Genomic DNA, 55,862 nt, shown 5'->3' with positions numbered 1-55,862 from the left:
AAGGCGGATCGCGAAGCAGGTTGTGCGCGGCGAAGATCACCGTGTCGCGCAGCGATTTGACCAGCCGGTAGCGATTGCCGTCCTTGTTGAAGTATTGGCTCAGGCGAGCGGGGGAAATATCGGTCTCGATCGCTGCGGGATAGTTAGCCGAACGCGCGATGGCGATCGCTCGCTCGTCGATGTCGCTGGCATACACGACGACCCGTGGACGGTGAGGCAGGCGACGTGCCGCTTCGTCAAGAATCATTGCGACCGAATAGGCTTCTTCGCCCGTCGAGCATGCCGGGACCCACGCTCTTATTTCCTCTCTTCCCTGAAGGTTTTTAAGGAGCAGCGGCAACGCGGTGTCTTCGAAGGCGGCGAAGGCGTCAGGATCGCGGAAGAAGTTCGTCACACCAATTAACATGTCGGCGAGCAACTTCGGTGTTTCATCAGGATGCTCGTTGAGATGATTTCGATAGGCGGCGACCGTCGGCACACCAGCGACCTGCATGCGACGCTCGATGCGGCGCATGACCGTACCGCGTTTATAGTTCGAGAAGTCGTGACGGGTGCGCGTTCGCAAGGTTTCCAGTACCTCATCAATCGCATCGGCATCGGGAATGAGCGCTTCGGTACCACTGTATGGTTCCGCATCCGATGGCGAAGGCAACTCGATCTGAGCAGCGTTGCTTGTCATCTCGAGAATCCGCGGGATGATTTCGGGTATGGCGAGGACGAAGTCAACATCACCGGTGGCAATCGCATTGCGAGGCATCTCGCCATACTGTGCCTCCTCGGGGCGCTGAGCGATGGTGATCCCGCCACGTTCGCGTACGCGCGCGATGCCGACCGAGCCATCCGCGCCGGAGCCCGACAGGACAACGGCAATCGAGCGGGAGCCGTGCGCGTCGGCCAGACTGCGGAAGAATATGTCCACCGACGTCGGGGGCGAGCGTGGCAAGTCAGGTTCGCCCACCTGCAGGTAACCGTCGACCATTGCGAGCGTTTTGCCCGGAGCAATGACGTAGACGGCGTCCTTCTCGAGCAGGGTCGGTACGGTGACTTGCTTCACAGGCAGGCGCGTGACCGACTGGAGCACGGAATCCGCATGGCTCGCGTGATCGGGGGAAAGATGCAGAACGACGACAAACGCGACACCGGGCGAGGGTGGGGTCGTCTCAAATAGCCGCAGAAGGGCCTGAACACCGCCTGCCGACGCGCCAATCCCCACCACCGGAAAATTCGGGCCGGTGGATGCACTGCGCTGCTTCGAGCTCTGGGTCACGCTGTCTCCGGTTTTCGGCAATCTTCTCCGCAGCGCGATGCGGCGGACCGGGCGGTTAAGGGCTGGGAAAGAAGCGTGATACTACCTGCTCGTGATCATACAGGTGGGTGTATCAATGATACGTCCTCGCGAACTGGCTCACAGGAGATGGAGGAACTGAAGCGCCGGCAGGAAGCGGGCCTTCAATTTCGGTGAATGTCGTAGCTTCCGCACTCGGATCCAGAATTTAAGGCGACAGCCCCCTTGAAAGTTTAAGCTCCGTCGTCGGCGAACCTCGCTTCATGGCCGAACAGAGCTGGACGCTATCCGCATTCGCGAATCCGACGTCCTGGATCACTCGGTTGGGCCGAGCAACACGTCGATCGCGGCTTGTCCGGCGATCTCGGCAACCAGGTAGGCCCATCGTTCGGTGAACGGGCCGTTGCGCAGCGGTATGCGGCTTCCCCGCGCGCCGAGGACTTCGAGGTTAGTGCCGCCTTTGATCTGAAAAGTCACGTCAAACACGTCTTCAGCAGCCGGAATCAATTCGACGCAAATTTCGAAACCGCGATACGCAATCACTCGGTGCATGAAAGATTGACCTCGAACATGATTTCCGTGGATCGCCATAGCCCCCAGAAAGATGTCTGGCGGCATCGCACCTTCGGTGCGGAATGGGAAAACGATGCGTCAAGATCAGCTTTTTACGGTTTAGTTGGAAATCGCCACTTGCTTACGGTTGAATCGATATGTGAAAAACTGAAACTCCTCCGCTCTGCTCTCTTAGCGTCCGCAGTTTTGAGAATGAGAAGCTTCTCTCGACGATCCCGGCTGTAAGCAGGCTCATTTTCCGCGAGGGGAATTGCATTCTTGAGATCTAATCGCATAACTACCTCTGAAAGACCGTCCTCATTGTGAGGACGGTCTGCTCACTGTAGACCCTTTCCGCTGGGCGAACTCCTTTTATTTCGTTGTTTGGATGCGAACCCATCGGTTCCCACATCCGTTGGGCGTATCGGTTGTGATCCGGCCGCGGTGGAGGTTGTCCTTCGACCCGCGTTGCGGCGAAAGCAGATGGGGCAGCTTTCCAGATTATCCTGGTTGGCTTGCAGCAAGGCGGCGCCCAGCGCACTCGTTTGGACCGCGTTTGGGCTTGGTGATGGGAGTGGCGGTAGCCTATGCTCTGGCGCGTCTCTGTCGACCGCAAAGGGCCGCGGATGTGTGCGCGACGAGCGTCGCGTCAAGGGCTGCGAAGGTTCGTGTGTCGAAACGAATGTGCGGTGCCGTCAGGACCGGCGATTGTACAGATGCTTACGCCGGCCAAAAATAGAGCCCGCGGACGATATGCGTGGCATCAGTCAACGGTTCAGCTCGCCTGCGTCTCGGCCAAATGTATGGCCGACCACGCATAGCGCGCCCAATCGCGAAATCGAGCACGGCCGCGCCTGCTGCCATCTTCAGCAGCGGCAGCCCCGACTCCGTTTCGATCCGGATACCGAGATTCACGTGAACCGCTCCGATGTGGATCTCATCATGGAACCGCTAGCATTCGCGAACTCGTCACCCGGATCATCGAGAGGTCAGCAACTGATCCAGCTTGGCGTCGGCGGAAGGAAGCGTAATCAAAACGAGGATAACCGCTGACGGCCGAACGGTGGCATTAAGGCGCAACAAAGTACGCGTTTCGCACACAATCCAAAAGCGACTACCTATCCGTAGAATGGCTAAAAATGGCCTAGACCCTGGATATTTGTCCCTTTTGCCATCCTTGGCCTGTTTCAACAGTTTTAACTGATATTGGCCGTTATGCTGATGGGAGTCTGTCGGTGTCATGGCCGAAACGCCTTGTTTTTACGACTGCCCCTCGGAATGTCTATCTTTTCAGGACGAATACAGCTATAACTAGTCGCATCTGTTGGTAATTCGCAACGATTAGCCGACAAGAACTGGTATGGCCGTTTCCACCGCCCTTCTAATGCCACGGCCGAATGGATTAAATTGAGGACGCGGGTCTAATTTAACAAGGATTTGAAATGGAGCAAACTATTGAGACCTTCCTGAATGCTATAAGTGAGGACCTAGCAGCCGTGATAGACGATATAGCGTCTAAGGGTAAGGACGTTAAAGATATCGCCGACTCGCTCAATATCCCGAAAGAGCAATACGAGGGGCTGTCTCTGTTCGTATCAGACCGATACGAGTACTTGATGCTGTTTCAACGCCGTACGAATCTGCATCACAAGCTAGCGAAAGTTTCACCCAATATAACGAAATCGGCAATCGACGCTATAGCCGATTCATTAGATGCAGGTAGAGAGCCACAGTATATCGAACATGAGCTTTCTGAGGCCATACGAGTATTGGACCAGATAGTACGTATTCATGGTGAGCTAATCCCTACCTTCCATTAGACCAATGAGTGGCAGCGAGCTGCGCGCTCGCTGACCTACGCAAATAAACAGGCAAATTATTGCAGTAACAAGTTTTGGCAAACGCCATGCTCTACTGTGTATCTGTGCTCTGTGTGTTACGGACCGGGTCTACAAAGAACTTGCCCCGTGTCGGGATTCCGGATACCTCGCCCTTACTGGCTCAACCTAGCAACTAATCGCTTGCTTTCCTCGCCACAAGGCGTACTGTGGAGCGCGTGCGCCGGCTCATGAGTCAGGCCGACGTACGGTCCTTTATTGAAGTTTCCGGCCCACCCTCGGTGGGCCTCTTTGTTTGTGACAATGCAGTTCGACAGATACGACTAATACACCTCCACGCGGTCCGGGTACACGCCCGTTTCCCGCGCAGCTTCCTCCACTTGATCCGGGCTGTCGTATCCGTCGAAAGAGCCAATGTCCGCCTCGCCGACAAGGAGACAGCCCGCCCACCGTCCAGAAGGTGCGCGGTAGATGCGGAGCGTAATAGGCTCGTGTTTTTCGTTTTCCAATTTCGGTCCGAAGTGGGCCATGCAATGATTACAGAATAGCGCGATATCCGCCCCGGCAGTTGACTAAATGGGCCGGGTTAAATTGGACCGAGTGACTAGTGCTGGCAGCGGCGAGAATTTCGTCTAAAACGGACGGTTTGAAAACTCCATGGCGAAGCCGATCACGCGGTCGCGGGATCCGTGCCGTCCTGGTCTTTCATGCGGTAGCTTTTGCCTTCGATGAGGACGGGCTTGACTTTAGTCGGCGCCGACGACGCCGATAACTGAGCGTCCGCATTGGCCGAGCATCAACGCTGCTCCATTCACAAATAACGGGCTGGCCGGTTTCGGCTTGGATTCGACGCCTGAATGTCTGAACGACAGTACGCGCGAGTGACCCTTCATGGCCGGGGAAAGCCTATCGCGAACGGTCCCCCGGACTGCGATGAACCTTTTTTCCGGCCCTTTACCCGAGAATTGATGACCGTTCGGCCACGCCCCGGGGTGTTTGCGCCATTGCGAGTGCGAGTGTTCGTTTCGCCGCATCATTTGGCCCTTAATGCCAATAGGCTCCGTTCGCGGTTAGGCGTCCCCCCGGTTATGCGTAAGCGCTAATTTGAGTGCACCGGCGCGCGCAAGAATTTCGCCGAGCGCCGCAAATCTGCTGGCGTGGAAGCGTGACGTTTGCGTGTGATTTTCTGTGCTCAGGCGGCGTCGATCGGAACCTGAGACTGCATGAACCGAAATGGCAGTAGGTCGCTTATGTCAGCGTCTTGTGCTCGTTGAGGCAGTTGAGTCAGTACGTGAAGCAGGTACGCGTATGGCTCGACGTTGCACGCGCGGCATGTAAGCACGAGACTGTAGATGACGGCGCTGGCTTTTGCTCCGGCGACCGTGTCGCTGAAGAGCCAAACCTTTCTGCTGGTGGCAAACGGGCGAATTTCCCGTTCCGCGATGTTGTTGTCCACTGGGGCTTGCCCGTCGCCGATGTAACGGCTGAGATACTCCCATTGGTTAAGCGTGTAGTTGATGGCATCGCCCAGCGCGCTTTCGGGTGGCACTTGAGGTGCTTGCTCATCCAGCCAAGCTTTGAATGCCTCAAGCAGCGCAACGCTGTGCTGCTGTCGCAGTCGTAAGGTATAGCTAGCACGCGTTTCCCCGCTCGGAGGTTTCTCTCTCGCGAGTGCTTCGACGCGGTAAAGTCGCTGGAAGAATTCGAGCGCTTGCTGCGCGCGTTTGCCTAATTTCTTCTGCGTCTTCAGAGCATCTACGAATCCGCGTCGCGCATGAGCAAGGCAGCCGAAGTGAGTCACACCTTTGACTGTTCGCCAGGCGCTATAACCGTCGGACATCACCGCGCCCTTGTAATCCGCAAGAAACGCCTGAGGGTATTGCTTGCCGCGTCCAGGTTGATAGTCGAACAACACTACAGGCTCTTCGCTATCCTGCCCGCTGCGGTACAGCCACATGTAAGACTGGCTCTGTGCGGCCTTACCCGGTTCCTTCAGCACCTGAACGGTCGTCTCGTCGCCATGAATCAGCGGCTGCGACAGCAACGTCTTGCGTAACTCCCGGTACAGGCGGTCGAGATGCAATTGCGTTGGCTTGATGACCCAGTGCCCCAGCGTGCCTCGGCCCACCGGAATGTTCGCACGCCCGAGCGCCTCTTCCATCCGATATAGCGGCGTGCCGTCGACGTATTTACCCGTCATCACCGTGGCGATCATGGCCGCGCTCGCCCGACTGCCTGGCAATGGTTGGGCCGGCATCGGCGCGGTCAGAATCGGCGTACGTTCAGCGACACGCTCGCAATGACGGCACGCATATTTGAAACGAACATGTTGCAGGACTGAAGCCTTCACTTCGATATGCAGTTGTTCGCTGATTTCCTCGCCCATACGATGCATTGCGTTGCTGCAGCAGGGGCAGATCTTCTGCTCCTCGGGCAAGTCGTACTCGATTCGCTGACGCGGAAGATCTGCAGGCAGAGGCTTGCGTCCTCGTTTGCGGCGAGCAGGCTCGGCCGCCTCCGGCAGACCTGTGTCTGGTAAGTCGAGTTCGTCTACGTCCTCATCAAGGTCCTCAATTGCGATCTGCTCGGCCTCGTCGAACACCCGATCTTGGAGCTTCTCGCTGCTTGGCGCGAAACGCTTGTGTTGCGCGAGCCGGAATTGTTCCTCGAGATGGCGAACGCGTTCGCCCAACTGGCGGTTGCTGGCCTCGAGCTCGCGAATGTAAGCCTGGGCGGCAGGAGGCAATTGGGAGAATTCGCGTTCATCCATGGTACCCACGGTAGCGAAAGGCAACGCTCGATGGGTTTACGGAATTTGTAACAGCTATTGGGACCGTCGCTTGGACGAGGCGCGCCGCATCAGCTCGTATGATGGTACTGCCGGGCCGGATGACGTCGTACAGCGTCGATGTCGATGCCGTCTAAAAGCCAATGCAGCTGCTCGGTCGTCAACTCGATCACGGGCTGCTTCCGGGATGGCCACACGAAATGGTCTGCCTCGAGGCGCTTCAACATCAGCCAGAAGCCCGAACGCTCGTACAACAAGAGCTTGACGCGGTTGCGCTTGCGATTATGGAACGCGAACACGGCGCGAGCGAAGGGGTCGAGCTGCATCGACTGCTCAACCAACGCCGTGAGGCTGTTGATTCCCGCCCTAAAGTCAATCGGTTCGCGATGCAAATAAATGCGGAGGTCCGAATCAAGGCGGAACATCAACGCTCTCCCAGCGCGACGATCAAGGCCGTGACGAGCGGCGCATCGTGCCGTGAGCACTCAAGTTCGACTCTTACCCCGTTCGGGAGGTGCGCTGACAGGCGCGCCGTTGGTCGCGACGCAGTCGCAGGTTGCTTGGGACTCGATGACGCCGGCAACTTCGCGAGCTCGAGGGCGGGCCGCGTAGAGCCCGGTTCGATAGCAAGGACCGGGATGAAGGCCGCCGCTGACGGCTCAACTGTGTTTCGTGCTGCACGAGCAGAGTTTGCCTTCTCATGTAACCTTATCCACTTGTGAAGCTGGTTTGCGTTTACCTGTGCCCTGAGTGCGAGTCCGGCAATTGACGCCCCCGGTCGCAGGCATGCCTGAATCAGTCGGCGCTTGCCTTCAGGGTCGTACCTTCGTTTGCCGTTGGAGCATTCTCGGATGACTCGGAGTGGCAGAAAGTCAAACTCATCGTCGCTCATGGTCTGCGTCCGCAATGTGGGTTGCGGACGCAATCGTCGCTCTTAACGCCCCTCGAAGAAAGGTGTGCTCGTTTTAGCGCTTACGGTTATGCGCCGATCGTCTTGGGTGCCGGCGTCGTGCCGGCGCACTTTTTCACTCATGGCATCATGCGAACAGGCGCCGCCTCGAGCGCCCGTCACGCCACGACAATGCAATGAGTAATTCGCCGACACCCAGCAGCCGATCCATCGCCTTCACCATCCCAACGCATTTAGCCGAAGCACTCCAAGAGACCGTTCACGACTTTCTGGCAAAAGCGGCGGGCGGGACGACCCCCGCGCAGCGAGCGGCCGAGATACGCGCTCAGGACCGCGACGCGAGCCTGGACTCGCTCGCCTATCTCCTTGACGTGGCCGAGGGCAGCTCTGGACAGGCGCGGGTCGCTGCTCAGTTCCTCGCAGGCCTCTACAACGGCGACGACTTCCCATTTAGCCTCACGGACTTTCGACGGCTCGACGAGGATTTGTTGGAGCACTGCATGCAGGTGCTGCGGCTGGACGGTCGGCACGCGACGGAAGTGCATCGCTACTTTCCCAATGGGGAAGCCCGCTGGCTGGCGATGATCAGACGATGGGGGCTGGCTGACGAACCGGCGCACACGCCGCTGCCGGACGATGACGTCGTGCATTCCTGCCAGTACGAAAACAAGCTCGATGCGCCGGGTTATCGTGACGTGACTTTGGTCGTAAAGGTGGCAGTCGGCGTCGACGAGATTCGCTCGATCAGCCTCGCGCTGTCTGCGGCCGATTCGGCGCGGCTAGCGGCGGATCTCGTCTCGGTTCACCGACTTGCATGGACGCGCGGAAAGCCGCTCGATGCAGACGAAAACGAGCCGCGACCCGCCTGGCTTTGAAAGACAGCATGAATTCGTGAGCTTTTGCACGGCGTGCTCGCAATCTAAACCGCTATCTTTACTCCATCACCCGCGTCATAGACGCATCGACCCCGCGCTGACTCCCGTCAGCCCACGTTGTTCAACCCTTTGGGAACCACTCCCAAAGGGGGCAGGTTCCCCTCTCAGGAGCCCTGCCATGCAACAGCAACCTACACTCGCTCTCAAGAACATCCAGGTCAGCATCAATCCCCGCAAGTACTTCGATGCGGCGGAGATGGGAGAGCTGACCGCGTCTGTGCGCGAAAAGGGCGTCATTCAGCCCGTCATCGTGCGCACGCTCGCTGACGGCGGATTCAGCCTCGTCGCTGGTGGCCGCAGATACAAGGCGGCGCTCGCGGCGCACGGCGAGGACTATGAAATCCCGGTCGTCGTTCGAGACATCGATGAGGTCGAAGCGAAGCAACTCGCCATCATCGAGAACGTTCAGCGAGCCGACATGTCGCCCGCCGAAGAAGCCATTGCGGCAGCCGAGCAAGTTGGGCTGTGCAAGGGCGATCGCGACGAAGTCGCGCGCATTTTCGGCTGGTCCCGTGCGACTCTGGATAAGCGTCTCGCGCTGATGAACTGCAGCACTCCCGTGCTCGATGCGCTCAGCACGCGACAGATCCTTCTCGGTCACGCCGAGTTGCTTGCTGCGCTCGCCAAGGAGACGCAGGACAAGCTGCTGCCGGTGATCATCAAGGAAGGCAAGGCGGTCGCCGAGGTCAAGAAAACCATCGAACAGGTCGCCTGTTCGTTGGCGGCCGCGATCTTCGACAAGGCCGACTGCGCCGGATGCCCGCACAACTCGTCCACACAGGGCGAGATGTTCGGCGAGTCCATCGGTACGGGGAACTGCACCAACCGCACCTGCTACAACGAGAAGACCGAAAAGATGCTCGAAGCGACTGCCACCGGCCAGCGCGACGAATATCCGGTAGTGCGCATCGTGCGTGCTGGCGACAACCACACGCGCGTGCAGCTCGCTGTCGACGGTCCGAAGGGCGTCGGTGAAGAGCAGGCGAAGGCGTGTCACGCGTGCCAGAACTACGGCGCGGCGGTGAGCGGCCTGCCTGACTCGATCGGCAAGGTCTATCGCGGCCAGTGCTTTGACACCGTCTGCAACATGAAGAAGGTGGCAGCGCAATTGCAGGCGGTGAAAGCGGCGACGCAGCCGAAGCCCGAGGCAGCCAAGGGGGGCGCGAAAGCGTCGCCCGCAGCAGCGAAGGGCGCGGCCGGTTCGTCCGCGGCATCGACGACGAGCAACCCGCCGGCGACGGTGGTGGCTGAGTCGGACAGGATCAAATCGTATCGCGTGGCGTTGTGGCGAAAAGCCCTGCGCCGCGAGGTGGGAGCCGATCCGGCGTTGGCTCAGCGATACCTCGTTGCGATCGCACTGTCCGACCAGATGCGCTGCGTCGATCAGAAGACGCTGTCTGGCATCTGGGAAAAGCTCACGCAAGAGCAGATCGCGGCTGGCGACGTCTCGAAAGCGGCTGCGGCATCGACCGCTGCCGACGACGCGCAAATCGCTCACGCCGTAACCGGCGTGACGGTCGCTGCAATTCAAGGCCTCGACGTCCAGCACCTCACGCGTCTGTGTAAGCACCATCACCTCGATCTCGCGAAGCACTGGAAGCTCTGCAAGGAGTTTCTGGAGTTGATCACGAAGTCGGAAATGATGGTGGTCGCTGACGAGTTGGGCATTCGTGCCGCGCTCGGCGACAACTTCAAGAAAGTCTTCGGCAAGTCCAAGTCCGAGGTCATCGACGCGCTTTTGGCGGTCGAAGGCTTCGACTACGCGGGCAAGATCCCGAAGGTGCTCAAGTTCTAACGCGCGGCTCGCCCGTGCATCGATCGTGATTTACATCCCTTTATAGACCGCCTCCGCGCGGTCTTTTTATCTCAGGAGTTTTCCATGTTTGCAGCTATTGAACCGCTTCTGCGTCACTGCACGAAGCTCACGTTGTCCTTGCAGATGAAGGGCGACGAGATGGTTGTCTGTGTCATGCCGCAAGGCACGGCAAAAGACGCCGCCATGCTTCAGCCGCTCGCGCTCACCGCGATGGCAGCTGAACTCGACGCGGGCTTTGTCGACGCGCTCGCAGCCTATACCGGCGCGCACGCGTCGCTCGCCGAGCAGGTTGCTGCGACCACCGCCATCCTCGAAGCCGCCAAGACGACGCAAGTCTCCAAAGCGACCAAGACGCTGGCTAAGGGCGGAAGCAAGCCGGCATTGCCGGCGCCCGGCAGATCGAGCACCGATGCGGACAACGATGATGACGACGCAGGTAACGACGCTGAAGGGCAGAGCACCGCCCCAAACGCATCGTCCGCAGTGGAAGCATCGGCGGAACCGGCTAGCACCGGGACCAACCTCGCATCGCTTTTCGACTAAGGAGCAGACATGGCTATCCAAGTTGCGAAGCTCACGCGCGAGTTCGTCTACAACGGCGTGACGTTCCCCGATCCGGGGCCGACCTTCTCGCCCGACGATGTCCGCGATCTCTACTCCGCGCAGTATCCGGAGCTGACGACCGCGGCGATCGACGGGCCGACGACGGAAGGCGATGTCATGCGCTTCACGTTCGTGCGCGCGGCCGGTGCGAAGGGTGCAGTCATCCCGTGCAGCGTCCATGCGTAAGCGCGACCTCCTCAAATCCCTGTCCGACCCGGACTTGGCGCTTTCTCATCAGCAACCGCCCGGAAGGGCGGTTTTTTTTCATGACAAGGAGATCGAGCAATGTTCTTTGATCCTCGGCCGTCTGGTGCAGAAGTCGCTGTCTCGGGAGAGCCTTGGCAACCGCGACGCGCTCCCGCTGCCGGACGTCGAACTCCCAATGATTTTCTGAGCCTCCCGGCCATCGGCTCGGACGTCAAAACGCGCGCAGTGATGCGTTGGAACGCCGAAAAGGATGTCGCCAGCCTCATCGCCGCCCAGTTCAACTCGGGCGTGCTGAGGCCGCGTGATGTTCCGGGGTTCAAAGGCGCGGGTGACGCGCTTGCCCACGGCTTCTTTGCGTGGGCCAAGCGTCATACGCCGCGGTTGGACTGCCTCGGCTTTGACTTCGTACTGTGCGACGTCCAGGCGGTATTGGACGTCGTCCAATATCAGGAGGACAGCAGCGAGTTCAATCCGACCTCGCCCGTTTATCTCGGCATCGAAATAACGGAGGAGAGCATCTTCGAGATCGGCAGACGTGCCGCGGAGCTTCGCGATGTGCATCCGCGCTTGGTGTCGACGGCGATGGTCCTGATCAATCGGGCAGCCGGCCGCACGATGTGGGTGAGAACGCCTGACGAGTTCCTGGGCGAGTTCGCCTCGTGGTTTTGGGACGGCGACTCCAACGCAACCGACGAGGAAGCGCGCGAGATGCTGACGGACCGATTCGGCGAGGACGAGGCGGAGATGGAGTACTACCTCCCTTCCGTTGTGCGTCCGCAGCTGTGTCCCGACGACATGGACGTCTACCGCTGGAACGCAAAGAGCCGACGCTATCTGCCTCAACGGGCGCTCGGCGTCGCGGCGCTTAGGCGGCTTCAGCGATTCACGTCCGGGCGGACGCGGCCCATCTGTGCAGAGCTGGAGAAGCTGTCGTTGATGTTGCAGCGGGTTGGCAATCGCGGCGACCTCTTCGGCTGTGAATATCGGCCGCGCTGCGCTTATGCGTCGGCCACCCTCACCGTGGAAAACGATACCCGCGTGGGGGAAGTACTCGATTCGCACTACGAGTACCTCGCCAGCGCCGGCGACGGCACTACCTATCTCGGCTTTACGCCGCTTGCCTCTACACCTGACGCCATCCGCAAGCAGTACGCGGACTGGTCGCAGGGCTTATCCATTCTTGGCCAACTGGACCGCGTCATCGCGTGTCTCGCGGCATAACGAGGAGCATTATATGAAAGGGCTTGATATCGGCTCAGACCGCGTCGATGAACTGGCGGCGATCAGTGCCAGCTTGCTATACGGCCGTCAGGACCGCAGCGCTGTCTACGGCACCGTTCATCCGGTGACGCAGGGCAAGAGCGGCCGGGCCACGATTGGAGCCGGAAGGCCGATCGACCGGATGGCGCTTGTTGATTGCCTGCGTGAGCTGGCTCAGAACGCGGCACCGAAGGCGGAATTTTTGCCTGAGACGGTGCTCGCGGTGTCGCAAGACGCGGTGATGTGGTGGTGCAGACCGGCGATGCGAAGAGTCTTCTTCGACTGTCAGGAGATCGGGCGGCGCAGTGCTGTCGTTCCGCATCCGGGGTTGGTGTTCCGTGCAGCTTCGAGCGGGTTCTCCGTGTTCGCGCTGCAGGAAGACAGCCGGCCAACGCCTGCATCGAAGCTGCACGAACCGCCTTACTTTAACACCTGGGACTGGGGGCGAATCTGCATCGGCTCGGCGCATGTGCCTAAGCGGATCGATATCGAGTCGATCGGCGGATGGGAGGGCGGATTCTTTGAGTCGTCCTTCACGCACCCGAACCACGGCAACAAACGTGTTTCGCATCCGAATGGCGAGTTCGCTTTCTGGAAGGAAATGCTCGACGGCAAGTACGGCGAGCAGTTCCCGAAAGACGCGCTCGTGCCTATGGACCTTACCCTCGCTGAGCTGATCGCCGGCAAACAAGGAGTTCGATGATGAATGCTGGTGCTTTGAATCCTGCCGATGCAGCGCTTCAGCGCTCCTTCCCGACTGTCATGGTGCCCCGGCGTGAGCCGGTCGCGCCAATGCAGACGGCAGGCGAGCGACTGCTGATCGGCGAGAACGGTGTCTTTCTGGAAATCGATCTGCCGTGGCTCTCGGTCGTTCGCCGCATTGCGCACTACACGGTCCCGACGGCGATCCCCTACGGGAGGGTGGCCGAATCGACCGAGTTGCGTTGCGGTGCGGTGCCGCCCGAGTTGATCGGCGAGTTCGTCGCGATGGCGCGCGCCGCGCATCCGCTGGAAACCGGTGCCTGGATCGTCTGGAACGTCGAAACGAAGCAGTTTCGCCTCGCTCCCGTAAAGGTGCTGTCGCAGGGGACCGGGTCGCTGAAGTACGAGCGGCCGGATCTTCTGCCACGGGAACTGCGGGTGATCGACTGCCATTCGCATGGCGCGCATCCCGCTTACTTCTCGCCGACTGACAACGAAGATGACCGGCACGAGACGAAGTTCGCTCTCGTCGTTGGCAACTGTGCGTCGTCGGTGCCGAGTATGGCAATGCGACTGTGTGCCAAAGGCATCTTCGAGAACGTCGAGCGCGTGCCGAGCAGTTGGTACGCGGCGGCTCGCGCTCAGGAGGTTGCATGAACGGGACCATCCGCCATCAACTTCCTTCGCGGATGCTTGAGCGAAGCTGGAACGTGGTCGTAGTAGGCGCGGGCGGCACCGGAAGTGCGGTGCTCCCGAGCTTGGCACGGCTGCACCACGCGATGCTCGAACTGGGCCACCCGGGCGGCATCGACTGCACAGTGTTCGATGACGACACCGTCAGCCCAACCAACGTCGGCCGGCAGGGCTTTTATCCGAACGACGTGGGCGAGTACAAAGCCTCGCTTATCGTCAATCGGCTAAACGCACTGATGGGCACGAACTGGCGGGCGGAAACCCGGCGCTTTGGCCCGGGCGAGCCGCTTTACAACGTCGATCTCGTGATCGGCTGCGTGGATACGCGTGCCGCTCGAGCTGCAATCGTCGGCGCGGCCCAGCACACTGGGGCGTATTACCTCGACTGCGGCAACGACACGGATCGGGGCCAAGTCGTCATCGGTCAAGTCTGTGGCAAGAGCTACGCGCTGAAGCATCCTGAACGGCTGCCGCATGTGGGCGAGTTGTTTCCGGAACTGATCGACGCGAAGCTCGATGCAAAAGACGAGACCCCGTCCTGTTCGATGGCCAAGGCGCTGCGCAAGCAGTCGCTGGTCATCAATCAGGCCATCGCGGTCCAAGCATTCAACATGCTCTGGACCATGTTTCGAACCGGCGCGGTGCCGTTCTCGGGCGTGTTTGTGAACCTCGCAACGGGGCGCACAAATCCGATTCCGTTGGACCCGGCCGCGTGGGCGCGTTTTGGGTACGAAGTTCCGAAGCCGCCTGTGAAGAAAGCGAGGAAGAGCCGCAAGGCCAAGCTCGCTGCGTAAGTAGTCGCTGTTCCATCACTGCCGACCTCCGCAAGGGGTCGGCATTTTCTTTTCTCGTGCTCAACGGGCACGACAACCTCAACAGGAGTATCTGAATGTCGGAAGACAGTGAAATCGTAGTTTCGGCACCGCTCAAAGTGGCGGCGGCGTTGTGGCACGAGCGCTGGTGGTGTTGTGCGGCCTTTATTGTCGCAACGGCCGCAAATGCTCTCCCGACGGCGGGCTACCTCGGCATGGCCGTCAGGTTCGCGTACGAGCACTTGTTGCACGACGCGTCGGGCATTGGCCGAATCATCGCCTCGGTCCTTGGCGTTCTGGTGGCCTCGCTCGCATGGCAGGTCGCCTGTCAGCGAGACCGCGCGCGCCCAGGACTCTTTGCCCGTGCGTGCGAATGGGTCGTCAACCGCCTCCTCATGTCGCACCTTGCGCGCGGCGTCGCGCTCGTTATCGGCGCGAGCGCCGCGTGCGGCGCACATGGCGTTGTGTTCGCCGCGGCGTTCGGCGTCTGGCTCGGCCTTGTCATGTGCTGCGTGCAGTGCCTGACCGCCTTCTCGGTTATGCCGCGTCTGCGCTAACAGCATTAGCCGCTCCCTCGTGGAGCGGTTCTCTTTTACCTCACCGGGTACGCAGCCCGTTGGGGCTGCTCCGCCCATTCATGGAGCAAAACATGGGTTCTTCGATTTTGACGGGCAAGCGCGCTGGCGCAATGCAAAAATCCGACGGCGAGTGGATCTACGCGTTGTTCGAGCGTGGCTACGAGTCGAACGTCTATCCGCATACCGACCACTGGTCGGCCGTGGCGCTGGGCAACTATGCGCAGGTCATGCGCCGCATCTTCTCGCACGCGACCAGTTGCGAAGGCGGGATGCTCCGTAGCCGTAGCGGATCGATCCGGCCTGAAAACTACATTGCGAGTTGGAGAAGTGAACTCGCCAAGCCCACGCTGCTTCGGGACCGGGCGGTCGATCTGTCGGTCGGCTCCTCGTGCCACTCGGCGGTGCCTGAGTCGCAGTTGGACGACGTCCGGCTGTCGTTGATTCGGGCGGGATTCGAGTCTCGTATCGATGAGTTGGTCGGCGGCAGCTTGAGCGTTTCTCTGCACGCGGACATCGACCTGTTGCTCTCGATCTACGGGAACAGCGGGCCGCTCAGCGTTTGGCGAGTGCTGAAGGAATACGACTGTGGGACTGCGCAGATCGAGGTGCGGGTGCCGCCCACAACGAAGACGGCGATGGAGCGGATGCCCGAGGTGCGGTGTCATTCCATCGACCAGCACAATGTGTTGGTTGCAATGGGCGCCGCGCCGTGGCGTCACGCTGGCTGGCAATACAGCGCGGTCGGCTCCTTCATCACTGAAGTCGCGTATCCGGTGGAAATGGAAACGCCGGGGTTCGCCAAGAAGGCAATCCCTGCGTTCCGCGACGCCTTGAGCAACGCTCCGCAAGTGCCTGCGGCGACGCGCATCACGGTGACGCGTTCGCCGGAAGGCACCGAGGAGTGGCGGGCTCGCCGCGCCGACGAGCTTGCGCAAACGCTCGGGATCGTGACGGAGGGCGCATCCGCCCCGGCTGTCTTTAGCTTCGCGTTCGGCGACCTGCTCAACCGCGAAGACACGGACCGGCTGTTGTACGGCTTGGGTTCGTTCGACGATGCGCAACTCCAGTGGGAGGTGCCTGTCGCGCGTGCGGGTGCCCAGCCAGATCCGGCCTTCTTCTCCGCGGACGTTCAGCTCTCGCTTTGTCTCGCCTAGTGCTGCTGTGATCAACGCCACGCCCCGGTTTCGGGGCGTGGCTTTTTTTCGCCCCTTAAAACGCGAAGCTCGCTTGCGCCGGGACTGACACGCCTTCGGGTGCCGTGGCATCTGCGTCTTCAACTGAGGGCGCGCCTTGCCGCTGTGCGAGCAGTTCGTCGTAACGGCGCATAACGTCGGCCGCGCATGTGTAGCCGACCTCGATGCCCACTGTCTGGGCGACGCGGCGGCGCACGCTTGCGAGCAATTCCGCTTCGTCGGGCGTCGGGCGTGCGGTCGGCCACCCCGACGAGAAGAGCAGGTGCGTAGGGATCTCCGCCTCGATGGTTTGGCGCTCGATGGCGGCAGTCTTCGCACGCGCCACGTCCGCGGCCAGTTCAGGCGGCAGAAGATGTGGCGCGACGTCGCCGAGCCAGCGTTGCCCTTGGAAGGCGAACGTCGATTCGGCTTCCAGGCGCACCATTTCTCGATAGACGTCGTGGTTGTCAGCGCAGCTTGCCGCGGCGCGCAGGTCGTCGAGCGAACTCATGATGCAGTACGCGCATGAGACGCGCGACGCGCCGTAGACCGTGTACGCCTCATGCAGCGCCAGTCCAGCCGCAGCAATCTCAGTGAAGACTTCGTCAACGGTCCATTCGATGATCGCATTCCACGTCACACTGGTACGGCCCTTGGTCGACAGGGGAGCGTGCGGGGCGGCGACAGCCATCTTGCTCCGAGCATTGCTTTCCTGACGGCGCACACCGGTGACACTAACGATGTTGTGCGTCGGAAAACGCTTGTTCAGCGCAGAATTAATTAGGCGTCCTTTCAATTCTGAGGTGCAAAAGCGCATGGACGGCGTGCTCCACGGCAGGATCAGCCGCACGCAGGAGAGAGCGCGATAGCGCTCGACGTTGTTCGACCAGCGCTTCTCCCATCTGGCGAGCATGTCACCGGCTTTCCGTTGCAACGTGAGCAGCTCCCAGCCAAGGTGAGCGGCAAGCCGCTCACAGGCGGGACCACTGTCCTTCCACTCGACACGGCCGAGGTCGGAATGAACAAGGATACGAGGTCCGTTGTGGCCGATGGCGTCAAGGTGGCGGGCGACCGCGAGTGCGCAGGCGACGCTGTCCTTGCCGCCGCTCACGCCGATAGCGACCACAGCGCCCGTTGTGAGCAGCGACGCCACCTCCGGGGTAAGTGCGACGTCGCGGGCACGCGCCAGAAGGTAGGCGCTTGAACGGGTGCGAAGCGAGGACAGGTCGATGGTCTGGAGCATGGTCGAAGAAGAATCGAGGTAGATGATTCTTCTTCGCAGCTACAGCGCAAAGTCAAGCTGGGCGGGGCTCCGAGACTGGCTAGCCGAAAAAAAAGCCCGCGTCGCGCCGAACGACAGCGGGCTAGCTGGATGTGATCTACAACAGCGCGCGTCCACAGCCAAGAGGACACGCAGTAATAGCTTAGTTGCTAATCTAAGATGCAAAAGAGAAAGCTCGCATGAGACAGAAAAGTGATCTATCCAACAGTCGGTTTTTATTTGTCAGTTTATATTGACCCTACCCGCTAATAGGGTGCTGAGAGACCAGACAATACAAAAACAAGAAAAACTGAGGCCATCCAGGGCGCGTCCCTGGGTGGCCTTTTCTTCGCCCTGGCAATTGGCAGCCACCAGCGTCTCCTTGCACCTTGCGCTTTTGTCGGAGCGCGCTGCATTTACTTCGCTTCCGGTCGTTGGGACGGTGTCTATTCCAAATAGCGACGTTTTTAGCGTCCTTTTGAACGCATCCGCTACGGTATCGATGGCTAGAATGGCGTCTCTCTCAGGTTCGTCGACGGCCCTCGGATTTGCGACGGACTTTCAAGCGCCGCTTCAGAAATGGAGATGGCGCTTTTTTTCGTCCCGGCTTCGTGCTGCCGGTCCCGCTCCGGATGATTCGTCGATTCGTCGCGCGGGAAGTCACTGCCCGAGAAGTGTTCGTCTCCGTATTGGAGCGAAAGGCATAGCGATTTGTTGAGCTTTCCGACTTCGACTGCGCGATTGACTCCGTAGACTGTGCTCCATTCCCCGCGCTTTTGCGCATCGACCTACCCCTCCAGCGTGCTGGAGGACCATCTTCTCTCCAGCCGTCTATGACGGCAATCTTCTGGCGACCCTCGTTGGTCGCCTTTTTTCGTCCCGTTGGGAGCCTATCCCTCCGGGAGACAGCTCCCATTATCTTTTGGAGTTGTCTATGTCTCGCTATCTCGCACCTGTCGTCAAAGTTTCCAGCAAGAACGGTTTCATGGCGAATCAGCGTGTGGTCGGTCAGGACGTCGAGGCCAGCCCGCCGCAGCTTTACACCGGACGTATTCATTCGGTGTGGAGCGACGGAACGGCAGTGGTGGATTGGGACTATTCGCTCAACCATCAAGCCGAACGGCATCTGGTGCAAAGCGGTCGTGTCAGACTGCATCACGTCAGCCATACCGCCTCGTAGGTCTTCGTAAATGACGCGTCCAGTGCAGTTCGCTGGACGCCGTTTCTTCAGGTCCAAATCTTTCCTTGATGGGAGCCTCCCATCGAGGGCGGCTCCTACCTTTTCAGGATTTGCCATGTTTCCGATGCTCAAACACGCTCTCAGCAGCCTCGCCTGGTACGCCAAGCAGGACGCCGAAGCCTGGAAGATGCTGTCGTTTCTCGTTGTCGTTGTGTACGTCTCGACGGCAATCGCCTCGGTCACCCACTGACTTACGTAGCTTTTCGCTGCGTATTTCCCGTTTCTCTTCCCTTTGGGGCAAACCAGCCCTTCGGGAATGGATTGCCTCACATTCAATCGAGGTGATCCATGATCAAGTTTTTCTGTTCCGTGATGCTTCTTTCGGTTCTGACTGGCTGCGCCACGGCGGACTTCGGCTCGCCGGATACCTACCAGCGCTACGACGTTCAACGCATCGGCCAGTTCGAGCAGGCAACCATCCTGCGCGTGCGCCCGATTACCATCGAGAGCAATTCTGGCTCGTCGGGCATTGCATCGATCGTCAGTGCAGCAGCAGGTGCCTTCCTGGGCTCGCAAGTCATCGGCAACGGTAGCGGCCGCTATATTGCCGGCGCGCTTTCCGGCTCCGTCTCCGGGTTGGTGGCTCAGCGCGTAAGCGCCGCTATGTCTCGTCACAGCGGTGTGGAAGTTTTCCTTCGTCGCGCCAACGGTCAGACGGTGGTTGTTACACAGGTCGACGATCAGCAGTTCGCTGCTGGTCAGCAGGTGTTTCTCGTCTCAAATGGGTCCGGCTACCGGATCACCCACTAACTGGCGGCCACGCCTCCAACCGACTGGATGAACCATCAATGAACCACTATCAGTTGATCACCCACGGCCAGACCAGCGGCTGGGACGCTTCGACCAACGATGTGAACGGCAAAAACTTCTACGGGATGCTTCCCGTGGAAGTTGCTGCGCAAGCAGGCGACGTCGACGAGTTCACGGCAATCGTGTCTCACCCTGGGTTCAGCCCATCGGGCGCACGGCCGCATATGTTCGCCGAGGTTGGGCGGATCAGCGACGGTTACGGCGACGCGAGCTTCAGACGCTTGAAACCAGCGCTCGACGCTTACAAGGCGCGATTCCTCTAACCAGGCATCGCAGTACGCATCTTCTGAATGCGCGGTGAAAACCGCGCCAACCCTCGCGGGGCAGGCTCCCCGCAAGGGACCTGCCTCGTCTGCAATGAGGCAATCATGAAATTTCCCCGAGTGTTCTATGCGGACCGCAGTAGTGCCAATGCTGGCGCGAAAGCGGCTCTGCAACGTCATGCGACGCGCGTTTTGCGACGTGTTGCTCAGGACTTGCGTCTTCCGGCGCATGCTCACGAAATCGTCACCGATACGCGCCGCGGCAATGCCGCGGTACGGGTGTCGTTGCGCACCGAGACGTTGTTTGTCGACGTGCTCGAGCGTCGAGGCGGTTCAGGTGTCGCGCTGAGTTTCAGAACCCGGCGCGGCCGCTCTGACCTGACGGGCGGTGGTGAGAACCACGTCGCCCTGACGCAGCTCGAAACTCCCACGGGCTATCGAGCGATGCTGGACGGCCTGCGTTTGGCCGGTGGCATCGACCTGAAGTGCGGAGGTCGTCGATGAAACTGGCCAAGGTGAAAATCGAGTACAGCTCCGGCACCACGATCGTGGACCGGGTCACTCTCGATCCTGCGACAGGCCAAGTTCATCTTGCGCCGCGCGTACTCGGGCTACTCGGCAAGATGGAGGAGTCGGAGTGCTCGCCGTCGTTCAGTCTTGAGTACAAGGGCGATGTCTTGCCGGTGAACATGGCGGGCGACGGCGGGTATTTGGTATCAATTCCCCCCGAACCCGGTCCTGGCTTCCGCCGGCTGCTGCACGCAGTCGCGACGCCATCCAGGGACCAGCGGCACCAAAACGGCCGCTATCTACATACTCTATCGGCGGCATCGATCGGCGGTGCAGTCGGCTACGCGCATTCGGCGTCGTCTTGGGATCCGCTGACGATTGCAGGTACGAGCGCACTGGCTGCCCTTGGAGTAGTATTGTGGTACGCAGGCCATTACGTGATGAAAGGAGAATGACGTGGGCGCAACAATTTTTACGGTAGTGCTTGGCGTGTCCATCGCGGCTTTCTTCATGTGGACCGCGAATAACGGTCGCAAAGCCGATCGCGAGCGCGATTGGGGCAAATGATTCGACACAGCGTAAGCTGAGTCCACAGACAGAACCGCACCCTTGGGTGCGGTTTTTTTTCGACTTTTCTTTTTCTAGCGCGCCCTCGGGCGCGTTTTTCATTTCAGGAGCTGGTTATGTCTCAAGCAACCGCCGATGTGCTGTCGGACGCTGTCAACAACGGTATCAGCGCCGATGGCGTAGTCGATATCAAGTCAGTCGCCCGGCTGGACACCGACGGCAAAACGGTCGATCAGGTCTTCCAGGACCTGTGCCGCTTCGTGCGTGGAACGGAGCTCGAACCGGAGTGGCTTTGTCACGCGAACTTGCAGGACGACGCCAACGAAGCCATGTACGGAGCACGCCACAGCAGACCGTGGCCTGAACCGGCGGCATATGACCGCATTTCCGTGTCGGTGTGCATCGGCAACTCCGAAGGCTGGATCGTCCATGTGGACTTCGTCAGCCGCCCGCAGCTTAGCTACTCGCTCGACCGCACCTACGCGATCATGCCGTTGCTCCGCGCGAAGGTGTTTTCGATTGACCACGCGTGGTCGCTCGCGCGTCTGATCGCCCGACTAATCGACGCGGCCTAATAGCTTCTCAACTCATCCAGCGCCATTCGGCGCACTTAACCCTTGCCGGGCATCGACCCGACAGGGTGCGATTGCCCGCATTTTCTCTGAGGCAATCGACATGTACCAGCTTTCCTTCTCGGGCTCCGCCCACTCGTTCCCTACGATGCTCGAAGTACTCCGTTTCCTGCGAGACGACGCGAGCGTCGCAGCAGTCGACGCGGCAGAGATCGCGCTCACGTTCTTCGCCTATCCTGTAACCGTTACCCGCTACAACGGCAAGCTGACCGTTCGTCGGCCCGGAACGGCGACAAGCCTCTTCCTGTCGCTCATCGACGAGATCGACGCGGCCTACTTCAGACCGTCGTTCGCCGCGCTCGAAGCGTGGCAAATCCGGCGCAAGCACTGGCAACTGCTCTATCTGGCTTTTGATCTGGCGCGCGAGCCGCTGTATTTGTTCTCCTCGGATCAGCTGGCGCAAGCCAACGAAGAGGTGGCTAAGAGCGGCCGTCGCGGGCTGGATTTGTTCGAGCTGCTGCAGGACGAGTCCGAGCGTCGGTTCGGCTTTCGCTACGCCGGCCCAGTGCTGGACAATCGACAGAGCAATGGTCGGCACGAGGTTCATGTCGCCTACGCGCTCGCGGCGGGCAAGCCCGTTCCGCAAGCGGTCATCGATGACTACGCTTCGTTGTCGAAGTTTGATTCCGACTTGCAATGGGCCAAGCCGCTTCTCGCGGCGCCCGAGTTGCGTGGTGCGTTGCCGCTTGCGAAGCTCGTGCCGCTCGCAACGGTGATGCGCCATTCGAAGCAGGCGATCACCTCTGACAATGCCGCGCTGCTCTCGATGCTGATGGGTCTCGTGCCGAACTCGCCAACGACGGTCGAAGTCGACGACCTGCTGTACGCGAAGGGCATTCTCGAAGCGCATCCTTTGCCTGAGGCGTACCTGAAGCCCGTCGATGTCGGCCTACCAACCTGCCAGTTTGCGGAGGTACTGCGGCGCACGCTCGCCAATAGCGCGCGTGATAACCGGCTAGCGGAACTCGAGAAGGCGCGGAAGTCGGGCAGCATCAGCGCCCGCCGCTTCCAACTGGACTCGCAACTGGCCATTCTCGATCACGGCCGGCACACGCACACTTTCGCCAACGAGTTTGCGAAGGCAGTGCAGACGGCCGACATGTCCTATCTCCTCGGCATCCTGGACCGGCCAGACGACGCCAACCGGGCGACCAAGCAAGCGGTGCGCGAGGTGTTCGGCATCAAGCTCATCGGCGTTCGCGCTGCGGCCCGGCGCCGGGGCATCTTCCAACTGGCGGGGATGGACGCCGCACAGCAAGCAGAGTGGGAAGCGCTGTCGGTCTCGCAACGTGAGGCGAGGCGCGTCGCCCGCGAGGTCGCTCGCGCTCGCGAAGCGGCTGAGATGTCGCGCGTTCGTGCGGAAGACGGCGCGGTGCTGACCGGTGCGGAGTGGGTAGATCGCACGATCGCCGACGGCTTCTCGCAGATCGTCAGCTTGCGGCAGGGGACGAGCGTGCGCTACGCGCTCGCAGATCCTGTGCGGCAGTTGCAGGTATCGCTTCGTGCAAACGACGGTACGCTCGCCTACGCGCGCGTGGCGCTCGAACAGCGCGCGAGCTAATTCACCTTCGACGAACCCGGCTACGTGCCGGGTTTTTTTTCGTCGGTTGCGCCAGCGCCAAAGCTTAAGACGATGCGAAATAGTGACCTTTCCACAGATTGTCTGACCGCCCGACCCCTACACTGCATCTATCACCCGCGTCACTGACGCATCGACCCAGCCGGCTACGAGCCGGCTTTTTCATATCTTGCCCCTAAGGGACCACGTCCCTACGGGCGTAGTCTTTATGGGGCTTCTCTTTGGAAGCCATCATGAAAGTCACGCCCGCTCAACTCACCGAACTCCTCTCGCTGTACGTGCCGAAGCGTCTGCCGGTGCTCATCACTGGCCGCCCCGGCATCGGCAAGAGCGACATCGTCGAACAGACCGCGCATGCGACTGATCACGAACTGCTGATCAGCCACCCGGTTGTCGAGGATCCGACCGACTCGAAAGGGTTGCCGTTTCCTTCGCCCGACGGCACGACCGCCAAGTTCCTGCCGTTCGGGGATTTGGAGCGCGCGATGACGGCCAGACGCCCGCTGATCTGGTTCCTGGATGACCTTGGGCAGGCCTCGCCCGCCGTGCAAGCCGCAAAGATGCAGTTGCTGCTCGCGCGGCGCGTCGGCGAGCACATCCTGCCACCGCAGGTCACGTTCCTCGCGGCCACGAACCGCCGTACCGACAACGCCGGTGTCTCCGGGATTCTCGATCCGGTGATCTCCCGTTTCGCCACCGTGGTGGAACTCGAACCGACGATCGACGACTGGACGCAGTGGGCCGTGCGAGAAAACATCCCGCCCGCGCTCATCGCGTTCCTGCGCTTCCGGCCGGACTTGCTGTCCGTGCAGAAGACGTCGCGCGATATTGAGAATGCACCGAGCCCGCGTAGCTGGGGGTTCGTGGCGAAAACCATGGATGTAGTCCCCAAGCACCTGGAGCACGTCTCCTACGCCGGTTCGGTGGGAGAGGGTGCCGCAACCGAGCTTGTTGGCTTCCTCCAGATCTTCCGCGAACTGCCGAATCCGGACGCGATTCTTCTCGCGCCCGACACGGCGATGATTCCGACGATGCCGGCGGCGTTGTACGCGGTCGCGGCCGCGCTTGCGGCACGCGCGAACGAAAGCAACTTCGATCGCGTCGTGCGCTACACCGAGCGTCTGATCGGTGAAGGGCATCGCGAGTTCGCGGCGCTGTTGGTGCGCGATGCAGTTCAGCGCTCGCCGCAGATTCAGAACTCGTATGCGTTCATTGGCGCGCAAGGCGGAGAGATCGGCAAGATCATCCGCGGCGAGTAGAAGCATTCCTGTCTTAGCTCACCCATGTTGGCCCTGTCGTGTCTTCGGACGCCCAGGGCCTTTTTCTTTGCTTCATCCATTCAATTTCTACGAGGTTTTCTCATGGACATCACTTCCATCCAATCGAAGGTCATGCTCTGCTCCGTCACGATTTCGACCTGGGTCGCCCGCCGTTTCGACGGCAAGGTGACGCAGGAAGTCGAGAGCAAGCACCACGCGAAAGGCATCGGCAGATTTAACAAACGCCTGTTGCCCGAGCACGCGCCGAGCTTTGCAGAAGTCGTGACGCTCGCTGGCCGCATCCGCTCGTACTTTTACGATCACACGCTGAAGTACGACCAGTTGGGCGTGCGGCTGCTGCCGACGATGGTCTACATGGATTTCGCCGAAAAGATGCGCTCGTTGAAAGACGAGTTCGACTTGGCGGTCTCCGTGTTCTTGACCGACTACCTGAACTTGAAGGAGGCGGCTCGCGAAGAACTGAATGGGCTGTTCAACGAGGCGGACTATCCGACCCTCGCTGAGCTGACCACGAAGTTCGGCGTGAAGATGGCCGTTCTGCCGTTCCCCGACGCGAGCCAGTTCGGCGTCGAGCTTCCGGCGAACGTGCTCAACACGCTCAAGAGCGAACTGGACCAGCACGTTCTGGCCTCCATCGCGACCGCGAACGAGGATCTGGTGCGGCGTCTGTATGAAGCCGTGTCGCAGATGGCCAATCGGCTGTACGCGACGGGCAACGTCCGACTGGATGTCGCCAATAACGTCCGGGAGCTCTGCGCGTTGTTGCCGAAGCTGAACTTCGCGAACGACCCGCAGCTCACGCACATCCTCGAGCAGGCCAAGACGCATCTGGCCGTGCACACGGGAGCGGAACTGAAGGACTCGCGCGTGCTTCGTTCTCAGGTGGCCAGCAAGGCACAGGAGATCGAAGGGCTGATGGCCGCGTTCATGGGCATGCAGCCGGAGCCGATGGAAGTTGAATCGGCGGGTGCAAGCCAATTGCGCCTCGTCGCGTAAGGGGGCGTCATGGACCGCAACGATGTTGTGCTGGGTAGTAGCGCGGTCCATCCGCGCATTGCCCGGCAGCGGACCGAGCTCGTCCTCTCGCAACCCTTCTTCGGGGCGCTCGCGCTCCGATTGAACGTCCGCGAGGATCCGTCGACCAAGACGTTTTGGGTCGACGGCGAGACGCTAGGCTACAACCCGACGTACATGGAATCGCTCAGCGATCTCGAAGTCCGGGGTGTCGTCGCGCACGAAGTGCTGCATGTGGCGAATGGCCACTGCTGGCGCCAGGGGGCGCGCGATGCCGACCGATGGAACGATGCCTGCGACTACGCGATCAACCCGATCGTGCTGTCGTCGGGGATGGTTCTGCCGAAAGGGGCGCTCGTCGATCCGCGCTATACGGGCAAGTCGGCCGAGGAGATCTACGGTTTGCTGACGCAGGAGGCGAAGGAAAAGCAGCAACAGCCTTCGCAGCAGCATCAACAGCAGCCGCAGAACCAGCAGCAGCCGAAGCAGCCGCAGCAGCCGCAGCCGAGTCCGCAAGATCCGCAGCAGTCGAACGGCAAGCGGGCTCCGAAGCCAGGTGGCCAGAACGGCACCGCGCCGGGGCAGGCGCCCGCCGATCAGCAAGCGAAACCCGGCTCATTCGGCGAAGTGCGTCCTTACAAAGGTCCGGACAAGCCGGTGAAGGAGGCGGAGTGGAAGGTTGCCGTCACGCAAGCCGCGAAAGCGGCCGCGATGCGCGGCAAGCTCCCCGGTGATCTGCAGGCGATGGCGGGCGAAGCGGTGCGGCCCGTCGTGGACTGGCGATCGGTGCTGCATCGCTTCGCGCAGCAGTCGTCGCCGTCGGACTACAGCTTCGCGACGCCGAATCGGCGGTATCTGCATCTCGGCTTCTATTTGCCGTCGTTGCATACACCGGCGATCGGCGATGCCGTCTTCGTGCGTGACTCCAGCGGTTCGGTGTTCGACGAGACGCAGGCGCAGTTCGACGCGGAGATCCTCGCGGTTTTCCACTCGTTGAAGCCCGCGCGCCTGGTCGTGATGGATTGCGACACGCGCGTCACGCAGGTGCAGATCTTCGAGCGAGGCGACTCGCCGGAGATCAAGCCTGTGCGTGGTGGCGGCGGAACGGCGTTCGTCGACCCGTTCAACCGGGTCGCGGACGACGGCATGAACCCCGCCTTTCTGGTCTATCTGACAGATATGGTGGGGCGCTTTCCGACTGTCGCGCCGCACTACCCGGTGCTGTGGGCATCGACGACCCCTCTGACGCGCGCTCGCAAGGCGCCGTTTGGCGAGACGATGGAGGTCATTTGTTAGAACCCGGCATCGGCCGGGCATTCCCTGACGAACGAAAGCCCGGCATGCCGGGCTTTTTTTTCGTCCGCGCGCGGCGTTCAGGCGCGGCGTTTTTGCAGCGGCTGGTATGCCTCGCCGCCTTTGAACCTTTCCAGACGGTCGCTCGCGGTAGTCAACGCGCCGAGCGTTGCGCTATGCAGTTGCCGGTCGTACATGCTGACGATCGCCGCCAGCAGCGCAAAGGCTGACTCGGCCGACACCTGCCACGTTCCGGTCTTCCGGCCACCGTCGAACACTTCGGCCATTGCCCGGTCTGCCGCGAGCAGCGACTCGTGCGAAAAATCACCGTGGCCAGCCTCACTGAGAAACTTGCCGAGCAACACGACTTCGGTGATGTGCTGCGCGGGGCCAATGTGGTCGCAGGCGCCGCGGATCGCTTCCAACGATAGGTGGGCACGCAGCGCAAGGTCATCGGCGACGGCACGCGGGATCGGAAGCAGTTGCGCCTTGGTGAGGCGCGCACGAGCCGCTTGAGCGGAGCGTTGGAAGGGAAGGGTGCGAGACATAGCAAACGTTTGATTGACTGCCCGTATTAACGATCTTCCCACGCCGGTTCTGAAGGGCTAACGGTGCGCGCGCGCTGAAAACGCTCGACAACAGCGATCGCGCGCTCGCATTGATCCGCGTCGAGCGTATGGATTGAGCATTTCTCCGCATCCGCCCCGATCTCGGCCGCCAGCCATTTCATCGCTTTGGCGCGCGCCTCAAATACGTTGCACCCATCGCGCCGGACCTTCGCCGCAATCAGCGGCTCGAGCGCCGCGTGGAGCTTCGCCTTTAGGTCGCGCAGGCGGGCGTCGGCGAGACGGCCGAGCGGTACGTGGCGGGTGCTGCGCGGAAACACGCCGACCCACGCCTGGCAGTCCGCGCAAAGCCACAATGAGCTGTGATCGTCGCGGTAAGGGTAGGCGTCGTCACCGGCGCGCACGAGCGTCTCGGGCGTGCCGCAGTAGTCGCAATTGGGGTGGGGAAGCGGTTTGACTGGTTTTCCGACGCGCATCGCCGAGAACTCCGGGCGGGAATCTTAGATATTAGCAAGTCGGCATGCACTGCCATGCAGCCATGGCGTTTCATAATCTAAAAAGCGTGCCGAATAAGGGGGATGTGCATATTCGGCACGTTTTGTAACAGAGGTTTTTTCCTTTGATTTTAGTAACCTAGGAAAAAGACCAACCGAGACGGGACACTCTCCGGAGAGCGTTGGTCGCCTGCCTCGCGCAAAGTAGCGCCCGATTTCCTCCGTTACAGTTGCGGAGATGTCGCCGCAGTCGCCGCAAAGCTGCTCAATTTGACGCCTCTTTCGCTGCCTGCGCACGTTTGCCAACGCCAACAATAGCCGACATGTTAGATCGCCCGCAAAGCATCGCATGTCCGAGTCTGCCGACAATCACATCCTAAAGCTGCGCCCCCTTGAAGCTGAAGCCGTGCGCATGTTCTTCCATGCGCTTTCGCCGCTGCGCGAATTGCTCGACTCCCCCGACCTCGCGGAAATCATGATCAACGATTACCGCAACGTCTGGGTGGAGCGTCGCGGCGTGATGACGCGCGAGAACATCGACCTGCGCCCCGAACAACTCGAGGGCGCAATCCACTCGCTCGCATCGTCCGTTGAGAAGTCGGCGAAAGCGGGCAGCGACAAGGGCATCATCAATGCCGGTCATCAGAACTTGCGTATCGCAGCGGTCATGAGCCCGACGTCGATCGACGGGCATGCGCTGAGCATCCGGAAGCACCGCGAATCGAAGCTGACGCTGTCGGACTACGTGAACATGGGGGCGTTCTCGGCAGCCAACGCGCGACCGGAACACGCGGAAGCCATTCACTTCGAGGAAGGCATTGAGGATGAAGCGCTCATGCGCGCGCTCGTCGCGCTCGTTCAGTCGCGCAAGAACGTGCTCGTCGCCGGCGGCACGTCGGCGGGTAAGACGACGTTCCTCAATGCACTGATCGAACAGATTCCGTCCGACCAGCGGGTCATCTCCATCGAGGACACGATGGAACTGAAGCTGCACGTGCCCAACCGCGTGCGGCTGCTCTCAAACGCCGACACCAACGTGACGACGCAACTGCTCGTCGCGCTGTGCCTGCGCTTTCGCCCCGACCGCATCATCGTTGGTGAAGTGCGCGGTGGCGAAGCGTATGACCTGCTGCAGGCGCTCAACACCGGCCACGACGGCGGTCTCGCCTCCATTCACGCGAACAACGGGCGCACTGCGTTGAGCCGCCTTGAATCGCTCGCCATGCTCGGCATCCCGACCGGATCGCGGTGGGAGCTGGAAGACATGCGCAAAAACATCGCTGACTGTTTCAACTACGTCGTGCATTTCAAGCGCACCGGCGAGATGCGGCACGTCTCCGAAATCCTCGAAATCCGGGGATTCAAAAACAGCGATTACGACCTACAACGCGTTTTTTAACGGGAGCATCAAATGAAGGGCAAGAAGGTAATGAATAGAGCCGCCACGGTCGCGAAGCACCTGCGCCCGGGCAAGTCGATGTTGGTCGGCGCGCTGCTAAGCGTCGTGTCGGTCGCCGCGATGGCAGCGGGGGATTTTTCTAACCTGACGGGCCTGACGGACATCATCTGCACGATCAGCAACTTGATCAGCGGCCCGTACCTGTACGGCATCGGCATCGTGCTGATCACGCTAGGCGGCGTCGCAGTCGCGAACTCGGAAAGCAATATCGCCAAGACGTTTTCGGTGGTACTGGTCGGCCTCGGTATTGCGTCGGTCGCCGTGCCGATCATGCAGAGCCACTTTCACATGGCTAACGCCTGCTGATATGCGCCAGCACAAGGTTAGTCGAGGCCTGTCGTTGCCGCGCCAAATGGGCGGCGCAGACCGGGGACTCGCCATTTTCAACGGGACGATGACGGCGCTGCTCACCTACACGAGCTGGACCCCAGGATTTCTCATTGTCGGCGTGGTGGTGCACGTGTTCTTGCGCTGGAAAAGCTCGACTGACCCGTGGTGGCGAATCGTGATGCTGGTGTACAACCGCTACCCGGACGTCTATGAGCCGGGGCCGAGCAGCCGTTTTAGCGCACGCTTCAAGCGACCCTACGGTTTTGACCAGGACTTGCCATGCTGAAATCGATGTTCACCAAGCGCGCGGTGCAGGAAATCGCGCCGTGGGCGACGATGGTCACGCCCGAACTGGTGCTCAATAAGGACGGGTCGTTGCTGACTGTGTTCGAGTTTGAAGGCATCGACGCCGATTCGCCTAATCCGGGCGACATCACGGCCGCCCGCGACAATCTCGACCACGCATGCCGCAACTTCGATCACCGCGTGACCGCGTGGTGGCGTATGTCGCACCGGCGCGTGCGCGGAGGCATGGACGGCACGTTCGCGTCCGAAGCCGATGCGCGCGTCGACGCGATCAATCAAGCGATCATTGGCAGCGGCAAGTACTTCAAAAACTCGCACTCGCTCGCGCTGGCGTTCACGCCTGAAACCGGCATCTCGCGGATCTTCGACAAGATCAGCTATCACATGACGGTCGGCGGCAAGAATTTGGCTGTCGCGATGTTCGAAGCGGCGAAAGACACGATCCTCGCACGCAGTGCCTTCGCGTTCGACCTGACCAAGATCCAGAACGAGATCAAGCGGTTCGAGTCTGTGATCGACGGATTCGTCGGCGGCGTCACGCGCCTGAAGATGAAGCGGCTGCAGCTTCAGAATGTTCTGTCGTTTCTGCATCAGCGAGCGAATCCGTCGTCGCCCAAGCGCCGCGTGCGCTATCCGGTCACGATGCTCGACACGCACCTGACCGAGACGGAAGTCACGATCGGCGCCACGGAACTGATGTTCGAATCGGCGCACGGCAAGGTGTACGCGCGGATCATCGGCATCAAGGAATGGATGGGCTTTCAGGAAGCGGCGCTCGACGTCCTCTCGCAGGTAGACGCGGAACTGGACGTCTGCGTGATGTTCCGTTTCCTCGACACCTCGCGGGCGAGCGCGTACATCAAAAAGATTCGCGGCTTCTACAAGGTCGCGGCCTTCAACCCGGTCGCAATCCTCAAGCAGTGGGCAACGAAGGAAGAGCAGAAAAACGACGAAGGCCGTGAAATCTTGGCGAAGGAGGCGGGTGACGCGCTCGCAAAGCTGGACGCCGAAGGCCAGCAGTACGGCTTCGCCAATATTTCGGTGGTCGTTTATGGGAGCACGCCAGGAGAGTGCGAGGACGCGACGCGTCAGGTGGTCGGCGTCATCGGCAACGCTGGCTTCGGCGTGATTCTGGAAAAGACGAATCTGTTCGCCTCGTGGAGCGCGACGCTGCCGGGTCGCTGGGATCAGCAAAAGCGCCTGCAGTTCGTTGAGACGCCTGCCGTCTCCGACATCGCCCCGCTTTGCAGTGTGGGCGAGGGTTCGAAGGTCAACGAATGGCTGACGCAGCAGTCCGGTACGAAAACCGGGCCGCTGACGTGTCTGCCCACCCGCCATCGCACCCTGCAGTATTTCGACTTGCACCATCCGGGGGGTAAGGCGCACACACTCGTCGTTGGTCCGATCGGCGCGGGCAAGTCGGTGTTTTTGAATTACCTGATGACGCAGACGGGCCGCCACGGCGCGCGCCGTATCCGCTTCGACAAGGACCGATCAACCCGTATCCCGACACTGCTCGGGGGCGGCCGGTTCATCGATGCCACGGGGCGCTTCGAGGCCGCAACCTCGGTCAATCCGCTTTCGCTGATCGGTGAGCAGAAGCACTGGTCGTACGTTGCCGATTGGGTGCAGCTTGCCATCGAGGGCGAGGACTATACCTGCACGCCGCAGCAGCAGACCGAAATCTACGACCGGATCAAGACGCTGGCGCTCGGCTTCCCGGCTGAGAAGTGGCGCTTGTCGAGCTTGATCACGCTGCTGCCCGCCGATCTGCGCGAGCGGTTGCAGGTGTGGACGGAAGGCAATAAGAACGGCAAGTTTTTCGACCACGCCGAAGACGGCTTCGCCATATCCGACGACCTGTCGATCGAGATGGGCGACCTGTTCCAGAACTTCCCGGTGGCCGCCGCGTTGTTCATGGACTACGCGTTCTACCGGATCGCGCAGATTCTCGACGGCAAGCGCTACACGGTGATCGAGATCGAGGAGGCGGGCTTCTTCTTCACCTATCCGAAGTTCTATGCGCGCCTCGAAATCTGGGCGGTGACGATCCGAAAGCTCAACGCGGCGCTGGTGATGGCCACGCAGTCGCTTGGGCAGTTGGCACGCGTCCCGAACTTCGAGATTCTGAAAGAGAACATTCCAAACATCATCTATCTGCCAAACAGCGACGCGATAAACAACCAAGGCTTGTACAGCGAAGTGTTTGGTCTGACGCAGCACCAGATCAAGATGATTTCCGACGCGGTGCCAAACCGCGACTACCTGTGGGTGACGGCGAAACAAAGCCGGATGCTGCAGGCCCAGTTTCCGAAGGAGGCGCTCGCCTACCTGCGCTCAGATGGTCGCGCGCAGGCGCTCCTCGACAAGCACGTCAAGTCCGGCAGCCCACAGTGGCAGGAGGAGTACGTGCGCGACGTACTCGTCAACGCTTAACGCTTTATCCGCAAGGTACCGCCATGATGAAAAAAATGATCCGCTGCATCGCAGCCACCGGCGTGCTCACGCTCGGGTTTGTGCAACACGCGAACGCGAACATGCCGGTGTTCGATGCGTCCAACTTCATTCAGAACACGATGACCGCCGCGGCCGCCGTGAAGGGTGAGGTTTATCAGGATTCGAACCTCGTCTATCAGTACCAGATGATGCTCAACCAGCTCAAGCAGGCGACCAACCTCAATCCGTCCGCGATGCTGGCACAGTTCAAAAGCATCACGAGCGATATTTCGAGCCTCAGCAAGTACACCGACGCTTTGAAGGATTTGTACGGTGGCCTGCAAAGCAACGCGGAGTACGCGAGCAAGGTCCAGGCTCTTATCACGCAGTCGGGCAAGACGCCGGAGCAGTGGTTCACGGACCAGAACACGCTGCTTCAGAACAACGACAAGACGGCCAAGCAACTCTTCCAGCAGGGCAACGACGTCATATCGCACGTCAGCACGCTCGCCAAGCGCCGGCAAGAAATTCAGGACCAGCTGAACATGTCGCCGACGATGGAAGCCACCGCACAGTTGACCACGCACATGCTGGACATCATCTCCAGTCAGAACAGCGACCTTCTGACGATGATGGCAGCCAAGCAGCGAAGCGATGCCGTGAAGGATTCGGCGACGATCGTAGATCAGCAGGCGAACAATGCGGCGCAAGCGTCTCTCAAAGCTAAGCAGGACCAGCAGCGCGCTGCCTTCGACGCTCAAATCGGGTCGTCAAAAGTACTGGGGCAGTGATGGCACATTCATTAATGGGTACGCTGAGGACGGTTGTCCTGCTCCTGGCAACGATCGTCGCCATGGTGATCTTCCAGACTGGCGCGTTCGCGCAAGCGGCTAACGCTTCGCCAAGTTCTGCGACGGACGCTGGAACAGCGGCGCTTGCCAGTCCGGACGGCGACTTCGGCAAGGGCGCACAGACGGCCGTCACGCAAATCGATTCGCTAGTAGGCAATTTGATACCCAACGCGATAACTGCGAGTTCTGGCGTGATGGACGAGGCGAACAAGTTCGCTTGGGGTTTGGGCGTCATCTCGCTGGTCCTCGTCGGCGTTCGATTCGCCGGCACCCATCATCCGATCTCTGCCTGGGTCAATTTATTCGAGGAGGTCGCTGTACTTGGCATCTTCGTCGCGCTCTACCTCGGCTACACGTCGAGTGCGAGCGGGTTCTGGACATGGTTCAAGGATCTGGCAGCACATATCAGTGGCGCGTCCGATTCCTCGACGGGTGGCCAGATGGCGCACTTGGCAGGCGTCATCTTTGACGGGCTAAAGGAAAAGTTGAAGTCAATTAGGATTTTGAATATTCCAGCGGTCCTGTCTGATGCGGCGGTCATGTTGCTCGCCGCGTTCTTCATGTGCTTGGCGGCGATCGTCTTCATCTACTACTCGGCAGTAGGGCAGATTCAATCGGCTATTGGGATCGTGCTGGGGCCAATCGCGATCGCTCTCGCTTTCTCGTCCTACACCCGCAACTACTTTGTCAAGTGGCTGGACTGGATGATCAGCGCCGGAATGTATGTCGTCGTCGTTGCGATCTTGATGAAACTTGTCGGATCCTCAATCGGCGACGCGGTGTCGAAGGCGTCTGGCGTTGGTGGTGCAACAACGGTGAACGCGATGTACGTTTTTAATCTGGCGATATTTATCCTTTTGTTGTCGCTCGAGATTCCGAAGCTTGCGGCGATCTTTGGCGGCGGCGCAAGCGCAACCGGCACTGCGGCGCTGAAGTTGGCGAAGGGTTTCATTCCATGATCGCCGCTCACCAAGCAATCCTCGCCGAGGACCTATTCGCTACGCACCTGAAGCGCATTGAGCTTGTTCGTCAATGCGCAAACGAGAGCACTGAAACGGAATTCGCGCGTAAGTGGCTTGCAGTGTTACGCCGCTGCGCGAATTGGTTTTCGTCTATGCCACTGACGCCCGAGTTGCATTGCGAGCCCGGCGGTGCATTCCGCGCGACGATTGAATCGACGTTCTATGCCATGCGGCTTGCCGGTGGGCAGAAGTTTGCGGCCGATCTCACGTCCGACAAGCGTCGCCGGCTCGAGCCGCAATATAACTACGCCGTGTTCCTGGCCGCCGCATGCTCGCTGCTTGACGAGCCGTTTCGCCACTTCGAGATGGTGCGGCTTTCGGACCGCACCAAGTGGAATCCGGCGGCGCACGGGTCGTTCGGCACGTGGATCGGAACCGGTCAGTTCGCCGTTGAGCGGCGCGTGACGCCACTGAAGAATGAGCGCATGCGCACGGCCATGTTTGCCCAGACCGTCATCACGCCAGAGCTGCTCTCAGGGTTCGACACCGCGGTGTTGGACGACCTCTTCAATGCGATAAATCCCGAGCGCAGCCCGCAGGGGTTCGAACCCCTCGTCCACAAGGTAGTGCGGCAGGCCATGGACGTTGCGGTCGACTTCGAGCGCAAGGCTCAACGCGCCGTGTTCGCGCCGGTGAAGTATGACGTTCCCTCAGCCGTGCACGTCGCGCTCGCGCTTGAGCCGCAGTTCGTCGCGACGCCCGCCCCGGCCAGTATCGATTCGTCCGTCGAGCAGGGACAGCCGGCCGCGACGGTCGCGCCCGTACCGCCGGCGACTACCTCAGAGCCGCAGTCTGCCGTTGTTGGAGCAACGGCCGCGTCGGAGCAGCAGGCAAGCGCCTCTGCGCCGAAGTTCTCTCAGTCGTTGCTCGATGCGTTGGAGCGCAGCGAAGCACAGGCCGCTGGTGCGGCTTCGGCTGAGGCCTCGGCCGGCCCGAGCGCGGCTGCGTCGCGCCCGGCGCCGATCGACCCTGCCGCAGCGCGTCCAGCGCGGTCCAATGCAAACCGGGCCGGGCCGTCTGACGAAGACTTGACGGAACTCCTGGGACCCGGCGCTGCAATGTTGAAAGAGTTTTTCAAAGCCCTTGCTGGCGACGTGGCGACCGGAAAGGCGGAAGTGACGTGGGAAGAAAAGGGGTTGGCCGTCAAGAAGCGGCTCGTCGGCGGATACGGCATCACGAGCGATACCCTTGTCGAACAACTCAAGAAGCGCAGCCTCCTGATGCGCGCACACGGCAATGACATCTGCATTGTCGAGCGCGCCGGACGTCTCATCGTGGAGCGACCCGCGGCATGAACTACGTCAATCACTTCCGTCCGATCTATGAGTTTCGACCGTTTCTCGTTTGGCCCATCGTCATCGTTGGCATCTTAGTCTCAGGGATGCCCTACGGCTGGGCGTTTGCGCTAGCCGGCGCGGTGCTACTGTCCATCCGCGCGCTTCAGATATGGAAGGCGCTGAGCTTTCGTATGGCCATCTCAACGAAATGGCTGAGCAAGATTCGAATCGAAAAGCTCCTTGCCACGCAGAACGCGATGCGGAAAAAAGCTGACTCGATGTATCTGGGCATCGGATACGAGTGGACGCAGAAGCATACCCAGATTGCCCACGAAATCCTCCGGATGCCGGTAACCGATATTCCGTCGTTGCCGAAGTGGCTGTCCAAAACCGAGACCGGCAGGACCGTGGAGGCGCGCATTGAGCGGCTATTCGGCCCGCGGGACAGCATTCGTGACCGCATGCCGCAGGGATCGTCCTGGATCCACGGTATGGAACAGCAGAAGGTCGAGGTGCCGTTTCACTATAAGGCGATGGGCGGTCACACGCTGGTGGCGGGCACGACTGGCGCGGGAAAGACCCGCACCTACGAAGTCATTTCCACGCAGGTGATCCACAACGCAAAGGACGTCCTGATCATCGTTGACCCGAAGAACGATGACGAGTGGAAGAAGCGCGTGGAAAAGGAATGCGCGCGCACCGGCCGCAAGTTCCTGTACTTCAATCAGGCCAAGCCGCACGAGTCGATCCGCCTTAATCCGCTCGAAAACTGGTCGCAGCCGTCGGAAATTCCGTCGCGCATTGCTCAGTTAATGGAGGAAGGCCAATTCCGAGACTTCGCTTTTCTCTTCATCGATCGTGCCGTGAAAGGCGAGCTGTACGTCGGCGACAAGCCCAACTTGCGATCGATTCTCAAATACGCACAGTCAGGCATTGGCAATTTGCTCGACCGTGGGCTGCGACGATTCTTTATCGAGAACGGCCTGACGGACTGGGAAGAATTGACCGTCACCGCGACGGTAAAAGACGCGCAGCGCCGCAACGACGTTTCGATGATTGACGGAATGGTGAAGCTGTATCTAGACCGATTCGCCGCTCACGATCGCGGGCACGAGACGATTGATGGGTTGATCGCGACACACACCCACGACCGCGAGCACTACATGAAGATCATCGCGTCGGCGTTGCCGCTGCTACAGATGCTGGCCACAGGCGAAACGGGCCTCATGCTGGCGCCAAAGGCGGACGACTTCGAGGACGAGCGCGAAATATGGGACATCGACAAGATCATCAAGCAGAAGGCGGTCTTGTACATGGGGCTCGACTCGCTGTCGAACAACATCGTCCAGAAGGCGATCGCGTCGATGGCATTGTCGGACGTTGCGGCCGTCTGCGGCGCGATCTACAACTTCTACGCTGAGAAGCCCGACGTCGTGCTCATCATCGACGAGATCGCTGAGGCCATCAACGAGCAGGTGATTCAAATCCTGAACAAGGGACGCGGGGCAGGGTTCAAGGCGTTCGTCGCATTCCAGGCACGCGCCGACCTCGAAGCGAAACTGGGAAACGCAGCGAAAATGCTACAGGTTTTGGGCAACCTCAATAATCAGGTGGTGCTTAGACTAGAGGACTCAGATACAGCAAAGTGGTTCTCGGACAAGGTCGGAGAGACTGCGATCCGCGTGGTGAACGTGTCGAACAGTACCAATACCACGACTGAGGCGCATGCGCTTGAATTCAGCGGATCGCAGTCCCGGTCCATCCAGTTGGAGAAAGTGCCGCTCATTCCCGTGAAGCTGCTTCACAGTTTGCCGAATCTGCAGTACTTCATGCGCATCTCTGGCGGTGCCGTGTATCAGGGTCGAATTCCTATCATCGAAGGCTAAAACACAAGATTATGTCCGCTGCATATAAAAACATCATTCGCGATCACAAGCTCTCGCACAGGCTGGTCGCGGTCTTCAATGTCGCACCGGAGCTGGAGCTCGCGTGCTCGCGCGTGGCCGACTTCATCGGCGAGCGGTTTATTGGAGACAAAGGGCCGCTGGCCGCGGAGATGATCGAGTCGGCGCTAGATGGTTTCCGGCGCGCGAAGCGCACGGGTGACCAGCACATCGCGTTCATGCAGGGCTTGTTCGAACCGTCGAAAGCGCTGTACGCCCGCCGGCTTGTCGCGCGGTTTGGCGACAAGGTATCGGTGTGGTGCCCGATGGTCGAGGCGATTCCCGCGTTCGAAGCGCGCCATTTCGAGTACCAGTTCGAGATGGTCGATGAGCGTTGTCCGGACGAGATCACTGAGCGCACCGCCGCGTTTCAGCTCGCCGCACGCGTGCTTCAAGGAGAAGCCTTCCGCCGTTACTTCGAGGAATACGATGTCGCTCACCGTTACGATCATAGCGAAGCTGTCCGGAGTTGAGCCGCGCACGGCTCAGCGGGCGCGCGACACTGCCGCCGCCTTTGACGGCGACGTCAATGCAGCGGTGCCCGAGGAATTCACTTACGGCGCGGGCGCCCGGTGCTATGCGTTGGCGACAATCGCCGAATTCCGCCCTGCGCTGTTCTGGGGCGGACTGATGGCACTCGTCGCGGTGCCCGCCCTCATGCTAGTCAAGGTGCTACATGGCTAGTCGGTTCGGTTCGCACATCAAGGTGTGGTTTCTGCTCGTGCCGGTGCTTGCCATCGCCGTCATGCCGGCGATCCCGGAGCGCAAGCTATTCGAAGTGCCAGAAGCGGAAACACATTCTCTCGTTGAGTCAGTCGGGCAGGACCGGGTCGACCGCGCGATGCGTAGCGCCAACGACGAGTTCCGCCGTGCTTTTGTCGATAGCGGGCTGCTGCACCGCACGCTGAATGCCTCGGGAAAGGTAGGCGGCTTGGACGACGGCGGGTTCTCATCGTTCGCACATACGTGGACCGAAAACTTCTGGCTGCTGGTCTACCGGATGCTGTTCCGCGCGATGGTTATGAAGATGTGGATCATCGGGACGCTGCTTTTTGCGATCGGCATGTTCATCGACGGTGCGGCGCGGAGGAAGATCAAAGCGTCGGCAGCGGGCTTCGTGAGTCCCTTGTCTTTCCATCTGGCAGGCCACGGGTTGCTGCTCGTGACCGGCACGCTGTTCGCGGTGCTGGTAGTTCCGTTGCCTGTCTTGGTCGGGTATTGGGTCGCCGTTGCTGCGCTCCTCGGAGCTCTCCTGTGGAAAGCTGCCGAGTCCTTCCAGTCGTCGAGATAGCGAAAACGTCGCACGACTCGTTAGCAGTTCGACAAACAAATTGCTTCATCTCCCCCCAGGCAACGCTACCCGGATAGCGTTGCCTTTGTTTTTTCCGCCTTCGTCTTCGCTTCCAGCCTAGAGCGCGCCAATAATTCGGTGAAAGGCGCTCTAAATAGCCACCGTTTCGAGCTTTCGCACGCTGCCACCGCCGCAACAATGTTGAATATGGGCAACGCGCTTTGCTTGCCTGATCCCCAACGATGAAACGGGACCGATGCGGTCCAGGAGAAACGGCGAATGAGCACGGTTGTCGAACCCGGCAGTGAAGAGAAGGTCGCGCTTAGCGCACTTGAACAAGGTACGGCCGACGCGCCGCTCACGACCGACGGCGCGGACGACGGCGAGCTCGAGCGCGAGTTGACTCAGATGGAGGCCGACGCAGACCGCCTTCAGAAGGAAGGCGTTATCTCTAACGACGACGCCGACATGAAGCGTGCGGAAGTCGCCAAGACGCGCAAGCTCTTCCGCGATCTGCCTGCCGCTGAGCGTATCTCGATCATCAAGCGCCGCCGTGAAATCGGTCGTCAGTTGCTGGACCGCCAGCTTTCCGGTGCGGCAGTCGTGACCGCCCGCGTGCGTCTGAACCATACGCGCCTGAAGCCGCTATTCGAACAATGGTGGCCGTACATCAACCGCATGAGCATCAACATGCAGCGTTTTGGCCGCTCGACGTTCGGCGAGAACGACAAGGAAGTCGTCAACAGCGCGCTCGAAAAGCTGCTCGCGGGCATCGAGCGCTACGTGGAAGAGCAACTTCGCGTAGCCGAAGGCTTCCGCCAGCAAAAGGAAGCGGAGCTTCGGGTCAACAAGGAATTTGTGTTCGAGCCGACGATCCCGATGCCCGCGATGGACATCGAAGTCGAGGCATATTCGCGCTTTTCGATGCGCGTGTTGGGCGTCATTATGAAGTTCGACCGCGCGATGGATCACTTCGATTTCATGGTCTGGAACGGCATCCGGGATCAGTCGGACGTCGACGATGAAGCCGTCAACTTCCTCAAGCGCTTCGACCCGCTTGGCATTCGCGGGTACATGACGCACCTGAAGCTGATGACGACGGTCCGCGGCAACTAAGGAGGCGCGATGCTGGACGAACTCAATCCCCAGCAACGGGAAGTCGCCCAGTTGCGCCAGCATTGCGTGGCGATCGCCTGCCCGGGCGCGGGCAAGACGAAAACGATCGCCACGAAAGCAGCCCTGCTGCTACAAGACAGCGCCGCGACGGTAGGCGCCGTCACTTTCTCCAAGGACGCCGCGCTCGAACTGCGTGAGCGAATCCTGGCTGCCGCCGGCGAGTCGGCGAAGAAGCGGCTGATCGCCGGTACCTTTCATTCGCTCGCTTTCAAGCAACTGAAACGCCCTGGCGTGCGGCCACTCGATATCGCCTCCGATGGCGACCGGCTTGGCCTGCTGATCCGCGTGATGCAGGAACTCGGCCGCGACGGAAAGGCAGAAGACGTCATTCCAACGATCGAGAAGATCAAAACCAATTTTGGTCGGTGCGACCCGGATACTGCCGACGGCGAGCTATATCACGCCTATCAGGACGCGCTTGCTCGTAACGGCAAGATCGATTTCCAGGACATGCTGCGCCTCGCTGTGGAGGGGATGGAGCAGGGCACGATTGCCCCATACGCGTTCACCTATCTGCTCGTTGACGAGTTTCAGGATACCGACCCGCTGCAGTACCGGTGGATCGAGCTTCATGCGAAGGCGGGTTCGGTTGTGACGGTCGTCGGCGACGATGACCAGAGCATCTACGCGTTTCGTGAGGCGCTGGGCTATCGGGGCATGGAGTCGTTCATCCAGTCGTTCGCGGCAAAGCCCGTCGTCTTGGGCAGCAACTACCGGTGCCGCGCAGAGATTCTGGGCGCAGCGGACCGGGTGATTCGGAATAACGCCGACCGCATCGCAAAAGTGCTGCGTGCGGAAAAGGGCTCCGGCGGTACTGTGGAAACGTCTCGCCATCCAGATGAGTATGAGGAGGCAACCGCGGCGGTCGAGGTGCTCGGGCCGTTGCTCGCGAAAGGGCAGTCGTGCGCAATCCTGGCGCGCACCAACCGCATACTGGATCCGCTCGAGTCCGTTTGCCGCTCGCATGGCATCAAGTACTACCGTGCGTCGGGCGCGTCCGTCCTTAGCCGCCCGGAGGGCGCGCTGATGTGCAACCTGCTTGAAATCGTTGAGCGAATCAAAGACACGGGCCTCGATGCAGTCTTGGCGCACCTCGGGCTTACCGCCCAACAGCTACGCGCCCTCCACGCGGACATGGGTGCGGAACTGACGCAGAAGGGGCGGGCGGAGTTAGTTGATCTCGGGCTGCCCGAGGACGTGGCGACGAACTATCGCGAGTTCATGAAGCGGCTCGCTGAATGGCAAAGCCTCTGCGATCGCAAGTTCTATTCGCTGACGCTCTCGGGCGTCGCCGAGTGGATGTTGAAGTACGCGAAGAAGGATTCCGCACTCCGCGCAATTCAAGCGACGAACGACGTCTTGTCGCGCCTGTCAGGCAGCTTCGCTGAGCGGCTGCTGTTCCTGCGCCAGGACAACAATGAGCCGACCCCGGGCGCGCTTATCCTGACGACGATGCACAGTTCAAAAGGGCTGGAATGGGACCACGTCTGGATGGCGCGCAGCGAGGAGTCGATCGTGCCGGACCCGAAGTCCACTGAACCGGAGGAGCGGCGCTTGTTCTACGTTGCAATGACGCGTGCGAGAGAGTCGCTCATGATCTCAGGGACGGCGAAGAACTTCGAGTCCCGGTTTGTCGTTGAGGCGCAGCTCAATCAGAGCGCAATCGCGGCCTAACTCCACACTGCAGAGTTCCGTTTGCTGGACGCATTTGAACGATGGGTGGTTGGATCTCGATGCGCACAAAGCGAGCCTCGGCCGGCTTTCACATCACGAAAAGCGTGCCGAATAAAGGGGATGTGCATATTCGGCACGTTTTGTAACATGCCATTTGTGCTTCAAATTCAAGGCGCTAGCCGGATGCTCAAATCAAACGGGACACTCTCCGGAGAGCGTCTCCCAGTTCCTATTGCGCGAGGTCGACCGGCGGCATGAAAGCAAAAAAGCCCGCTCAAGGCGGGTCTTGGGGCTTTCTTGCAACAAAGATTCAGAGGCAAGGCCGCAGACGTGCCTAACCTGAAATCTCTTACTTCTCCGCCGCGTCTACCTTCGCATCAGCGGCCTTCTTGTTCGCGTCGTTCTCGCGCGCTTCCGCTTTCAGCATGCCGTCAATGACAAAACCCCATGATTTGGGTCCGATCGAGGCGCGACATTAGTTCGCAGCGGCGGCGCAGACGGAGTCGACATTGCTAGCGCTTGCGTTGCAGAGCGCGTTTATACCTTGCGACGGACTGGTAAGCGGGTCGATTCCAATGAGGCGTGTCGACGGGCATCGACTGGCTATTTACGAGTCGTCCGGTATCGAGCATGCAGAAGCAGTGGCCTTCGAAAGCAGCCTCTTGCGCGGCCGCGTCCCACGTCACAGTGAGGAAGTCGAAGATCGGGTCAATCGGTTTCATGGTCGGCTGTCGCGTCCCATCCTGTGGTCGTGTCCTTATCCAATCGCGCATACTCACGCACTTGCGTCTCCTTTCCCGGGTGCCGAATGTAGAGTCGATGCGTCGCGTGCCGGCGTCGTTTCGTCGCCGTTAGTGGATGATTTGAAGCGAACGAGGCTCATGTTTGCGAACTGTATGCCGATCGCGAGGGCCAGTAAGAGCGCGAAAACGAGGGACTTTCCAACAAGGTCGAGAACGTTGGGGGAGATTCCGAAGAGGTGAACGAGGGTTGTCATACTTGCATCCAACGGTGGCCAGGAGACCTTGGAACGAGGCGCGGGCGGGGCTTCGAGATCGTCGGCCGAAGTACCGAAAAACTCGTCCAGTGGGGCGTCGAGCGCTTTCCGCTGCGCATCTGTCCGAACCTGTGAACCGGCGGTAGCCGCCCCCGGCGGCGCAATGGGTTCTCAGAGACTTTGACCGGTTTTCGGTGAAGCATCGGGCTTATAGGCGCTCAGGCCTTTGCCCGTGAGAGCTCTGTCACATTTGATTCCGCGCGTTCCAGGCCTTTCACGTCGTCCAGGCGCGGACCGGCGATAGGCCCTTCGTCCGGCGTCGAATCCGCCTCGATCGTGAGCATTCTTGCAACGCGCTTCAGCGTGCCATTCAAAGACGCACGCGGACCAAGGCGGATCGTGCCGGAGTAAAAGATGTCGCCCGAGACTTGGCCGTTGATTTCCAGCGAGCCCCGAGCGTGCACATCTCCGTCGACGCGCCCGTCAATGCGAACGTGCTCGCCCTGCGCGGAGCCCTTCACGAGTCCGCCTTCGCCGATGTGCAGCAGACCCTGCGTCGAGATGATGCCGCCGTCGAGCAGGCCGAAGAACGAAATGCCGTGATCCACGACCATGTCGCCGGTGATCGCGCAGCCGCGCGCAATAAGCGTGATATTGAGTTCGGTTTTCATGGTGTCGTTTCCTTAAAACATCTGCACTTCGTTCGAGCCGGCGCGGTTCGCTGGTGCCGACTTCTTGCTAGCAGCCGACCCGGTGTCGCCATCGCTTGCCTGCTCATCTCGCGAATGAGAGCGATGACGGTAGCTGTGCGTACGGGCCGGTGTCGCGTGTTGTTGCGACGCTTGTTCCTCGGCGGCAGGCTGCGCCGCAGCTTGCGCGGGCGTCACTGACGTCGCGGGTTTAGTGGAAGCCTGACTAGCTGCCTCTGCGTCGCGACGAGCTTGATGAATAGGCGAGGCAGCCGCGCGTTGATCATCGTTCGAGACGGGAGGAACGGCCTTGTTGGCGGTCGCGCCCGCTGCTGGGCCGCTCGTCGTACCCAGCGAATTTTTGAACTGGTCAGCCGTCAGACCGATTGGGGAACCGGAAGCAACGTCTTTTCCCGTCAGCATCGGAACAAGCGCTACCGGGTGAGGTGGCTCCGCATCGATCGGGCGCGTCGCCGCGGCGACTGCCGGTCCTTCCGTTGCTGGCCGTTCGCTTCCGTTGGATTGCGGCTGAGCGGCGGTCTTCTTTACGTCGTGCGCGGAGGACGCGCCCACCGACTTGTACAACGATGCGGCTCCCATACCCGCCATAGCCACGACAGCGGCGATGCCGACAGCCACGAGGCTTCGGCGCGCGACAGGCACGGCCTTCGGAAGCCGCAATTTGAGCGTGGTTGTCTTGGCGTCTGCCGTCAGGTCGGCCGGCGCCGGGAGCGCAGCGATTTGCCGCGGCAGATCGATGATCATCGAGTCAGGTGCGAACTGCGCATGCAGTCGTTGAATTTCGCGTAAGTCCATGCGGGGTCCTCCCGTCGTTGTTAGGTCGAGCAAGTCCAGCGCTGCGGCGCAAACCCGAGGCGCAGGGACGTCTTATTCCGATGTCAGTGAGTACGGTTCGAGTCCGGAAGCAGCACACCTTCTGGTGCAAAGCGGTCGTTGTCCGGCATGCACAAGAAAGGGATTTGATTGATGCGTGCCTCGGCAGCCTCGAGCGCGGATTGGCGTACTGGAGCCGTCATGGTTCTCAGCATCAGCGCTTCCATCGTCTTGAGGAAAAGCTGGTCATACATCGTGAGGAGTCGCACAAGACGACCGGACATGGCGTGCTTGATCTCAAGCGTGACCATCTCGGGCGGAGTCGGCGCACGTCGACCCGGAAACTTACTTGCCCATGCGAGCGCCTTCTTCATGAACGCCTCGGCGGTGCGAAACTCCGACTCGATCGCGATGAGCTTGCCGCCGCGCGCAACGGTCATTTTTGCGGCCGCGAAGTTGAAGTCGGCTCGGAGGAATTCACGCGCAAACAACGAGTAATAGGGCAGTTCCGTTTTTGCCAGCGTGTCGCCGTTGATGCGAGCGAGACGACTGTCGTTCGTCAGGCGGTTCAACGGACGAAGACCGCTTTGCGCAGCGCTCTCGTTGCCAAGCGCAGCGGTTTGGTTAGGGTCTTCGTCAGGCGCTTCTAGGTCGGTTGCAGCCATGGGATTTTCGGTATGTCTGTGTTCTCTCTCACATAGAATTTTCATTGATTAGACAAGAGTCAATCGGGCGAAAGCTATATGAATTTCGTTAGCTTTCGAGCGCACGCGCCCGCCTTTAACGCGGATACTCAACTCCATTCCCCGCGTCACCGACGCATCGACCTCGACTCCAAGCCCGGAGTCCATCTTTTTTCTGCAAGTCGTGCCCGCCTCGTGCGTTGGCATGCGCCGACCGGATAGCTACCGGTGTGGAAATCTTCCTTGTGCTGAGTGTGCTCGCTACACACTCCCCAATTTCAGCCGTGATACTCGTACCCTGTGCTGCATTCATTTGCGCCGGTACATCGTTCGAACCCGGGTTTTCGGGTGTTCTCTCTCCAGAGCCTGATCTGGGTAGAACGATCGAAGTTGGCTGATCCGTGATTCCTGCGGCGGAAGTAATTCCGAAAAGGGCTGTTGCGCGGCGTGACCATGCTGCGCGAGAACGACTTTACGTTCTCTGACCGAGCGACACCGGCTTTGTCCGGCCGCTCCCTGCACGCCACGTCCCCGGAAGGGACGTGGCGCGTAGGTCTCTCTATCGATTTCAAGAAGCTCGCTCCCTGACCGGAGCGGGCTTTTTTTTCGTCTGTCGCTTCCTGCGGCCGGACATTTTCTCAACGGAGGTGCTGTTCCATGCTTTTGCCCGACCGCCTCAATCAGCGTATCGCCGAGGCCATCACGCATCAAATCAATACCGAGCGCGAGCAGGCGGACACCGCGTCCCCCGTTTGGCGTGAGCGGTGCGAAGTCGCTCGAGTCGCGATGTTCAGCGACGCAGAGCGCTCTGTCTTCATTTCCCATGTCACCGAACGTCGCGGCAGTGCGGCAGCCCGAGAGATGCAATCTCAGGCTGAAACGCTGCGGACCAACGCCATCTTCTTTCTCGCAAGGAAACCATCATGAATGCAGTAGTTCAGATGTTCGATCACGCGCCGCGCAGCCTCGTTGAAGAACGAGCTATCCGCCCGCCCACGATCGGCAAGATTCGACCCGGTATCAAAGTGCTTACGCGGGCGCATCAAGCCAACGAAAAAGCGGTCAAGCTCTATAGCGACATGGTGGCCGCGGGTGAGTCGTTCGAAGCCATCGGCAAGGTGCTCGAAACGTCGCTGAAGCTGCGCAACGCGCTCATTCCGCGCAACGTCGACTACTTCGTCTGCAGACGCTCGGATTTCTCGAATCCGGACACGGCTGACGAGATCCTGCGGCTGTATGGCGAAGATCGCGGTCACGGGTTGCGGCTATACCGCTTCCCGATCATGTTTGCGTTCGACGACTGGCTGCGCAATGTGCCCAATCAGATGGCCGCGTACACGACAACCGGGCGACAGTACTTCTCGGAGTACGACCGCGACGGCAAGCGCTATTGCAAGACGTACGCGCCGGTCGAGCGTAACGCACGTGCACAGCGGGCCCGTCGATCCTTCGGTGGGCGGCTGGTCGTTCACCGGCAAGACGACGACATTCCCGATGGCGTCTGTGATCCTCACGTCTGTCCGCAGTATCAGGACCGGAAGTGCAACCTAACCGCAAACTTCTTGTTTGCGGTTCCCGACGTGAAGGGGCTTGGGCTGATCGAGCTGCCGACCAACTCGATCTACGTGCTGCAGAAGGCGTATTCGGCGATGCAGACCGTGGCATTGGCGCGCGGCAGGCTCACCGGCACGCGCTTCTGGCTCTCGAAGAAAGAGTTCGACATTACGCGGATTGACGATAACGGCCAGGCCGTGCGTCAGAAGCAGATGTTGACGGTGCTCGATGCCGACATCGACCTAGGCGCCCTGCTGGATGGCGCGGAGGAGGCTCAACCGGCGCTCGATGCTGACAGTCGTGCAGTGGCGCTGCTGGAGTCGGACGGAACAGTACAGTCGATCGGTGATCCGCTCCTTCAGCCAGAGCAGCAGGCCGAGGACGCACTGACAGGCGATGGCGCATCATCGGGCATCGACGGCGCCGATGGTCATGACGACGACTCGCCGGATCCCGACGAGACGCTGGAAGATAAGCGTCACCGCATGTCGGACCTGCTGCATCGTCTGGGCCTAAGTCAGCCGGAGCGACAGAACGGCTTCCGCAAGTACGCGCACCAGACGTACGGTCGCGGTTGGATCGAACGCATCGCTGATGTCGATGCGATGAATGCGCGTCTCAAGAACGCGCTCGACGATCCCGCCTCGCTCGACGTCGAAATTCAGGACGCGATTGCACAAGCTGCCTACGTCTAACCTTGGCCAGTCCCCTTCGGGGGCTGGCATCCTTTCTTCTACGCTCGCGCATGAGAGCATTTCAGCAAGAACCGCTTGCTCAAATGCTTTCGACCGCGCTCACACGTGCGCATCGAATTCGTCCGCTTCGGCGGCCCATCTACTTGTTCGCGCGAAGGAGATTCCAATGCGTAGAGTCGGCAACTTCACGCTGTTCTTCGGCGCGGAGGACGCATTTAGCAACTGGCATCCGTGCCGCTTTTCGTATCACGACGTCGATTTCGTCAGTGTTGAACAGTTCATGATGTTTTCGAAAGCCAAGCTGTTCGGCGACGAAGACATCGCTCAGGCTGTGCTCGCCACGCATCTGCCCAAGGAACAAAAAGCCCTCGGGCGCAAGGTTAAAGGTTTCGATCTCGAAACATGGAAGGCCAAGCGCGAGTCGATCGTGTACGTCGGATGCCGTGAGAAGTTCGCGCAGCATCCGGGTCTGCGAACGCTGTTGCTTGCGACTGCTCCAACCGAACTGGTCGAAGCAAGTCCTTACGACACGATATGGGGCGTGGGTCTTGGTGAGCATCATCCAGACATCACGGACAAGTCGAAGTGGCGTGGCCAGAACCTTTTGGGCAAGGCACTGATGAAAGTCCGCGACACGCTGTCAACGCGATCCCTTTCTTAGCGCGCCCGAGCGGCGCATCGGCAAATACTGGCTACCTTCGGGTGGCCTTTTTCATTTATAGGAGGCGATTTGAAGATCGCACATTTTTCTGACCTGCACTACGCGCCGGGAAATCTCGAAGAGTCGGACCGATGCTTCGGTTTCGGCATCGACCATGCGGTGTTGGCCCATGCCGACGTGGCAGTCATCTCGGGTGATGCGACGGATCATCGTCTCGACGCACACGCGCCGTCGTTGAACCGCCTCGCACGCCGCATCAACGGCCTGAGCGGCAGCATGCCGGTCCTGATGCTGCAGGGCACGTTTTCCCATGAGCCTCCGGGCACGCTGCGCAACTTCGAACTGATGGCAACGACGCATCAGATCTACGTGGCGGAACGCGTGCAGCAGGTAAGCCTCCACGAGGGGCGGTTCTATCCCTCGGACGGCCCGGTTTTCTCGGACGACGAGCTGCGCGAGGTGCTCGCAATCGGCGCTGATGTCGTGTTCACCTGCTTGCCCACGGTGAACAAGGGGCAACTGGCGGCTGCTGTCGGTGCCAAGGAAGCCGGGACGGGTCTTGAAGCCGTCCTAGGTGACTATCTGGTCGCTGCCGGGCGCGTCAATCAGCAGCTTCGTGCCGCAGGCATCCGGACTGTCGGGGTTTCACACGGCACGGTCAACGGTTGTACGACCGAGCACGGCGTGACGATGGCGGGGTTCGATCATGAGTTTTCGCTTGGCAGTCTATTCGAGGCCGAATGCGATGCATTCATGCTTGGGCACATCCATAAAGCACAGCAGTGGGAGCGAGCGGGGCGCGTTGTGGCGTATCCCGGTTCGATCGGGCGATTCCACTACGGCGAGGAAGGCGACAAGGGCTTCCTCATGTGGAATGTCGAGGTGGGAAGCGCGCAAGCTGATCTGGTCGTGACGCCGTCTCGCCAGACGATCTGCGTCGACTTTGACGGACCGCCCGACATGGAACGCCTGACGGCAATCGCGCTCGATGCGACCGACAAGTTCGTGCGAATTCGTTGGCAGGTTGACGAAGAGCATAAACAGTCAGTGGACCGCGACGCGATCGCGGCGCTGTTCGGCAACGCGGCCGAGCTGAAGGTCGAAGCTCGCATTCTTCCCGTCGTCCGGTCACGCGCCCAAGGCATCAGCCTCGAAACGTCAATTGATCGGAAGCTCGAGCGCTGGTGCGAACACGCTGATGTCGATCCGGCGCCCTTGCTTGACCGGCTGCAGTTGCTGGAAACGGGGGACGCGGACGCAATCGCTGCGGGCGTGCTGGCTCGACTGACCGACGCTGACGCATTGTCGAGCATATCCGAGTCTGCGCCGCTGACGGCCCACGTAGCTCCGCATAGCGATGTTGGCGACGATGCACTGCCCATGCCCATGCCCGATGCGACGGTGGAAATCGTCGAGTCGGCTTCGGCAAGTCAGCTTTCGTGGCTCAACGATGATTTATTCGCGGCGTAGGTTGCCGCGCATGCAGGGGAGGCCAGTACGGCTCCTTTGCTTGAACACGCACAAGCCGTGTTCCGATAGCCGACTGTCAACGTCGCTATCGAAACACAGGTTTCACCGCGTCTTTGACGCATCGATTTGTAGTGGCAGGGCCTTTCTCTAGCAGTTTCATTTCTTCTTTCACCCTGGCGGGGAGCGATCCCTAGCGGGGCCGCACTCCGCCCACCATAACGGAGTGCATCATGTTTGGTCTTTATCCCGCTGGCCCGAACTGGGTCCGGACGTTCGCGTTGGGCGACTGCTCATCGCGTGATCTTCAAAAGTCGCTGGTCGATTTGGCAGGCTTTACCGCTGCAATTCAGCATCAGCCGTTCGGCCAGTACCGCGGCGCAGTGCTGGCCCAGTTCGGTCAGACGCTGTTGCTGATCGCCACGACGCCCGGCGCGTGCGAGATCGGCGTTACGCCGACCGTTGAAATGCAGCACCTTCTTTGGTCCTACCAGGAAGGCTTTGCAAGTCAGTGGTCTGCTGCCGAGATCCGTAGCCTGACCGGCTATAGCGGTTGGTCCGAGCTTCTTACGAACGCGCGTCGCGAGTTCGGCAGAGTCTGCGACAACGTGGCGGCCGCACTAGACGGAACGCTTCAAGCGCCCAAAACAGCGGTGCAGTCTGTGCCGTCTGTCGTGATGAACGCGCCGTTTCCCAACGAAGATGACGACGCGTTCTACTCGCAGATGGCAGCGATGTCCGCCTCGACGAGCGTATCGGAGGACCTGTCATGCGGCCTTTGAAACTGACTCTGGAAGGCTTCGTTGGCGTGCGCGATGGCATGAAACGCGAAAGCGTAACGCTGGATCTGGAGACGTTGCCCGATGGCCTGATCGCCTTGACCGGCCCTAACGGGGCGGGCAAGACAACGATCATGGACAACTTGCACCCGTATCCGATCATGCCGTCGCGAGCGTCGAAGCTGTCGGTCGACGCCTTCTCGTACTGGGATCACATCTGTGGCACCAGCGCGTTGAAGGAACTCGAATGGGAGCACGATGGCATTCGCTATCGATCGTCGTTCACGTTTCGCAAGCCCGGCAAGACAGGCAAGGCAGAGTACTACCTTGCCTATCGCGGCGTCGACGGTACGTGGCGCCCGGTGTCTTTGCCTGACGGAACGGTGTCGGACGGCAAGGCGGAGTCGTATAACCGCTGTGTCGAGGCGATCAACGGTTCGTTGGAAACGTTTTTCACGAGCGTGTTCTCGGCTCAGAACCGGCGGCCGCTCGCGTCCTACGGCGCGGGCGAGATCAAGACGCTGCTGGCTGAGCTGCTTGGCATCGACCACCTGAAGGCACTGTCGGCGAAAGCCGGCGAGGTCGCGAAGGTGCTCGGCAAATCGCTTGAGGGCATCCAGTTTGAGCTTGGTGCGCTAGCCGGAAAGCGGCAACGCAAAGCAGGCGCTGAGCAGTCGATCGTCGCGCAGGGCAACACCCTGCGTGTCGCTCGGGAGCAACGCGATGCAGCGCTTGAGCATGCGAGCAAGCTGACTCAAGAGCGGGCGACGCTTGCGGCCAAGCAGAGCGAATCGGCTGCGACCGAAGCGCGTCTGCGCGAACTGGGCGTGCGCCGCGACGAGGTGGGGCGTGCCCTGAAAAGCGCGGCCGACGACGAGCAAGCCGCAGCGGTTCGCTGTCAGCAGCGCGTTTCGGTGCTGAGTCGAACGGTGGCCACGCACCAAGCAACGCTGGCTCGCCGCGAGGCGATCCTCGGTGCGGCGGCGAAGCGCGAGGAAGCCGAGTTGGCGATTGCGCGCGAGGAAGCGAGGTTTGCTCCTTTGCAGCGCGACATTGCCGACTTGGAGGTTAAACGCGCGACGTTGACGACGCTCGATGCGACGCTTACCAGCTTGATGAACCAGGGCACGACGAAAGCCGCGCACTTCGACACGTTGAGCAAGCAGGCAGCGGTGGCGGAGCAGGTGCCGTGCGTCGGTCATTCGATGCATGCGCAATGCCCGCTGCTCGCGCAAGCCTTTCAAGCGAAAGAGCAAGCGGAGGTGCAGCGTGTTTCGGTGGCGAATCTTCGCGCGGAGTATCGCGAGAAGAAAGCGCAGGCCGAAGCCTTGTCACTGGTGCCGGCTGAGTTGGCGGCGAAGCGTGTTGAGATGGTCGCCATCACCGATGCGGCCGTGCAGTTGCGCCGCGCCTTGCAGGCGGCGGCAGAGCTTGCCGCCACTAAGCCATTGCTCGATGCAGCCGTGTCGGGACTTGAAGCGGCGCAAGCTGAGTTGCGTTCGATCGCCGAGGAAAGTGCTGCACGGACCGCCAAGTACCAGTCTGAAAAGACGCGTATGGAAGCGGAGCTTGCGCGCATTACCGAGGAGGTCGGGCGACTGGCCGCCGTCGATGTGACAGCCGCCATTGCGAAGCTTGACCGCGACATCGCAGCGAACCGGGAGACCGTCGCGGCACTGGATGGTCGAATCGAGCAATCGATCCGCGCGCAGAGTGTGTTGCAGACCGAAGCGGAAGCCCTGGCGCTGGAGTTGGAGAAGTTCTCAGCCACGCAGTCTCGTGCCGATCGTCTCTCCGACGAAATTGCTCATTGGAAGCTGCTAACTAAGGGCTTGGGTAACGACGGCGTGATCGCGTTGACCATCGATGACGCGGGTCCAGCGCTGACGCACACCGTCAACGAGCTATTGCTCGCGTGCTACGGCATGCGCTTCACCGTTGAGATCCGCACGCAGCGCACGCTCGCAAGCGGCGAACTGCGTGAGGGCTTCGAGATTCTGGTTCACGATGCCGAGTCCGACAGCAGCAAGTCGGTCTCCGTCATGTCCGGCGGTCAGAAGGTCTGGATCAACGAGTGCCTCACGCGGGGCATCGCGCTCTATCTCGCGCAGAACACCGGTCAGCCGTATCAGACCTTGTTCAGCGACGAGTCAGACGGCCCGCTCGATCCCGAGCGCAAAGTGCAGTTCATGCGCATGAAACGCGAAGTGTTGCGCCAAGGCGGGTATCAGCGGGAGTTCTTCATCTCGCAGACGCCCGACCTTGTGGCAGAGGCCGACGCTGTCATCGACGTACAGGCGCTTGCCGCCTGATTTTTTATTAACCCTTGTGGGGAGTCGCCCCCACAAGGGGCGCTTCTCGTCTTTCCGACCCTTCTCTCGCGCCTTCCGGCGCTCTCTCTATGGCAAACCTTCTCATGCTGCTGCTCGCGGCAGCCAGCAGTCCGTCTCACTCGAATGCGGTGCCTCACCGGCCGCCTACGGAGCAAGCTGCACCGGCTAATGCTCAGTCGCAGCCGCAGCGTCCGCCGTACTTGCGTCGCGCGGCTGCGTTCGATACCGGCCGTCTGCGTCGCATCTGACGGCGGCTCCGTTTCCTCACTTCCTGACTGGAGCCTTCCATGGCCTATTCCTGCACCGATTTCGTCGACGACGTCCTGAACGACATGGTGATCCGAAGCTGGATCAAGCCCGAGCAGTATGGGCCTGACGACCCGCAAGCCCAATGCGATGCGGTGGTGGCCGCGATCGCCGACGCTGACATGTCGCTGCGCCTTGCTGCTGACGCGAAGCAGTTCAATGCGGAATTGCTGGATGCCGTCGAAACGCTGACCGGCATCGCCGAACAGCACGGCGCGCTCGCCCTCGCGAATGTCGTCTATCTCCAGGCGGCCATCTTGAAGGGCGGGCTGATCGAGCTTACGCGCGACGAAGCGGAGAACTTCGCTTTCGTCAGAGACCTGCCTTCGGGCGGTCGCTGGTGGCAAAGCGTCAAGCTGATCGAGTAAGTGGCACAACTCGCCGTCTAATTTCTTTTTACAACCCCTGCGGGCAAGCGACCCGCTGGGGTCGCTCCGCATTCTTTGTGTGGAGTGTTTTTATGTTTGAAGCAGCGAAGCTGGGCGCATCGCCCGAGCAGTTTCCCAGCCTCGAAGCGGCGATTGGCTACATCGCCGGCACCGCGACGCACGCGGGTGAAGTTCGCCCGTGGGTTCGGAACGTCGATACGAAAGTCTTCCTGATCATCGGCGGCAGAGTGCAACCCCAAAACGGGGTGCGCCAATGACGCCGCCGTGGCTTGAGCAATACGCCAGTGGCCAGAAGACCGGCTACGCACAAGCGCTGATGGCGTACGCTGACTACTACGGAGTCGATGGATCTGCTGACGATGACCCGGAAATTGAGGAGCGGATCGCCATGCATCGGCAGCCGCTCGTCGGTTACGCCAGTCGCACCGGCACACGCCGCAACCTGGCTGCACTGAAGGGCGCCGACTGGCGCTTGTTGGTCTCGGCTAAAGGCGAATTGCGTACTGAAGGCTTCGATCGCTACGCGTTGGATAACGGCGCTTGGACCGCGTACCAGCAAGCTCAGCCGTTCGATGAGCACGCGTTTGCGGTCGCCGTCGAACGGCTGGGCGAGCGGGCCGATTGGCTTGTCCTTCCGGACATCGTCATGGGCGGGATGGCCTCGCTCGACTACTCGTTGAAGTGGCTGGAACGACTTCGCGGGATGCCGTGCCGGATGCTGATCGCAGTTCAGAACGGTATGCAGGTTGAAGATCTCGCCTCGTTGCTGTCGCCTGCTGTGGGCATCTTCATTGGCGGTTCGACAGAGTGGAAAGAGCAGACGGCGCACGTGTGGGGGTCCCTCGCGCGACGGCGTCACTGCTACTTGCATGTCGGTCGCGTGAACTCGGCGCGGCGCATCCGCATCTGCGCGGCCGCCGGTGCCGACAGCTTCGACGGTACTAGCGTGAGCCGGTACGCGAAGACGCTTCCTCGGCTGGATCGAGCAACCCGGCAAGCAGACATGTTTGCCGCAGCGCACGACGGTCTGGAAGAGGCGCAACGAGCGACGGCCGGCCTTTTGATTTGAATCATTAACCCATTCGGGAGCGAATCCCGAATGGGTCGCTCCTATATTCTTGGAGCGAGAGAAATGGAACACGAAATCCTGTTGAAGATGGAAGCTGCGATCGGCGTTATGCAGCGTTACCTCGAACAGGGCCATAGCTTGAGCTGCGCCTATTCGGGCGGCAAAGACAGCACGTGCGCTCTGGTGTTGATGCTTGAGGCGATTCGCCGTGCCGGCGGCACGACCATCACCCACCATGTCCAGTCGGCAGACACGACCATCGAGAACCCAACGATCGCGAACTTCCTGCACTCAGTACTGGACGAGTTGCAGTTGTATATCGAAGCGTCGGCGTTGCCGGTGCAAGTCCACGTCACGACGCCGTCGTTGGCGAGCCAGTTCGTGGTCTCGACGATAGGGCGCGGCACGTTGGTACGCACGGCTGAGAATGGCGTACGCGACGGTAGAAGGCAGAGAGCATGCGCCGACGAGTGGAAGGTACGTCCGGGCGGCCGTCTTCGAACGTTGCTTGAACGCAGAGCGGCAGAGGACGGTGCTCGAGAAGTCATCACGGTGCTCGGCCTGCGCAAGGACGAAAGTACCTCCCGTGCGGTCGCCATGACCGAGCGACGCGACAGCGCCGAGGTTGCGGTCCGAAGCAGAACCGGGGCGCTGACCCTCAGCCCGCTAAGCGAATGGACGTCCGATGATGTGTGGACGATGCTCGCGCTGCTGGCCGCGGACGAAGGCATGACGTTTCCCTCGTCGTTGGCACCGAGCACTATTCACCGCCTGTCCGAGATCTACCGGGCAGGAAACGGTGGAACGTGCGGTGTCGTGGTGGGCGAATCGGGTGCTCGCGCCGCGTGCGGCTCGCGTTTTGGGTGCTCCTTCTGTTGCGTCGCCGGTGATCGCGACAAGTCGCTGGAGGCCATGATCGAGGATGAGCAATACGGGCATCTTCGACCGCTGAACGACTTCCGCAACTATCTGCTTGCGATCCAGTGGGACATGTCGCGACGCGAGTTGGTGGGCCGGTCGTTGAGTGACGCCGGTTACACGCGCATCCAGGCAGACACATACAGCTACCTGACGCGCGTCGATCTTCTGAAAAAGCTCTGCAGTATTGATGCGGCCGAACGCGACCGCGCCGAAGCGCACTCGGGGGCACTGGTGACTGGTTTAATTCCCGATACGGAAGAAAACCGGGCGTTGTGTGAGCCGCAGTTCGAGTTCGTGACGCCGCAGCAGTTGGTGGCCATCGACTTATTTCTGTCGATGCATCACTACGCGCCGCATGCGTTTCCGGCGCTGGCGGTCTGGCATGACGTGAACGTGCTTGGGCGTCGGTATCCGGTTCCGAAGCTCGACGGCTTGCCGAAGACCGACATCGTCCTGCACGGCTGGTATCCGGTCGGGCAGTACGACCGGGAAGCACCGTCTCTCGGGCTGCGCTCGTTCGACGCAGAGCAGTGGAATCCGTATCGGCATCCGGGTCGGCCCGGGCGGTATGCGAGGACGACCGGTGGCGAGCAGACGGTGTATTTCGAAGAGGCCTCGCAGTTTGAGGTGGACGCGGAAGCCGCCTGTGCGTTCGTGACGTGCACGTATGACACTGCTTTCATGTTGGACACGCAGCATCGCGACGCAATCGACTCAGCGCATTTCTGGCTGAACGAGGGGATCGTGAAGTTGCCGACCGGTATGGCGCAGCGGTATCAGGACATGGCCAAGCGCGGGCAGTACTTCGCGCGACTCGCTCAACGTCTGAATCTGACGGCCGCCGAGTTGGACGCGCATCTCGTCTCGAACGCTATCAGTGACGTGGAACATGACAGGCTGTTAGGCCATGACCGCATACAATTGAGTCTCTTTGCTGAGGCGGCCTAGCCGCACGACACCTTCAAAAATCCCGGGCTAAACACCCTAATGCCGTTCAGTTAAGATCCTTTCTAAGGTACCGGACGGAGTAACGTGAGGGGCGGGATTTGACGACTCGGTC

The 55,862-nt window shown here is 60.5% G+C and carries 57 protein-coding genes (1 of these 57 running past the window's edge); 46 read left to right on the top strand and 11 right to left on the bottom strand.

Going from position 1 to position 55,862, the window contains the following annotated elements; translation table 11 throughout:
• A protein-coding gene (locus tag NCS02_RS31565; RefSeq protein ID WP_250508152.1) for a chemotaxis protein CheB crosses the window boundary here: on the bottom strand, positions 1 to 1,267 show its beginning. It extends 2,843 nt beyond the left edge of the window; 1,267 of the gene's 4,110 nt are visible here — the first part of the coding sequence; it begins with the start codon at positions 1,265 to 1,267; the stop codon falls past the left edge of the window.
• A 333-nt stretch (positions 1,268 to 1,600) separates the two neighbouring features.
• Positions 1,601 to 1,837: a hypothetical protein gene (locus NCS02_RS31560; RefSeq protein ID WP_244807564.1), complete on the bottom strand. Its 237-nt coding sequence runs from the start codon at positions 1,835 to 1,837 to the stop codon at positions 1,601 to 1,603.
• Positions 1,838 to 3,279: 1,442 nt separating this feature from the next.
• On the opposite strand from NCS02_RS31560, the gene NCS02_RS31555 reads away from it, so the two are divergent.
• Positions 3,280 to 3,657, top strand: a complete 378-nt coding sequence (locus tag NCS02_RS31555; protein ID WP_250508151.1) for a hypothetical protein — start codon at positions 3,280 to 3,282, stop codon at positions 3,655 to 3,657.
• Between the two features lie 1,210 nt (positions 3,658 to 4,867).
• Here the strand turns inward: NCS02_RS31555 and tnpC are convergent.
• The 3 genes from tnpC to tnpA all read right to left on the bottom strand — a co-directional run bounded on the left by tnpC (position 4,868) and on the right by tnpA (position 7,355).
• The gene (gene tnpC / locus NCS02_RS31550; protein ID WP_250508150.1) at positions 4,868 to 6,445 is read right to left on the bottom strand and encodes an IS66 family transposase; all 1,578 of its coding nucleotides are present in this window, start codon (positions 6,443 to 6,445) and stop codon (positions 4,868 to 4,870) included.
• An 89-nt stretch (positions 6,446 to 6,534) separates the two neighbouring features.
• Positions 6,535 to 6,888, bottom strand: a complete 354-nt coding sequence (tnpB, locus tag NCS02_RS31545; RefSeq protein ID WP_250508149.1) for an IS66 family insertion sequence element accessory protein TnpB — start codon at positions 6,886 to 6,888, stop codon at positions 6,535 to 6,537.
• On the bottom strand, positions 6,888 to 7,355 hold the full coding sequence (gene tnpA / locus NCS02_RS31540; protein ID WP_250508148.1) for an IS66-like element accessory protein TnpA: 468 nt from the start codon (positions 7,353 to 7,355) through the stop codon (positions 6,888 to 6,890). Before tnpA ends, tnpB begins: the two co-directional genes overlap by 1 nt.
• Before the next feature lie 194 nt (positions 7,356 to 7,549).
• On the opposite strand from tnpA, the gene NCS02_RS31535 reads away from it, so the two are divergent.
• The 11 genes from NCS02_RS31535 to NCS02_RS31485 all read left to right on the top strand — a co-directional run bounded on the left by NCS02_RS31535 (position 7,550) and on the right by NCS02_RS31485 (position 16,133).
• Positions 7,550 to 8,248 carry a DUF7673 family protein gene (locus NCS02_RS31535; RefSeq protein ID WP_250508147.1) on the top strand — a complete coding sequence of 233 codons (699 nt, stop codon included), beginning with the start codon at positions 7,550 to 7,552 and terminating at the stop codon, positions 8,246 to 8,248.
• A gap of 178 nt (positions 8,249 to 8,426) precedes the next feature.
• Positions 8,427 to 10,103 (top strand): PRTRC system ParB family protein, encoded by a 1,677-nt coding sequence (locus tag NCS02_RS31530; protein ID WP_250508161.1) that lies wholly within the window; start codon positions 8,427 to 8,429, stop codon positions 10,101 to 10,103.
• Between the two features lie 84 nt (positions 10,104 to 10,187).
• Positions 10,188 to 10,667 (top strand): PRTRC system protein E, encoded by a 480-nt coding sequence (locus NCS02_RS31525; protein ID WP_250482483.1) that lies wholly within the window; start codon positions 10,188 to 10,190, stop codon positions 10,665 to 10,667.
• A gap of 9 nt (positions 10,668 to 10,676) precedes the next feature.
• Positions 10,677 to 10,913: a PRTRC system protein C gene (locus NCS02_RS31520; RefSeq protein WP_086966765.1), complete on the top strand. Its 237-nt coding sequence runs from the start codon at positions 10,677 to 10,679 to the stop codon at positions 10,911 to 10,913.
• Positions 10,906 to 11,121, top strand: coding sequence for a hypothetical protein (locus NCS02_RS31515; RefSeq protein ID WP_250508145.1), 216 nt, complete (start codon positions 10,906 to 10,908; stop codon positions 11,119 to 11,121). Before NCS02_RS31520 ends, NCS02_RS31515 begins: the two co-directional genes overlap by 8 nt.
• A 41-nt stretch (positions 11,122 to 11,162) precedes the next feature.
• Positions 11,163 to 12,155, top strand: coding sequence for a PRTRC system protein F (locus tag NCS02_RS31510; protein WP_250508144.1), 993 nt, complete (start codon positions 11,163 to 11,165; stop codon positions 12,153 to 12,155).
• Positions 12,156 to 12,168: 13 nt separating this feature from the next.
• Positions 12,169 to 12,897, top strand: a complete 729-nt coding sequence (locus NCS02_RS31505) for a PRTRC system protein B (protein ID WP_250508143.1) — start codon at positions 12,169 to 12,171, stop codon at positions 12,895 to 12,897.
• Positions 12,897 to 13,553, top strand: coding sequence for a PRTRC system protein A (locus NCS02_RS31500; protein WP_250523525.1), 657 nt, complete (start codon positions 12,897 to 12,899; stop codon positions 13,551 to 13,553). The genes NCS02_RS31505 and NCS02_RS31500 overlap by 1 nt, the downstream gene beginning before the upstream one ends.
• Positions 13,550 to 14,383, top strand: a complete 834-nt coding sequence (locus tag NCS02_RS31495; protein ID WP_250508141.1) for a PRTRC system ThiF family protein — start codon at positions 13,550 to 13,552, stop codon at positions 14,381 to 14,383. Before NCS02_RS31500 ends, NCS02_RS31495 begins: the two co-directional genes overlap by 4 nt.
• Before the next feature lie 95 nt (positions 14,384 to 14,478).
• Positions 14,479 to 14,958 (top strand): hypothetical protein, encoded by a 480-nt coding sequence (locus tag NCS02_RS31490; protein ID WP_250508140.1) that lies wholly within the window; start codon positions 14,479 to 14,481, stop codon positions 14,956 to 14,958.
• A gap of 92 nt (positions 14,959 to 15,050) precedes the next feature.
• On the top strand, positions 15,051 to 16,133 hold the full coding sequence (locus tag NCS02_RS31485; protein ID WP_250508139.1) for a hypothetical protein: 1,083 nt from the start codon (positions 15,051 to 15,053) through the stop codon (positions 16,131 to 16,133).
• 55 nt (positions 16,134 to 16,188) lie between these two features.
• Here the strand turns inward: NCS02_RS31485 and NCS02_RS31480 are convergent, their stop codons facing one another.
• Positions 16,189 to 17,394 (bottom strand): adenine nucleotide alpha hydrolase family protein, encoded by a 1,206-nt coding sequence (locus tag NCS02_RS31480; protein WP_250523524.1) that lies wholly within the window; start codon positions 17,392 to 17,394, stop codon positions 16,189 to 16,191.
• A gap of 952 nt (positions 17,395 to 18,346) precedes the next feature.
• On the opposite strand from NCS02_RS31480, the gene NCS02_RS31475 reads away from it, so the two are divergent.
• The 11 genes from NCS02_RS31475 to NCS02_RS31430 all read left to right on the top strand — a co-directional run bounded on the left by NCS02_RS31475 (position 18,347) and on the right by NCS02_RS31430 (position 26,603).
• Positions 18,347 to 18,592 (top strand): hypothetical protein, encoded by a 246-nt coding sequence (locus tag NCS02_RS31475; protein WP_250508137.1) that lies wholly within the window; start codon positions 18,347 to 18,349, stop codon positions 18,590 to 18,592.
• Between the two features lie 115 nt (positions 18,593 to 18,707).
• Entirely contained in the window at positions 18,708 to 18,842 is a 135-nt protein-coding gene (locus tag NCS02_RS36385) for a hypothetical protein (RefSeq protein ID WP_268811020.1), read from the top strand.
• Between the two features lie 98 nt (positions 18,843 to 18,940).
• Positions 18,941 to 19,402: an outer membrane lipoprotein gene (locus NCS02_RS31470; RefSeq protein ID WP_053572901.1), complete on the top strand. Its 462-nt coding sequence runs from the start codon at positions 18,941 to 18,943 to the stop codon at positions 19,400 to 19,402.
• A gap of 38 nt (positions 19,403 to 19,440) precedes the next feature.
• Positions 19,441 to 19,725, top strand: a complete 285-nt coding sequence (locus NCS02_RS31465) for a hypothetical protein (protein WP_086966756.1) — start codon at positions 19,441 to 19,443, stop codon at positions 19,723 to 19,725.
• A gap of 105 nt (positions 19,726 to 19,830) precedes the next feature.
• Complete coding sequence (locus tag NCS02_RS31460; protein ID WP_061120716.1) at positions 19,831 to 20,229, top strand: hypothetical protein; 399 nt, start codon at positions 19,831 to 19,833, stop codon at positions 20,227 to 20,229.
• Positions 20,226 to 20,690: a hypothetical protein gene (locus NCS02_RS31455; protein WP_061120678.1), complete on the top strand. Its 465-nt coding sequence runs from the start codon at positions 20,226 to 20,228 to the stop codon at positions 20,688 to 20,690. Before NCS02_RS31460 ends, NCS02_RS31455 begins: the two co-directional genes overlap by 4 nt.
• Positions 20,691 to 20,918: 228 nt before the next feature.
• Positions 20,919 to 21,377 carry a hypothetical protein gene (locus tag NCS02_RS31450; RefSeq protein WP_250508136.1) on the top strand — a complete coding sequence of 153 codons (459 nt, stop codon included), beginning with the start codon at positions 20,919 to 20,921 and terminating at the stop codon, positions 21,375 to 21,377.
• A 100-nt stretch (positions 21,378 to 21,477) separates the two neighbouring features.
• Positions 21,478 to 22,995, top strand: a complete 1,518-nt coding sequence (locus NCS02_RS31445) for a hypothetical protein (protein WP_250508135.1) — start codon at positions 21,478 to 21,480, stop codon at positions 22,993 to 22,995.
• Positions 22,996 to 23,246: 251 nt separating this feature from the next.
• Positions 23,247 to 24,272 (top strand): ATP-binding protein, encoded by a 1,026-nt coding sequence (locus tag NCS02_RS31440; RefSeq protein ID WP_250508134.1) that lies wholly within the window; start codon positions 23,247 to 23,249, stop codon positions 24,270 to 24,272.
• 102 nt (positions 24,273 to 24,374) lie between these two features.
• Positions 24,375 to 25,289, top strand: a complete 915-nt coding sequence (locus tag NCS02_RS31435; RefSeq protein WP_045463797.1) for a hypothetical protein — start codon at positions 24,375 to 24,377, stop codon at positions 25,287 to 25,289.
• A 9-nt stretch (positions 25,290 to 25,298) separates the two neighbouring features.
• Complete coding sequence (locus tag NCS02_RS31430; protein ID WP_250523523.1) at positions 25,299 to 26,603, top strand: vWA domain-containing protein; 1,305 nt, start codon at positions 25,299 to 25,301, stop codon at positions 26,601 to 26,603.
• A 77-nt stretch (positions 26,604 to 26,680) separates the two neighbouring features.
• Here NCS02_RS31430 and NCS02_RS31425 read toward each other — a convergent pair whose 3' ends face one another.
• Together NCS02_RS31425 and NCS02_RS31420 are read right to left on the bottom strand one after the other, a co-directional pair.
• Complete coding sequence (locus NCS02_RS31425; RefSeq protein ID WP_244808781.1) at positions 26,681 to 27,148, bottom strand: hypothetical protein; 468 nt, start codon at positions 27,146 to 27,148, stop codon at positions 26,681 to 26,683.
• Positions 27,149 to 27,174: 26 nt separating this feature from the next.
• The gene (locus NCS02_RS31420) at positions 27,175 to 27,642 is read right to left on the bottom strand and encodes a zinc-finger-containing protein (RefSeq protein ID WP_250508091.1); all 468 of its coding nucleotides are present in this window, start codon (positions 27,640 to 27,642) and stop codon (positions 27,175 to 27,177) included.
• Between the two features lie 367 nt (positions 27,643 to 28,009).
• Here NCS02_RS31420 and NCS02_RS31415 point away from each other — a divergent pair, with 367 nt between their 5' ends.
• From NCS02_RS31415 to NCS02_RS31355, 13 genes are all read left to right on the top strand, one after another.
• A complete protein-coding gene (locus tag NCS02_RS31415) occupies positions 28,010 to 29,059 on the top strand; it encodes a TadA family conjugal transfer-associated ATPase (protein WP_250508090.1) in 1,050 nt (349 codons plus the stop codon).
• A 12-nt stretch (positions 29,060 to 29,071) separates the two neighbouring features.
• Positions 29,072 to 29,425: a conjugal transfer protein TrbC gene (locus tag NCS02_RS31410; RefSeq protein ID WP_086966748.1), complete on the top strand. Its 354-nt coding sequence runs from the start codon at positions 29,072 to 29,074 to the stop codon at positions 29,423 to 29,425.
• Between the two features lies 1 nt (position 29,426).
• Entirely contained in the window at positions 29,427 to 29,735 is a 309-nt protein-coding gene (locus NCS02_RS31405; protein ID WP_174447239.1) for a VirB3 family type IV secretion system protein, read from the top strand.
• Complete coding sequence (locus NCS02_RS31400) at positions 29,729 to 32,191, top strand: VirB4 family type IV secretion system protein (protein WP_250508089.1); 2,463 nt, start codon at positions 29,729 to 29,731, stop codon at positions 32,189 to 32,191. The genes NCS02_RS31405 and NCS02_RS31400 overlap by 7 nt, the downstream gene beginning before the upstream one ends.
• On the top strand, positions 32,149 to 32,982 hold the full coding sequence (locus tag NCS02_RS31395; protein ID WP_250523522.1) for a type VI secretion protein: 834 nt from the start codon (positions 32,149 to 32,151) through the stop codon (positions 32,980 to 32,982). The genes NCS02_RS31400 and NCS02_RS31395 overlap by 43 nt, the downstream gene beginning before the upstream one ends.
• Before the next feature lie 62 nt (positions 32,983 to 33,044).
• Complete coding sequence (locus tag NCS02_RS31390) at positions 33,045 to 34,001, top strand: type IV secretion system protein (protein ID WP_250523521.1); 957 nt, start codon at positions 33,045 to 33,047, stop codon at positions 33,999 to 34,001.
• Positions 33,998 to 35,359, top strand: a complete 1,362-nt coding sequence (locus tag NCS02_RS31385; RefSeq protein WP_250523520.1) for a TraI domain-containing protein — start codon at positions 33,998 to 34,000, stop codon at positions 35,357 to 35,359. Before NCS02_RS31390 ends, NCS02_RS31385 begins: the two co-directional genes overlap by 4 nt.
• Complete coding sequence (traD, locus tag NCS02_RS31380) at positions 35,356 to 37,227, top strand: conjugative transfer system coupling protein TraD (RefSeq protein ID WP_250508084.1); 1,872 nt, start codon at positions 35,356 to 35,358, stop codon at positions 37,225 to 37,227. The genes NCS02_RS31385 and traD overlap by 4 nt, the downstream gene beginning before the upstream one ends.
• Positions 37,228 to 37,238: 11 nt before the next feature.
• Complete coding sequence (locus tag NCS02_RS31375; RefSeq protein WP_250508083.1) at positions 37,239 to 37,757, top strand: hypothetical protein; 519 nt, start codon at positions 37,239 to 37,241, stop codon at positions 37,755 to 37,757.
• Complete coding sequence (locus NCS02_RS31370; RefSeq protein WP_235023229.1) at positions 37,714 to 37,968, top strand: hypothetical protein; 255 nt, start codon at positions 37,714 to 37,716, stop codon at positions 37,966 to 37,968. Before NCS02_RS31375 ends, NCS02_RS31370 begins: the two co-directional genes overlap by 44 nt.
• The gene (locus NCS02_RS31365) at positions 37,961 to 38,575 is read left to right on the top strand and encodes an IncC plasmid conjugative DNA transfer DtrJ family protein (RefSeq protein ID WP_086966741.1); all 615 of its coding nucleotides are present in this window, start codon (positions 37,961 to 37,963) and stop codon (positions 38,573 to 38,575) included. The genes NCS02_RS31370 and NCS02_RS31365 overlap by 8 nt, the downstream gene beginning before the upstream one ends.
• Before the next feature lie 279 nt (positions 38,576 to 38,854).
• The gene (locus NCS02_RS31360) at positions 38,855 to 39,691 is read left to right on the top strand and encodes an ATPase (protein WP_250508082.1); all 837 of its coding nucleotides are present in this window, start codon (positions 38,855 to 38,857) and stop codon (positions 39,689 to 39,691) included.
• A gap of 9 nt (positions 39,692 to 39,700) precedes the next feature.
• Entirely contained in the window at positions 39,701 to 41,425 is a 1,725-nt protein-coding gene (locus NCS02_RS31355) for an ATP-dependent helicase (RefSeq protein ID WP_250508081.1), read from the top strand.
• A 1,215-nt stretch (positions 41,426 to 42,640) separates the two neighbouring features.
• Here the strand turns inward: NCS02_RS31355 and NCS02_RS31350 are convergent.
• The 3 genes from NCS02_RS31350 to NCS02_RS31340 all read right to left on the bottom strand — a co-directional run bounded on the left by NCS02_RS31350 (position 42,641) and on the right by NCS02_RS31340 (position 44,610).
• Positions 42,641 to 43,093 (bottom strand): bactofilin family protein, encoded by a 453-nt coding sequence (locus NCS02_RS31350; RefSeq protein ID WP_239294747.1) that lies wholly within the window; start codon positions 43,091 to 43,093, stop codon positions 42,641 to 42,643.
• A 12-nt stretch (positions 43,094 to 43,105) separates the two neighbouring features.
• Positions 43,106 to 43,927: a hypothetical protein gene (locus NCS02_RS31345; RefSeq protein WP_250508080.1), complete on the bottom strand. Its 822-nt coding sequence runs from the start codon at positions 43,925 to 43,927 to the stop codon at positions 43,106 to 43,108.
• 83 nt (positions 43,928 to 44,010) lie between these two features.
• On the bottom strand, positions 44,011 to 44,610 hold the full coding sequence (locus NCS02_RS31340) for a DUF1845 domain-containing protein (protein ID WP_250508079.1): 600 nt from the start codon (positions 44,608 to 44,610) through the stop codon (positions 44,011 to 44,013).
• A gap of 675 nt (positions 44,611 to 45,285) precedes the next feature.
• Here NCS02_RS31340 and NCS02_RS31335 point away from each other — a divergent pair.
• The 10 genes from NCS02_RS31335 (at position 45,286) to NCS02_RS31290 (ending at position 55,750) form a co-directional block, all read left to right on the top strand.
• On the top strand, positions 45,286 to 45,555 hold the full coding sequence (locus NCS02_RS31335) for a DUF7696 family protein (protein WP_086966733.1): 270 nt from the start codon (positions 45,286 to 45,288) through the stop codon (positions 45,553 to 45,555).
• Entirely contained in the window at positions 45,552 to 46,877 is a 1,326-nt protein-coding gene (locus tag NCS02_RS31330; protein WP_250508078.1) for a recombination directionality factor, read from the top strand. Before NCS02_RS31335 ends, NCS02_RS31330 begins: the two co-directional genes overlap by 4 nt.
• A 166-nt stretch (positions 46,878 to 47,043) precedes the next feature.
• Entirely contained in the window at positions 47,044 to 47,538 is a 495-nt protein-coding gene (gene ybiA / locus NCS02_RS31325) for a riboflavin biosynthesis intermediates N-glycosidase (protein WP_086966732.1), read from the top strand.
• A gap of 69 nt (positions 47,539 to 47,607) precedes the next feature.
• Complete coding sequence (locus NCS02_RS31320) at positions 47,608 to 49,008, top strand: metallophosphoesterase family protein (protein WP_250508077.1); 1,401 nt, start codon at positions 47,608 to 47,610, stop codon at positions 49,006 to 49,008.
• 230 nt (positions 49,009 to 49,238) lie between these two features.
• Complete coding sequence (locus tag NCS02_RS31315) at positions 49,239 to 49,787, top strand: hypothetical protein (RefSeq protein WP_250508076.1); 549 nt, start codon at positions 49,239 to 49,241, stop codon at positions 49,785 to 49,787.
• On the top strand, positions 49,775 to 52,096 hold the full coding sequence (locus tag NCS02_RS31310; RefSeq protein ID WP_250508075.1) for a sbcc family protein: 2,322 nt from the start codon (positions 49,775 to 49,777) through the stop codon (positions 52,094 to 52,096). The genes NCS02_RS31315 and NCS02_RS31310 overlap by 13 nt, the downstream gene beginning before the upstream one ends.
• 308 nt (positions 52,097 to 52,404) lie before the next feature.
• Positions 52,405 to 52,791 (top strand): hypothetical protein, encoded by a 387-nt coding sequence (locus tag NCS02_RS31305; protein ID WP_250508073.1) that lies wholly within the window; start codon positions 52,405 to 52,407, stop codon positions 52,789 to 52,791.
• Between the two features lie 92 nt (positions 52,792 to 52,883).
• Positions 52,884 to 53,069, top strand: coding sequence for a hypothetical protein (locus tag NCS02_RS31300; protein ID WP_250508072.1), 186 nt, complete (start codon positions 52,884 to 52,886; stop codon positions 53,067 to 53,069).
• Entirely contained in the window at positions 53,066 to 53,881 is an 816-nt protein-coding gene (locus tag NCS02_RS31295; protein WP_250508071.1) for a hypothetical protein, read from the top strand. Before NCS02_RS31300 ends, NCS02_RS31295 begins: the two co-directional genes overlap by 4 nt.
• 63 nt (positions 53,882 to 53,944) lie before the next feature.
• Positions 53,945 to 55,750, top strand: coding sequence for a phosphoadenosine phosphosulfate reductase domain-containing protein (locus NCS02_RS31290; RefSeq protein WP_250508070.1), 1,806 nt, complete (start codon positions 53,945 to 53,947; stop codon positions 55,748 to 55,750).
• Positions 55,751 to 55,862: the final 112 nt, after the last annotated feature.

The sequence above is a fragment of the Caballeronia sp. NCF2 genome, assembly GCF_023631205.1.
GTDB lineage: Bacteria > Pseudomonadota > Gammaproteobacteria > Burkholderiales > Burkholderiaceae > Caballeronia > Caballeronia zhejiangensis.
The sequence above is the reverse complement of the archived record's forward strand: the minus strand, read 5'-3'. Positions and strand labels throughout refer to the sequence as shown.

Bases quoted from the DNA above. Each gene is read 5' to 3' on its own strand.
- NCS02_RS31485 (WP_250508139.1), top strand. From the start codon at position 15,051: ATGGGTTCTTCGATTTTGACGGGCAAGCGCGCTGGCGCAATGCAAAAA.
- NCS02_RS31350 (WP_239294747.1), bottom strand. From the start codon at position 43,093: ATGAAAACCGAACTCAATATCACGCTTATTGCGCGCGGCTGCGCGATC.
- NCS02_RS31360 (WP_250508082.1), top strand. From the start codon at position 38,855: ATGAGCACGGTTGTCGAACCCGGCAGTGAAGAGAAGGTCGCGCTTAGC.
- NCS02_RS31465 (WP_086966756.1), top strand. From the start codon at position 19,441: ATGAACCACTATCAGTTGATCACCCACGGCCAGACCAGCGGCTGGGAC.
- NCS02_RS31305 (WP_250508073.1), top strand. From the start codon at position 52,405: ATGGCCTATTCCTGCACCGATTTCGTCGACGACGTCCTGAACGACATG.
- ybiA (WP_086966732.1), top strand. From the start codon at position 47,044: ATGCGTAGAGTCGGCAACTTCACGCTGTTCTTCGGCGCGGAGGACGCA.
- NCS02_RS31505 (WP_250508143.1), top strand. From the start codon at position 12,169: ATGAAAGGGCTTGATATCGGCTCAGACCGCGTCGATGAACTGGCGGCG.
- NCS02_RS31445 (WP_250508135.1), top strand. From the start codon at position 21,478: ATGTACCAGCTTTCCTTCTCGGGCTCCGCCCACTCGTTCCCTACGATG.
- NCS02_RS36385 (WP_268811020.1), top strand. From the start codon at position 18,708: ATGTTTCCGATGCTCAAACACGCTCTCAGCAGCCTCGCCTGGTACGCC.
- NCS02_RS31340 (WP_250508079.1), bottom strand. From the start codon at position 44,610: ATGGCTGCAACCGACCTAGAAGCGCCTGACGAAGACCCTAACCAAACC.
- NCS02_RS31420 (WP_250508091.1), bottom strand. From the start codon at position 27,642: ATGCGCGTCGGAAAACCAGTCAAACCGCTTCCCCACCCCAATTGCGAC.
- NCS02_RS31370 (WP_235023229.1), top strand. From the start codon at position 37,714: ATGTCGCTCACCGTTACGATCATAGCGAAGCTGTCCGGAGTTGAGCCG.
- NCS02_RS31470 (WP_053572901.1), top strand. From the start codon at position 18,941: ATGATCAAGTTTTTCTGTTCCGTGATGCTTCTTTCGGTTCTGACTGGC.
- NCS02_RS31385 (WP_250523520.1), top strand. From the start codon at position 33,998: ATGATCGCCGCTCACCAAGCAATCCTCGCCGAGGACCTATTCGCTACG.
- NCS02_RS31460 (WP_061120716.1), top strand. From the start codon at position 19,831: ATGAAATTTCCCCGAGTGTTCTATGCGGACCGCAGTAGTGCCAATGCT.
- tnpB (WP_250508149.1), bottom strand. From the start codon at position 6,888: ATGTTCCGCCTTGATTCGGACCTCCGCATTTATTTGCATCGCGAACCG.
- NCS02_RS31480 (WP_250523524.1), bottom strand. From the start codon at position 17,394: ATGCTCCAGACCATCGACCTGTCCTCGCTTCGCACCCGTTCAAGCGCC.
- NCS02_RS31425 (WP_244808781.1), bottom strand. From the start codon at position 27,148: ATGTCTCGCACCCTTCCCTTCCAACGCTCCGCTCAAGCGGCTCGTGCG.
- tnpA (WP_250508148.1), bottom strand. From the start codon at position 7,355: ATGAGCGACGATGAGTTTGACTTTCTGCCACTCCGAGTCATCCGAGAA.
- NCS02_RS31365 (WP_086966741.1), top strand. From the start codon at position 37,961: ATGGCTAGTCGGTTCGGTTCGCACATCAAGGTGTGGTTTCTGCTCGTG.
- NCS02_RS31520 (WP_086966765.1), top strand. From the start codon at position 10,677: ATGGCTATCCAAGTTGCGAAGCTCACGCGCGAGTTCGTCTACAACGGC.
- NCS02_RS31490 (WP_250508140.1), top strand. From the start codon at position 14,479: ATGTCGGAAGACAGTGAAATCGTAGTTTCGGCACCGCTCAAAGTGGCG.
- NCS02_RS31410 (WP_086966748.1), top strand. From the start codon at position 29,072: ATGAAGGGCAAGAAGGTAATGAATAGAGCCGCCACGGTCGCGAAGCAC.
- NCS02_RS31400 (WP_250508089.1), top strand. From the start codon at position 29,729: ATGCTGAAATCGATGTTCACCAAGCGCGCGGTGCAGGAAATCGCGCCG.
- NCS02_RS31435 (WP_045463797.1), top strand. From the start codon at position 24,375: ATGGACATCACTTCCATCCAATCGAAGGTCATGCTCTGCTCCGTCACG.
- NCS02_RS31560 (WP_244807564.1), bottom strand. From the start codon at position 1,837: ATGCACCGAGTGATTGCGTATCGCGGTTTCGAAATTTGCGTCGAATTG.
- tnpC (WP_250508150.1), bottom strand. From the start codon at position 6,445: ATGGATGAACGCGAATTCTCCCAATTGCCTCCTGCCGCCCAGGCTTAC.
- NCS02_RS31450 (WP_250508136.1), top strand. From the start codon at position 20,919: ATGTCTCAAGCAACCGCCGATGTGCTGTCGGACGCTGTCAACAACGGT.
- NCS02_RS31355 (WP_250508081.1), top strand. From the start codon at position 39,701: ATGCTGGACGAACTCAATCCCCAGCAACGGGAAGTCGCCCAGTTGCGC.
- NCS02_RS31500 (WP_250523525.1), top strand. From the start codon at position 12,897: ATGAATGCTGGTGCTTTGAATCCTGCCGATGCAGCGCTTCAGCGCTCC.
- NCS02_RS31375 (WP_250508083.1), top strand. From the start codon at position 37,239: ATGTCCGCTGCATATAAAAACATCATTCGCGATCACAAGCTCTCGCAC.
- NCS02_RS31535 (WP_250508147.1), top strand. From the start codon at position 7,550: ATGAGTAATTCGCCGACACCCAGCAGCCGATCCATCGCCTTCACCATC.
- traD (WP_250508084.1), top strand. From the start codon at position 35,356: ATGAACTACGTCAATCACTTCCGTCCGATCTATGAGTTTCGACCGTTT.
- NCS02_RS31440 (WP_250508134.1), top strand. From the start codon at position 23,247: ATGAAAGTCACGCCCGCTCAACTCACCGAACTCCTCTCGCTGTACGTG.
- NCS02_RS31330 (WP_250508078.1), top strand. From the start codon at position 45,552: ATGAATGCAGTAGTTCAGATGTTCGATCACGCGCCGCGCAGCCTCGTT.
- NCS02_RS31515 (WP_250508145.1), top strand. From the start codon at position 10,906: ATGCGTAAGCGCGACCTCCTCAAATCCCTGTCCGACCCGGACTTGGCG.
- NCS02_RS31390 (WP_250523521.1), top strand. From the start codon at position 33,045: ATGGTGATCTTCCAGACTGGCGCGTTCGCGCAAGCGGCTAACGCTTCG.
- NCS02_RS31530 (WP_250508161.1), top strand. From the start codon at position 8,427: ATGCAACAGCAACCTACACTCGCTCTCAAGAACATCCAGGTCAGCATC.
- NCS02_RS31315 (WP_250508076.1), top strand. From the start codon at position 49,239: ATGTTTGGTCTTTATCCCGCTGGCCCGAACTGGGTCCGGACGTTCGCG.
- NCS02_RS31345 (WP_250508080.1), bottom strand. From the start codon at position 43,927: ATGGACTTACGCGAAATTCAACGACTGCATGCGCAGTTCGCACCTGAC.
- NCS02_RS31475 (WP_250508137.1), top strand. From the start codon at position 18,347: ATGTCTCGCTATCTCGCACCTGTCGTCAAAGTTTCCAGCAAGAACGGT.
- NCS02_RS31335 (WP_086966733.1), top strand. From the start codon at position 45,286: ATGCTTTTGCCCGACCGCCTCAATCAGCGTATCGCCGAGGCCATCACG.
- NCS02_RS31555 (WP_250508151.1), top strand. From the start codon at position 3,280: ATGGAGCAAACTATTGAGACCTTCCTGAATGCTATAAGTGAGGACCTA.
- NCS02_RS31455 (WP_061120678.1), top strand. From the start codon at position 20,226: ATGAAACTGGCCAAGGTGAAAATCGAGTACAGCTCCGGCACCACGATC.
- NCS02_RS31525 (WP_250482483.1), top strand. From the start codon at position 10,188: ATGTTTGCAGCTATTGAACCGCTTCTGCGTCACTGCACGAAGCTCACG.
- NCS02_RS31510 (WP_250508144.1), top strand. From the start codon at position 11,163: ATGCGTTGGAACGCCGAAAAGGATGTCGCCAGCCTCATCGCCGCCCAG.
- NCS02_RS31405 (WP_174447239.1), top strand. From the start codon at position 29,427: ATGCGCCAGCACAAGGTTAGTCGAGGCCTGTCGTTGCCGCGCCAAATG.
- NCS02_RS31495 (WP_250508141.1), top strand. From the start codon at position 13,550: ATGAACGGGACCATCCGCCATCAACTTCCTTCGCGGATGCTTGAGCGA.
- NCS02_RS31415 (WP_250508090.1), top strand. From the start codon at position 28,010: ATGTCCGAGTCTGCCGACAATCACATCCTAAAGCTGCGCCCCCTTGAA.
- NCS02_RS31310 (WP_250508075.1), top strand. From the start codon at position 49,775: ATGCGGCCTTTGAAACTGACTCTGGAAGGCTTCGTTGGCGTGCGCGAT.
- NCS02_RS31295 (WP_250508071.1), top strand. From the start codon at position 53,066: ATGACGCCGCCGTGGCTTGAGCAATACGCCAGTGGCCAGAAGACCGGC.
- NCS02_RS31300 (WP_250508072.1), top strand. From the start codon at position 52,884: ATGTTTGAAGCAGCGAAGCTGGGCGCATCGCCCGAGCAGTTTCCCAGC.
- NCS02_RS31430 (WP_250523523.1), top strand. From the start codon at position 25,299: ATGGACCGCAACGATGTTGTGCTGGGTAGTAGCGCGGTCCATCCGCGC.
- NCS02_RS31290 (WP_250508070.1), top strand. From the start codon at position 53,945: ATGGAACACGAAATCCTGTTGAAGATGGAAGCTGCGATCGGCGTTATG.